This is a genomic window from Pseudomonas sp. KBN12P06040 (assembly GCF_037574965.1).
Classification (GTDB): domain Bacteria; phylum Pseudomonadota; class Gammaproteobacteria; order Pseudomonadales; family Pseudomonadaceae; genus Pseudomonas; species Pseudomonas aeruginosa.
Window position 1 is genome coordinate 1011218 of record NZ_JBBELS010000001.1, and the last position, 55468, is coordinate 1066685.

The 55468-nt window shown below is 67.5% G+C and carries 53 protein-coding genes (1 of these 53 only partly in view); 24 read left to right on the forward strand and 29 right to left on the reverse strand.

Annotation, left to right across the window (positions count from 1 at the left end; all coding sequences use genetic code 11):
• From VQ067_RS04740 to mucE, 8 genes are all read right to left on the reverse strand, one after another.
• Window positions 1-795: the 5' portion of a DUF4340 domain-containing protein gene (locus tag VQ067_RS04740; RefSeq protein WP_015502365.1), read on the reverse strand. Its footprint begins 213 nt before the window's first position; the window shows 795 of its 1008 coding nt (coding positions 1-795); it begins with the start codon at window positions 793-795; its stop codon lies off the left edge, out of view.
• Window position 796: 1 nt separating this feature from the next.
• Window positions 797-2599 (reverse strand): GldG family protein, encoded by a 1803-nt coding sequence (locus tag VQ067_RS04745; RefSeq protein WP_033990627.1) that lies wholly within the window; start codon window positions 2597-2599, stop codon window positions 797-799.
• A gap of 9 nt (window positions 2600-2608) precedes the next feature.
• Entirely contained in the window at window positions 2609-3343 is a 735-nt protein-coding gene (locus VQ067_RS04750; protein ID WP_003110515.1) for an ABC transporter permease, read from the reverse strand.
• Window positions 3340-4266, reverse strand: coding sequence for an ABC transporter ATP-binding protein (locus VQ067_RS04755; protein ID WP_003093264.1), 927 nt, complete (start codon window positions 4264-4266; stop codon window positions 3340-3342). The genes VQ067_RS04750 and VQ067_RS04755 overlap by 4 nt, the downstream gene beginning before the upstream one ends.
• Window positions 4267-4670: 404 nt before the next feature.
• Entirely contained in the window at window positions 4671-6977 is a 2307-nt protein-coding gene (locus VQ067_RS04760; RefSeq protein ID WP_033990625.1) for a CHASE2 domain-containing protein, read from the reverse strand.
• An 18-nt stretch (window positions 6978-6995) separates the two neighbouring features.
• On the reverse strand, window positions 6996-7997 hold the full coding sequence (locus tag VQ067_RS04765) for a FecR family protein (RefSeq protein ID WP_033990623.1): 1002 nt from the start codon (window positions 7995-7997) through the stop codon (window positions 6996-6998).
• Window positions 7998-8162: 165 nt separating this feature from the next.
• Window positions 8163-8852, reverse strand: coding sequence for an aquaporin Z (aqpZ, locus tag VQ067_RS04770; RefSeq protein ID WP_003110518.1), 690 nt, complete (start codon window positions 8850-8852; stop codon window positions 8163-8165).
• Window positions 8853-9198: 346 nt separating this feature from the next.
• Window positions 9199-9468: a mucoid induction factor MucE gene (mucE, locus tag VQ067_RS04775; protein ID WP_003093256.1), complete on the reverse strand. Its 270-nt coding sequence runs from the start codon at window positions 9466-9468 to the stop codon at window positions 9199-9201.
• A gap of 194 nt (window positions 9469-9662) precedes the next feature.
• Here mucE and VQ067_RS04780 point away from each other — a divergent pair, with 194 nt between their 5' ends.
• Window positions 9663-10379 carry a response regulator transcription factor gene (locus VQ067_RS04780; RefSeq protein ID WP_003093250.1) on the forward strand — a complete coding sequence of 239 codons (717 nt, stop codon included), beginning with the start codon at window positions 9663-9665 and terminating at the stop codon, window positions 10377-10379.
• Window positions 10380-10470: 91 nt separating this feature from the next.
• On the opposite strand, the gene ppa is transcribed toward VQ067_RS04780, so the two are convergent.
• From ppa to VQ067_RS04795, 3 genes are all read right to left on the reverse strand, one after another.
• On the reverse strand, window positions 10471-10998 hold the full coding sequence (ppa, locus tag VQ067_RS04785) for an inorganic diphosphatase (protein WP_003093248.1): 528 nt from the start codon (window positions 10996-10998) through the stop codon (window positions 10471-10473).
• A 79-nt stretch (window positions 10999-11077) separates the two neighbouring features.
• Window positions 11078-11908 (reverse strand): M90 family metallopeptidase, encoded by an 831-nt coding sequence (locus VQ067_RS04790; protein WP_033990622.1) that lies wholly within the window; start codon window positions 11906-11908, stop codon window positions 11078-11080.
• Window positions 11909-11910: 2 nt separating this feature from the next.
• Window positions 11911-12576, reverse strand: coding sequence for a DedA family protein (locus VQ067_RS04795; RefSeq protein ID WP_003093241.1), 666 nt, complete (start codon window positions 12574-12576; stop codon window positions 11911-11913).
• A gap of 193 nt (window positions 12577-12769) precedes the next feature.
• Between VQ067_RS04795 and VQ067_RS04800 the strand changes: the two genes are divergently transcribed.
• The gene (locus VQ067_RS04800; protein WP_340080807.1) at window positions 12770-14353 is read left to right on the forward strand and encodes a protein kinase; all 1584 of its coding nucleotides are present in this window, start codon (window positions 12770-12772) and stop codon (window positions 14351-14353) included.
• On the opposite strand, the gene VQ067_RS04805 is transcribed toward VQ067_RS04800, so the two are convergent.
• The 6 genes from VQ067_RS04805 to exaC all read right to left on the reverse strand — a co-directional run bounded on the left by VQ067_RS04805 (window position 14246) and on the right by exaC (window position 21276).
• Complete coding sequence (locus VQ067_RS04805; protein WP_033990619.1) at window positions 14246-15139, reverse strand: substrate-binding periplasmic protein; 894 nt, start codon at window positions 15137-15139, stop codon at window positions 14246-14248. The genes VQ067_RS04800 and VQ067_RS04805 overlap by 108 nt on opposite strands.
• Window positions 15140-15188: 49 nt before the next feature.
• Window positions 15189-15650, reverse strand: coding sequence for a GNAT family N-acetyltransferase (locus VQ067_RS04810; RefSeq protein ID WP_003093235.1), 462 nt, complete (start codon window positions 15648-15650; stop codon window positions 15189-15191).
• A 162-nt stretch (window positions 15651-15812) separates the two neighbouring features.
• Window positions 15813-16634 (reverse strand): ethanolamine ammonia-lyase subunit EutC, encoded by an 822-nt coding sequence (gene eutC / locus VQ067_RS04815; RefSeq protein ID WP_003110520.1) that lies wholly within the window; start codon window positions 16632-16634, stop codon window positions 15813-15815.
• A gap of 10 nt (window positions 16635-16644) precedes the next feature.
• Window positions 16645-18039, reverse strand: a complete 1395-nt coding sequence (locus VQ067_RS04820) for an ethanolamine ammonia-lyase subunit EutB (protein WP_003093232.1) — start codon at window positions 18037-18039, stop codon at window positions 16645-16647.
• A gap of 58 nt (window positions 18040-18097) precedes the next feature.
• The gene (gene eat, locus VQ067_RS04825; protein WP_003093230.1) at window positions 18098-19546 is read right to left on the reverse strand and encodes an ethanolamine permease; all 1449 of its coding nucleotides are present in this window, start codon (window positions 19544-19546) and stop codon (window positions 18098-18100) included.
• 209 nt (window positions 19547-19755) lie between these two features.
• Window positions 19756-21276, reverse strand: a complete 1521-nt coding sequence (gene exaC / locus VQ067_RS04830) for an acetaldehyde dehydrogenase ExaC (protein ID WP_009313359.1) — start codon at window positions 21274-21276, stop codon at window positions 19756-19758.
• 338 nt (window positions 21277-21614) lie between these two features.
• On the opposite strand from exaC, the gene eatR reads away from it, so the two are divergent.
• The 4 genes from eatR (at window position 21615) to VQ067_RS04850 (ending at window position 25974) form a co-directional block, all read left to right on the forward strand.
• Window positions 21615-23546 carry a sigma-54-dependent transcriptional regulator EatR gene (eatR, locus tag VQ067_RS04835; RefSeq protein ID WP_009877475.1) on the forward strand — a complete coding sequence of 644 codons (1932 nt, stop codon included), beginning with the start codon at window positions 21615-21617 and terminating at the stop codon, window positions 23544-23546.
• A 157-nt stretch (window positions 23547-23703) separates the two neighbouring features.
• Entirely contained in the window at window positions 23704-25059 is a 1356-nt protein-coding gene (gene mpl / locus VQ067_RS04840) for a UDP-N-acetylmuramate:L-alanyl-gamma-D-glutamyl-meso-diaminopimelate ligase (protein ID WP_003124067.1), read from the forward strand.
• A gap of 8 nt (window positions 25060-25067) precedes the next feature.
• A complete protein-coding gene (ubiX, locus tag VQ067_RS04845) occupies window positions 25068-25697 on the forward strand; it encodes a flavin prenyltransferase UbiX (RefSeq protein ID WP_003093227.1) in 630 nt (209 codons plus the stop codon).
• On the forward strand, window positions 25681-25974 hold the full coding sequence (locus tag VQ067_RS04850; RefSeq protein ID WP_023094415.1) for a YceK/YidQ family lipoprotein: 294 nt from the start codon (window positions 25681-25683) through the stop codon (window positions 25972-25974). Before ubiX ends, VQ067_RS04850 begins: the two co-directional genes overlap by 17 nt.
• 19 nt (window positions 25975-25993) lie before the next feature.
• Here the strand turns inward: VQ067_RS04850 and VQ067_RS04855 are convergent, their stop codons facing one another.
• The 3 genes from VQ067_RS04855 to VQ067_RS04865 all read right to left on the reverse strand — a co-directional run bounded on the left by VQ067_RS04855 (window position 25994) and on the right by VQ067_RS04865 (window position 29067).
• Window positions 25994-26635 carry an oxidoreductase gene (locus VQ067_RS04855; RefSeq protein WP_003093223.1) on the reverse strand — a complete coding sequence of 214 codons (642 nt, stop codon included), beginning with the start codon at window positions 26633-26635 and terminating at the stop codon, window positions 25994-25996.
• 46 nt (window positions 26636-26681) lie between these two features.
• Window positions 26682-28421 (reverse strand): C13 family peptidase, encoded by a 1740-nt coding sequence (locus VQ067_RS04860; protein WP_003118249.1) that lies wholly within the window; start codon window positions 28419-28421, stop codon window positions 26682-26684.
• A 190-nt stretch (window positions 28422-28611) separates the two neighbouring features.
• Window positions 28612-29067, reverse strand: coding sequence for a MaoC family dehydratase (locus tag VQ067_RS04865; protein ID WP_003093220.1), 456 nt, complete (start codon window positions 29065-29067; stop codon window positions 28612-28614).
• A 193-nt stretch (window positions 29068-29260) separates the two neighbouring features.
• Here VQ067_RS04865 and VQ067_RS04870 point away from each other — a divergent pair, with 193 nt between their 5' ends.
• Genes VQ067_RS04870 through VQ067_RS04880 form a run of 3 tightly spaced genes read left to right on the forward strand, consistent with a single transcriptional unit; the run spans window position 29261 to window position 30946 of the window.
• On the forward strand, window positions 29261-29623 hold the full coding sequence (locus VQ067_RS04870; RefSeq protein ID WP_003093216.1) for a CidA/LrgA family protein: 363 nt from the start codon (window positions 29261-29263) through the stop codon (window positions 29621-29623).
• Window positions 29623-30333: an LrgB family protein gene (locus tag VQ067_RS04875; RefSeq protein WP_024947157.1), complete on the forward strand. Its 711-nt coding sequence runs from the start codon at window positions 29623-29625 to the stop codon at window positions 30331-30333. Before VQ067_RS04870 ends, VQ067_RS04875 begins: the two co-directional genes overlap by 1 nt.
• Window positions 30334-30352: 19 nt before the next feature.
• Entirely contained in the window at window positions 30353-30946 is a 594-nt protein-coding gene (locus tag VQ067_RS04880; RefSeq protein ID WP_003093212.1) for an LON peptidase substrate-binding domain-containing protein, read from the forward strand.
• A gap of 10 nt (window positions 30947-30956) precedes the next feature.
• Here VQ067_RS04880 and VQ067_RS04885 read toward each other — a convergent pair whose 3' ends face one another.
• Entirely contained in the window at window positions 30957-32270 is a 1314-nt protein-coding gene (locus VQ067_RS04885) for a bifunctional DedA family/phosphatase PAP2 family protein (protein WP_019486571.1), read from the reverse strand.
• On the reverse strand, window positions 32267-32986 hold the full coding sequence (locus tag VQ067_RS04890; RefSeq protein ID WP_003110373.1) for a DNA-3-methyladenine glycosylase: 720 nt from the start codon (window positions 32984-32986) through the stop codon (window positions 32267-32269). The genes VQ067_RS04885 and VQ067_RS04890 overlap by 4 nt, the downstream gene beginning before the upstream one ends.
• 63 nt (window positions 32987-33049) lie before the next feature.
• Here VQ067_RS04890 and VQ067_RS04895 point away from each other — a divergent pair, with 63 nt between their 5' ends.
• The gene (locus tag VQ067_RS04895) at window positions 33050-33907 is read left to right on the forward strand and encodes a class I SAM-dependent methyltransferase (RefSeq protein WP_003093206.1); all 858 of its coding nucleotides are present in this window, start codon (window positions 33050-33052) and stop codon (window positions 33905-33907) included.
• A 7-nt stretch (window positions 33908-33914) separates the two neighbouring features.
• Here the strand turns inward: VQ067_RS04895 and VQ067_RS04900 are convergent, their stop codons facing one another.
• Window positions 33915-35138, reverse strand: coding sequence for an alpha/beta fold hydrolase (locus VQ067_RS04900; RefSeq protein WP_031685380.1), 1224 nt, complete (start codon window positions 35136-35138; stop codon window positions 33915-33917).
• A gap of 297 nt (window positions 35139-35435) precedes the next feature.
• Between VQ067_RS04900 and VQ067_RS04905 the strand changes: the two genes are divergently transcribed.
• From VQ067_RS04905 to lipA, 12 genes are all read left to right on the forward strand, one after another.
• Entirely contained in the window at window positions 35436-36701 is a 1266-nt protein-coding gene (locus VQ067_RS04905; protein ID WP_003114089.1) for a glutamate-5-semialdehyde dehydrogenase, read from the forward strand.
• Window positions 36701-37345, forward strand: a complete 645-nt coding sequence (gene nadD / locus VQ067_RS04910; protein WP_003110376.1) for a nicotinate-nucleotide adenylyltransferase — start codon at window positions 36701-36703, stop codon at window positions 37343-37345. Before VQ067_RS04905 ends, nadD begins: the two co-directional genes overlap by 1 nt.
• A gap of 22 nt (window positions 37346-37367) precedes the next feature.
• Complete coding sequence (gene rsfS / locus VQ067_RS04915) at window positions 37368-37724, forward strand: ribosome silencing factor (protein WP_003100305.1); 357 nt, start codon at window positions 37368-37370, stop codon at window positions 37722-37724.
• A 7-nt stretch (window positions 37725-37731) separates the two neighbouring features.
• The gene (rlmH, locus tag VQ067_RS04920; RefSeq protein WP_003093193.1) at window positions 37732-38199 is read left to right on the forward strand and encodes a 23S rRNA (pseudouridine(1915)-N(3))-methyltransferase RlmH; all 468 of its coding nucleotides are present in this window, start codon (window positions 37732-37734) and stop codon (window positions 38197-38199) included.
• A gap of 12 nt (window positions 38200-38211) precedes the next feature.
• Window positions 38212-40152, forward strand: a complete 1941-nt coding sequence (gene mrdA / locus VQ067_RS04925) for a penicillin-binding protein 2 (protein WP_003093191.1) — start codon at window positions 38212-38214, stop codon at window positions 40150-40152.
• A gap of 31 nt (window positions 40153-40183) precedes the next feature.
• Window positions 40184-41287, forward strand: coding sequence for a rod shape-determining protein RodA (rodA, locus tag VQ067_RS04930; protein WP_003114090.1), 1104 nt, complete (start codon window positions 40184-40186; stop codon window positions 41285-41287).
• Between the two features lie 8 nt (window positions 41288-41295).
• Window positions 41296-42318 (forward strand): lytic murein transglycosylase B, encoded by a 1023-nt coding sequence (mltB, locus tag VQ067_RS04935; protein ID WP_003132500.1) that lies wholly within the window; start codon window positions 41296-41298, stop codon window positions 42316-42318.
• Window positions 42315-43340 (forward strand): septal ring lytic transglycosylase RlpA, encoded by a 1026-nt coding sequence (gene rlpA / locus VQ067_RS04940; RefSeq protein ID WP_021265263.1) that lies wholly within the window; start codon window positions 42315-42317, stop codon window positions 43338-43340. The genes mltB and rlpA overlap by 4 nt, the downstream gene beginning before the upstream one ends.
• Window positions 43341-43405: 65 nt before the next feature.
• Window positions 43406-44566 carry a D-alanyl-D-alanine carboxypeptidase family protein gene (locus VQ067_RS04945; protein ID WP_003093182.1) on the forward strand — a complete coding sequence of 387 codons (1161 nt, stop codon included), beginning with the start codon at window positions 43406-43408 and terminating at the stop codon, window positions 44564-44566.
• Between the two features lie 70 nt (window positions 44567-44636).
• Window positions 44637-44918: a DUF493 domain-containing protein gene (locus tag VQ067_RS04950; RefSeq protein WP_003100311.1), complete on the forward strand. Its 282-nt coding sequence runs from the start codon at window positions 44637-44639 to the stop codon at window positions 44916-44918.
• Entirely contained in the window at window positions 44918-45571 is a 654-nt protein-coding gene (lipB, locus tag VQ067_RS04955) for a lipoyl(octanoyl) transferase LipB (protein WP_003093177.1), read from the forward strand. Before VQ067_RS04950 ends, lipB begins: the two co-directional genes overlap by 1 nt.
• Window positions 45568-46551, forward strand: coding sequence for a lipoyl synthase (lipA, locus tag VQ067_RS04960; protein WP_003119196.1), 984 nt, complete (start codon window positions 45568-45570; stop codon window positions 46549-46551). The genes lipB and lipA overlap by 4 nt, the downstream gene beginning before the upstream one ends.
• A 144-nt stretch (window positions 46552-46695) precedes the next feature.
• Here lipA and VQ067_RS04965 read toward each other — a convergent pair whose 3' ends face one another.
• Window positions 46696-47589 carry a LysR family transcriptional regulator gene (locus VQ067_RS04965; RefSeq protein WP_003137695.1) on the reverse strand — a complete coding sequence of 298 codons (894 nt, stop codon included), beginning with the start codon at window positions 47587-47589 and terminating at the stop codon, window positions 46696-46698.
• Window positions 47590-47696: 107 nt separating this feature from the next.
• On the opposite strand from VQ067_RS04965, the gene VQ067_RS04970 reads away from it, so the two are divergent.
• Entirely contained in the window at window positions 47697-48587 is an 891-nt protein-coding gene (locus tag VQ067_RS04970; RefSeq protein ID WP_033985654.1) for an alpha/beta fold hydrolase, read from the forward strand.
• Between the two features lie 202 nt (window positions 48588-48789).
• On the opposite strand, the gene VQ067_RS04975 is transcribed toward VQ067_RS04970, so the two are convergent.
• Complete coding sequence (locus tag VQ067_RS04975; protein ID WP_003093171.1) at window positions 48790-50136, reverse strand: lytic murein transglycosylase; 1347 nt, start codon at window positions 50134-50136, stop codon at window positions 48790-48792.
• A gap of 228 nt (window positions 50137-50364) precedes the next feature.
• Between VQ067_RS04975 and VQ067_RS04980 the strand changes: the two genes are divergently transcribed.
• Entirely contained in the window at window positions 50365-50583 is a 219-nt protein-coding gene (locus VQ067_RS04980; protein WP_003093170.1) for a hypothetical protein, read from the forward strand.
• A 116-nt stretch (window positions 50584-50699) separates the two neighbouring features.
• Here VQ067_RS04980 and arfA read toward each other — a convergent pair whose 3' ends face one another.
• The 4 genes from arfA to leuS all read right to left on the reverse strand — a co-directional run bounded on the left by arfA (window position 50700) and on the right by leuS (window position 55330).
• On the reverse strand, window positions 50700-50852 hold the full coding sequence (gene arfA / locus VQ067_RS04985; protein ID WP_003093169.1) for an alternative ribosome-rescue factor A: 153 nt from the start codon (window positions 50850-50852) through the stop codon (window positions 50700-50702).
• Between the two features lie 91 nt (window positions 50853-50943).
• A complete protein-coding gene (gene holA / locus VQ067_RS04990; protein ID WP_033985652.1) occupies window positions 50944-51981 on the reverse strand; it encodes a DNA polymerase III subunit delta in 1038 nt (345 codons plus the stop codon).
• 37 nt (window positions 51982-52018) lie between these two features.
• Window positions 52019-52642 carry an LPS-assembly lipoprotein LptE gene (locus tag VQ067_RS04995; protein ID WP_023874946.1) on the reverse strand — a complete coding sequence of 208 codons (624 nt, stop codon included), beginning with the start codon at window positions 52640-52642 and terminating at the stop codon, window positions 52019-52021.
• A gap of 66 nt (window positions 52643-52708) precedes the next feature.
• The gene (gene leuS, locus VQ067_RS05000; protein WP_003110381.1) at window positions 52709-55330 is read right to left on the reverse strand and encodes a leucine--tRNA ligase; all 2622 of its coding nucleotides are present in this window, start codon (window positions 55328-55330) and stop codon (window positions 52709-52711) included.
• Between the last annotated feature and the right edge of the window lie 138 nt (window positions 55331-55468).

Below are 55468 nucleotides of genomic sequence, written 5' to 3' on the forward strand. Positions count from 1 at the left end.
GCCGCCGGCGAAACTCTTGAGCGTGAAGGTCAGCAGCGGTTTTTGCCGCGAAGCCTTGGCCGGCGCGACCTCCAGCAGCCTGAGCGCAGCGAACAGGCGTGCGGCCTGCTCGGCTTCCGCCTCGCCCATCAACTGTGGCCTGGATGGGAACTGTCGCAGGCGGATGCCATCGTCCTTTTCACTGGCTCGGGAAATGTTCAGCCGTACGCCGTTGCCATAGGACAGGGTCAGTTCGCGCAACTGTTCGAATGGCAGGTCGGTCAACCGAGGGTCGAGCAGGGCCAGGTCGTTGACCGGCAGGCCGACCGTTCGGTCGATCAGCCAGGCCCCCTCATCGTCGGCCTGCCTGACCAACTGCCCGCCCTGCGAGGTGCGCTTGCCCAGCAACAGAACCAGCGGCGGCGCGTCGCCGCGCTCCAGGGTGATCCGGCTGGCCTGGCCCTTGCCCTGGTCGGAGAGTCCCATGCGCTCGCGGTTTTCCGGCGAGGCGCTCTTTTCCTCCAGCAGGCGCGCGTCGGCCAGGCTGCGCAACAGCTGCCGGATGGTTTCCCCCGAGGCGGGATAGCCGTCCTTGCTGGCGAGCGTCCAGTCCTTGCCATCGCGCCTGGCGCGGATCGTCGGTTGGCCGGGGGTGGCGATGCACAGCGCGGTCACCTGGTGCGGTTTCAGCCCTGGCAGCCAGGCGCGGCTCGCAGGCGGTTGCGCGGGCGGTTGCTGCCGTTCGTGGAGCCAGCCCAAGGTTCCGGCGAACAGCGCCAGGGCGAGAGCGAGTCCCGCTATGCTACCCAGGCGCATGTCAGCCCCTCCTCCGGCGCATGCTGCGCCAGCTCCAATGCAGCAGGAGGAGCAGGGTGAGGAGCGCCGGCAGCAGGACCGTATTGGCCAGTTTCACCTGTTCCGCCAGGCGCTCGACATCGGCATTCAGTTGGAACTGCAATTGACGGAGTTGCTGGCGGATGCGCAATTTGTCATCAATGAAGCGGCGCAGCGTCGCTTCCATTTCCGGAGTCACCTCCTGGTCGCCGTCGTCCATCGATTGCTGCAGGGCCCGCAGGTTCTTGTCGGTATCGTTGAGGCTCTGCTGCAGCGCGTTGAGCTGTTCCTGGGCGCGCATCCCGGCTTCGCGTCGGAGCGCTTCCACGCGGGTGAACGGGCGCTTCGTATGGCCTCGCGAGCGTAGGTCGATCAGCGCGTCCGAACCGGAGAGATAGTCGAGGGCATTGCCGACGAACAGGTCGTTGTCCGCCCATACCTGCGGCTCGTTGTGGCCGGGCTGTTCCTGGAGCCAGAGCGGATTGCTCAGCAGGTCCGTATCGGCGACCAACAGCACATGGATGTTCGCGCTGTCGGTCAGGCCTTCGCCTTGCTTCCCGCGGTCCGCGGGGAAGGCACTCGTCGCCGGCCCCTCGACCTTGGCGGCCAGCACGTAGCGTTCTCCGGTCGGGACCAGGGTGGCGTTGAGCTGCTCCGTCGAGGATTGGCGGAAGCGCTCCAGCGACAGCGGCATGCTGTGCGCCGAGCTGTGCAGCAACGGAATGAAGCGCGTCGAGGCTCCGCCGAGAGGTTCGAGCAGGCCGACGCTGGCGAGGTTGAGGCTTTCCAGGCCGGTGGTCAGCACGTTGTCGTGGGGGAACGTGTCGCCGGGGAGGTGCAGCCAGGTCGGATTGCGCTCCGGGCGACGTTCGGCGTTGGGTTTGATCATGGCGAACGAGGCATCCGCCAGCAGGGTATCCGGCCGCAACTGGACGCCCCAGGAACGCAGCAACGGGGCCAGGTCGGAGCCTTTCCCGCCGTCCGCATCGGCGAGACTCAGAGGATCGACGAAGGCCAGCAGCTTGCCGCCGCGCAGGACGAACTGGTCGATGGCGTATTGGGTCTGTTCGGACAATTGCCTGGGGTGCACCAGCATCAACACCGAGATGTCGGCGGGGATTTCCGTCGAGGCGAGCCCCAGGGTGCGGATGTCGAACTGTTGGTAGAGCTTGTCCATCATCGCCCACGGCCTGCTGCCCGACTGCCCGTCGGTGGGCGCCTGCCCGGTCATCGGCAGCGAACTCATCAGGCCGACTACCGTGCGCTCCCGTTGCGCGAGCGCCTGGACCAGGCGGCTGAGATCGTATTCCAGAAGCGGCTCTTCTTCCGGCGAGAAGAACGGGATCACCTGGAGGCCGTCGGTCGGGTTGGTGGCCGCCAGGCCAAAGTAGATGGCTTCGCCATTCGGGCCGATGGGCGGCGCCTGCAGGCCGAAGCGCGCGGCACGGTCCTCGTCGTCGGAGAATGGCAGGGGATCGATCACGAACAATCGGACATTGCCATGGCTCCGCCGTGCATAGAGGTCCAGCACTTCCTCGACGCGGCGGGCGTAGTTGCGCAGGGCGGGTAGGTCACTGGCGCGGCTTTTCGAAAAGAACAGGTAGAGGTTGAGCGGTTCGTCGAGGCTGTCGAGGACTTCCTGGGTGCCGGCGCTGAAGGTGTAGAGCTTCTGCTGGGTGAGGTCGAACTGCTGGTCGCGCAGCAGCAGGCTGGACAGCAGGTTGAAAGCGAGGAACAGCAGGCCGACCAGCAGCAGGCCGACGCCCGAGTACAGGGTTCGTTTCATGGGTGTTTCCTACGCCGCCTTTTTCAGGTCGATGATGATGGTGGTGGCGACCAGCCAGGCGACGATCAGGCTGAAGAAGTAGGCCAGGTCGCGGACGTCGAGCACGCCCCGGCCGAGCGCCTCGAAACGGACCAGCACGCTCAGCGAGGCAATGCCGTCCAGCAACCATTGCGGAAGCCAGCCGGAGAGCGCCTGTTGCACGTGGGGAGTGCCGGCGCCGACGAACAGCAGGCAGACGAGAACGGTCAGGGCAAAGGCGATGATCTGATTCTTCGCCAGCGCCGACATGCAGGATCCGATGGCCAGGTAGCCGCCGGACAGCAGCCAGCCGGCCAGGTAGCCGGCGATGATCGCGCCGTTGTCGGGCGAGCCGAGGTAGTTCACCGTCAGCGGCATCGGGAAGGTCAGCAGCAACGCCAGCCCGGCGCAGAACCAGGCCGCCAGGAACTTGCCGGTGACCAGGGTGGCGCGGGAGACGGGCAGGGTCATCAGCATCTCGATGGAGCCGGACTTGCGCTCCTCGGCCCACAGGCGCATGGCCAGCGCGGGGATCAGCAGGAGGTAGAGCCAGGGCAGGCTGGAAAAGAACGGCGCCAGGTCGGCCTGGCCGCGCTCGAAGAAGTCGCCCAGGTAGAAGGTGGCCACGCCGGAGAGGACGAGGAAGATCAGGGTGAACACATAGGCGAGCGGCGTGGCGAAGTAGCTGCCCAGCTCGCGTCTGAAAATGGTGCCGATGGCGGTCATGCGGGGGTTTCTCGGGTCAGTTGGCGGAACACTTCTTCCAGTTGGCCGTGTTCGGTACGCAACCCGGATACCCGCCAGCCGTTGCCGTGGATCAGGCGGTTGAGCGCGGGAAGGATCTGCGCGCCGGGGCGGGCCAGGATGGTCAGGGTGCCGGCTCGGTCGGGGCGTCCTTCGATACCGGCGACGCCGGGGAGCATGGCGATGGCCAGCGGGTCTACCGGTGCTTCGATGCTGAGGCTGACGGCATGGTGGTAGCGGCTGCGGGTCCTGAGTTCGCCCGGGGTGTTGTCGGCCAGCAGGCGGCCGCCGTTGATCACCAGGGCGCGGCTGCACATGAACGAGACTTCTTCGAGGATGTGCGTGGAAATCACCACGATCTTGCTTTCCGAGAGGTTCTTCACCAGTTGCCGGACCTGGTGCTTCTGATTCGGGTCGAGGCCGTCGGTGGGCTCGTCGAGCAGGAGCAGCTCGGGATCGTGGAGGATCGCCTGGGCCAGCGCGACGCGACGCTTGAAGCCCTTGGACAGGGTTTCGATGATGCTCCTGCGCTCATCCCGCAGCTCCATGCAGTCCATGGCGCTGTCGATGCGCCGACGTTTTTCCCGTCCGCTGTAGTCGCGGATGGACGCGACGAAGGCGAGAAAGCCCTCGACCGTCATTTCTCCGTAGCTGGGAGCGTTCTCCGGCAGGTAGCCGATCAGCTTCTGCGCCTGGCGCGCCTTGTCCTGCATGTCGAAGCCGAAGATGCGTATGCTGCCGGCGCTCGGCGCGAGGAAGCCGGAAAGCATCTTCAGGGTGGTCGACTTGCCCGCTCCGTTTGGGCCGAGGAGACCGACGATCTCTCCCCGGTCGATGCGGAAGCTCAAGTCGTTTACCACCGTCCGGCCGGAAAAGCGTTTGCTCAGTCTGTCTATGTCGATCATGGTTTCACTGGAAGTTGAGCCGTTTGCTGTTATGCGTAGGGGATCGCATGAGCGCGGTAGATTACCGGGAGTTATTGGCTGGTTTTTCCAGTGGGCTCTTTTTGAGATTAGTTACTTATATTGTTGGGAAACTTCCTACGAATTATCGTTAAAAGATGGAAGTTATCGAGACTTCCAGGGCAGCCCTGGAGCTGGCGCAGCGCCTTGGTTCCGCTGCGGGAACGCGGCCATGTCGCGCTCGCTGGTGCCTATGTTGGGGACGCGTCGATTCCCCCTGCGGAGTTTCACGAGGGAAGGCAGTTGCCGTTTCGATAGACGGGAAGCGGAATAGTCCGGCCGCCTGGATATTCCGAACTTCGAGACCAATGCAAGTTGGAGGAAGACCCGACTTCCGCCAGTAGCGGTTATTCCTCGCCTTTCAGCAGCGGAAGGCGAATCTCGAAAGTGGTGCCCTGGCCAACCTGGCTCTGGCAACCGATCCTGCCGCCGTGCCGGTCGATCACCGTCTTGACCATGGCCAGCCCCAGGCCCAGGCCGGTGCTGCCCTCGGCGGAAGCGAAGCGCTGGTACTGGCTGAACAGGCGCGGTAGTTCGGCGGCCGCGATACCTTTGCCCTGGTCGACGATCCGGCAGCTCAGCCAGTCGCCTTCGAGGCGGATGCTCAGGCTGACGACGGTCCCCGCCGGGCTGTACTTGACCGCATTCTCCAGCAGGTTGAACAGCGCGCGCGTGAGCAGGCCGGGGTCGGCCCAGACCATCGGTTCCTGCTCGTCGTCCCAGTCGCGCCGCAGGTCGATGTCCTTCTGTTGCGCGAGGGGCCAGAGCTGGTCGGCGGCGTCCATCGCCAACATGGTGAACATGCACGCTTCGAAGCGGTAGGCGTCGGATTCGGCCTTGGCCAGTTGCACGAAGGCGTCGGTCAGGCCCAGGGCGCGACGGACCTGCTGCTCTATCTGTCGGTAGACCTGCTGGCCGGCTTCGTCCTCGGCGGGGCGAACGTCGAGCAGGGCGAGGATCGCCGAGTGCGGCGCGCGCAGGTCGTGGGAGAGGAAGCGCAGGAGGGTGGCGCGCTGGCGCTCGGCATCGCGTTCGGCGCTCAGGTCGATCAGGCTCACCAGCCAGCCGATGGCGGTTTCGCTTTCGACCGGCAGCAGGCGCGCCAGGTCGAGGCGCAGGTCGCGTTCCCGATGGTCGCGGAACTCGATGGCTTCCAGGGTTTCCAGCGTTGGGCGGGCGCCGCCGGCGAGGCTCGGATGGCCGAGTTCGGCCAGGCACTGGCGCAGTTCGGCGCCGCGCAGCTCGCCGCCGAACAGGTCGCGTGCCTTGCGGTTGGCCAGCAGGATCTGCCCCTGCGGGTCGCAGATCAGGGTCGCCACCGGCAGGCCTTCCAGGCCGTCGGCCATGAACCGCCGGCTGTCGCGGGTGCGGCTGACCGCCTGCTCCAGGGCGGCGATGCGGTTCTGCAATGGATCGTTGCCGGCGCGCGGGGGGCTGGCCCGCTCGGGCAGCACCTTGGGCTCGCGGTCGAGACGCGCCAGTTCCCAGCCAAAGTAGGCGAGCACCGCGTTCAGCCGGCGCCAGCTCCAGATCAGGTAGGCCAGCAGCAGGCCGACCAGGCTGGCCAGCGGCGACCACCACCAGCCGTTGAGCAGCAGCGCCCAGGAAAGACCCAGGGCCAGGGCCGCGCAGGCCAGGGTGAGGAGCAAGGCGTGGCGCGAGCGGAACAGCATCAGGCCGAGCAGCAGCGCTACGCTGGCGGCGGAGAGCAGGGCGGCGAGCCAGGGTTGCAGGTCGACGGCGGTGCGCTGCTGCAACAGGCCGTTGAGAATGTTGGCCTGGATCTCCACCCCCGGCGTGGTGCCGAGGCTGGCCGACAGCGGGGTGACATAGCGGTCGCCGAGGCCCGGCGCGGTGGCGCCGACCAGGACCAGGCGGTCGCGCAGCAGGCTGTCTGGCACCTCGCCGCGCAACACGCTGACGTAGGGCACGCTGGGGAAGCCCGCGTCGGCACCGATGAAGGGAATGCGGATGGCGTGGTCACGCTGCCAGCCGGGCAGGTTGCGCATGTCGTCGAGGCCGGGCATGGGCATGGGCATGGCGCCGGCATCGGCGAATGCTTGCCAGGCGAGCAGCGGGCGCGGCTGGCCGAGCGGTCCTTCGCGCAGGTAGACGCTGCGCACCGTGCCGTCGCTGTCCGCTTCGACGTTGATATGCCCGATGCCGGCGGCGCAGCCGGCCAGCGGCGCGGTCGGCGGTATCTCCCGTGGCGGTTCGCCGTAGCGCGGCACGCTTTCGCGCAGCAGTGGCAGGAGGACGTTGCCGGCCCGGCACAGCGATCTTGCCAACTGGCGGTCGCTGTCCGGATTGGAGGAGGGTTCGCTGAAGATCACGTCGAGCAGTACGCTGCGTGCGCCGGCGGCGGCCAGGCGATCCAGCAGCTCGGCGTGGACGCTGCGCGGCCAGGGCCAGCGACCGAGGCTTTCCAGGCTACGGTCGTCGATGGCGACGACGAGGATGCGCGGATCGACGGCCAGTGGGGCGAGGTTGCGCAGGCGGTCGTAGAGCAGGTTGTTCAGCGGCAGGCCGCTGCTCAGCGAAAGCACGGCGGTGAGCGGAAGGAGCAGCAGGCTGACCAGCAGCCATTCGCGCACCAGGCCGCGGAACAGCCGCTGCGCCTGGCTGGGCTCGTCCTGGCGGTCGAGCGCTTTCATCGGCGAGGCCCCGGCGCCCTATCGGGCACTGCCGCCTCGCGGGTAGTAGAGAATGTCGTAGACGCTGGTCTCGCCCTCCAGGCCGTCGTTGTCGAAGGCCGAGAGACGGACGTGGTAGAAGGCCGCCTTGAGTCCGCTGAAACTGACTTCCGGGGTGCTCGAGAAACGCTCCTGCTGGATGCGCAGGAAGTCTGGATCGCTGGCTACCTGGGCACGGTAGCGCTTGGCGCCGTGCAGCGGGGCAAGATAGAGCTTCCAAACCGGCGACTCGCCGTGCTCGCCGCCCTGGCCGCGCAATTGCGGGGCGGGTAGCAGGTCCACCGGCGTCAGCTCGCCCTGCGGCTTGACCTTCAGGCCGCGGCGGGCGTCGACCAGCACGTCCTCGTCCGGCTCGGCCTGCGCCGCCTTGCGGGCCGGGCGCCTGCCGTTGAGCGGCAGGTCGTCGCTGGTCAGCTCGCGGTTCACCGCGACGCGCCCGTCGAGCACTTCGGTCAGCGCCTGGCCGTCTTCGGTGCGGGCGCGGAAGTGGGTACCGCGCACGCCCAGTACGCCGACCGGGGTCAGCACCTGGAAGCGGTCGTGATCGCTCTTTCTCTTCAGGACATAGGACTCGACCTGCCCCGCGCGCAGGGCGATCTGCGGAATGCCGGTGTCCTCGTCGAGGTGCAGGGTGACTTCCGAGCTGGAGGGCAGGACGATGCGGCTGCCGTCGCCGAGCAGCAGGCTGACGAAGGCGGTCGGAGAGGTCTTGACGCCTTCCAGTTCGTCGATGTCCATGCCTTCTTCCAGGGGTGTCTGGTTGCCCTTGGCGTCGAGCTTCCAGGCGTCGCCGGCGAGATAGAGCACGCTGGCGGGGAGCGGCTGGGGCAGGCACGTTTCGCCCTGCTCGATGAACGGCGGCCGTTTCGTCTTGGCCGGCGCGGCCGCGACGGAGCCGGCGAGCAGCGTCAACAGTCCGCCCAGCGCCAGGGCGGCGCAAGCCGGGAAGAGGGATCGGGAAGTAAGGGCGAGGGCTGTCATAGGCTTCACTGGGCGGCGGGTCAGGTATCGCTGGCGGTCCGGTCAGGCTGCAATCTGCCTGATCGGGCGCCGGTTTCGCAATCCTTGCAACGACATCGGGAGCCCGCAGGCTCCCTTGTCGTTTCCTCGGCCGCAGCGCCTGGCGGTTGGGTCAGGCGCTTCGGTTCAGTCGTTCTTGTCGCCGATCAGGCGATAGGCCAGGGCGCCGAGTACCGCACCGAGAATCGGCGCGACCCAGAACAGCCACAGCTGGGAAACCGCCCAGTCGCCGACGTACAGGGCGACCGCGGTGCTGCGCGCCGGGTTCACAGAGGTGTTGGTGACCGGGATGCTGATCAGGTGGATCAGGGTCAGGGTCAGGCCGATGGCGATCGGCGCGAAGCCCTGCGGCGCGCGCTTGGAGGTGGCGCCGAGGATGATCAGCAGGAACATGCCGGTGAGTACCACTTCGCTGACCAGCGCGGCCTGCAACGAGTAGCCGCCCGGCGAGTGTTCGCCGTAGCCGTTGGAGGCGAAGCCGGCGGCCAGGTCGAAGCCGGCCTTGCCGCTGGCGATCAGGTACAGCACGCCGCCGGCGGCGAGGCCACCGAGGACCTGGGCGACGATATAGGGCAGCAGTTGGCTGGCCGGGAAGCGCCCGCCGACCCACAGGCCTACCGATACCGCGGGGTTCAGGTGGGCGCCGGAGATCGGGCCGATGGCATAGGCCATGGTCAGCACGCTGAGGCCGAACGCCAGGGCCACGCCGAGGTAGCCGATTCCCAGTTCCGGTACGCCGGCGGCGAGTACTGCGCTGCCGCAGCCGCCCAATACCAGCCAGAAGGTGCCGAAGAACTCTGCTCCGTATTGCTTCATGATGAGGTCCTTTTCAGATCCAGGGTGGGACGCGGATCGAGGCGTCCGGATAGCGGGAGGGGATGATTCGAACAAGGAAGGGGAGATGACACATCCGTGTGTCGAAGCCAGCCCTGGGGGGATTGGCTCGGTTGCCTGGGGCGATCGTCCGTTGCCGACCCCTGACTGTGGTTCGAGTGGTCTCGTCCCACGGCCCGCCGGAGCGGGTTTACACATCCCTGTGTCGGAGCAATCCATTTGCTCCTTGGCCTACTCAGCGGTTGGAAATCTACCAAGCGCGATTTGTCTGCTGTGAGATTTGCCATATTTCTTCAGATTCTTCCGCGCTATTTCAGATTCGTCGCGTTCAAAACACCCAGCGCAACTCGTCACGCACGCTGACGGCGCCGGACAGGCCGACGTTCCACATCTCGGCCCTGGCGCGGGCCGGGCCGTCGAGGCCGAGCGGAGTGGCGAAGGACGGGCTGGCGGTGCCCTGGCTGAACGATGGGGCCTGGACCGGACCGGCCGGATGGCTCACCGATTCCAGGCCGAGGACCAGGGCAAGGCAGGAAAACTTGCCGAGGGCCTGCAGGTTGATGTCACGCAAACGTTGGCTAACTGGCCGGAAACCCATGGCTACGACTCCTTGATAGGTCAGGCTGGCGCTGGCTCACGGGCTCTTCGTCCCGCTTAATGGCTATTTGGAATCAGGCTATCAAGGGCTGGTCGCGACCAGAGAGATTCGTCACAATTCTTCAGATTTGTACGTAATTCGCCGTTCCTGGAGCGAAAAAGGGGCGTTAGCCCGATTGAACAGGACCAGCTTTTATGCGTGTCGCGATACTGGACGACGAGTCGGCCGAACTGGACCGGGTCGAGCAGACCCTGCAGCAGATACCCGCGCAGGGCGAACAGGCCTGGACGGTGCACCGTTTCGCCCGTGGCGAGGACCTGCTCAAGCAGCTCAAGCGGGAAACCTTCGACCTGCTGATCCTCGACTGGCAGTTGCCGGACCTCAGCGGCCTGCAATTGCTGCGCTGGAGCCGCGAGCATCTGGATGCGCCTCCGCCGGCGATCATGCTGACCAGCCGTGACGCCGAACAGGACATCGTGCAGGCGTTGAACAGCGGCGCCGACGACTATGTCAGCAAGCCGTTCCGGCCCAACGAACTGAAGGCGCGGGTAGCCGCCGTGCTGCGTCGCCACGGGGGAACGCGTCCCGCGCAGCATGAGGTGCAGACTTTCAACGACCTCAGCTTCGACGATGCCGAGCTGACCGTGACCCGGGCCGGCGCGCCGATCAGCCTGACCGAGCGCGAATACCGCCTGGCCCGCTGCCTGTTCGCCAACCTGGGACGGCCGTTATCGCGGGAATATCTCTACGAGCGCTTCTGGCCCCACGAGGAAGTGTTGTCCTCGCGGCCGCTGGATACCCACATCTATCGCCTGCGCAACAAGCTTGGCCTGACCGCCGAGCGCGGTTGGCAGTTGCTGACCATCTACGGCTACGGATATCGGTTGGAGAGCGTGGCGACGGTCGACTGAGCGGAGCGGGGTGGCGAGACCGACCTTGGCGGTCGGCGAGGGAGAATGAAAAAGCCCCGCGGCTGCGGGGCTTCTTTTCGGCGAGGCGCGCTTACTTCTGGAACGCGGCCACGGCCTTGGTGATCTCGGCGCGGGCGGCGTCGGCGTTGCCCCAACCTTCGACCTTGACCCACTTGCCTTTCTCGAGATCCTTGTAGTTCTCGAAGAAGTGCTTGATCTGCTCCAGCAGCAGGGCCGGCAGGTCGGTGTATTCCTTCACGTCCTTGTACAGGACGCTCAGCTTGTCGTGCGGCACGGCGATCAGCTTGGCGTCGCCGCCTGCCTCGTCGGTCATGTGCAGGACGCCAACCGGACGCGCGCGGATCACCGAACCGGGAGCGACCGGATAGGGGGTCACCACCAGCACGTCCAGCGGGTCACCGTCGTCGGCCAGGGTGTTCGGGATGAAGCCGTAGTTGGCCGGGTAGAACATCGGGGTGGCCATGAAACGGTCGACGAACAGGCAGTCGGTGTCCTTGTCGATCTCGTACTTGATCGGCGCATGGTTGGCCGGAATCTCGATAGCGACGTAGATGTCGTTCGGCAGGTCCTTGCCGGCCGGGATCTTGCTGTAGCTCATGGGGGACTCCAGAGGTTTCTGGCCAAAAAAGAGGCCGCGATTATAGGCATATTCGGTTGTCGATGCCATGTACCGGCATTCAGCCGTTAGTCGTGTCGCCCGCCGCCTCGCGGTAGTCCGGATGCTCGGCCTGCAGGCGGCGCAGGCGTTGCAGCGGGTCCTGGCGGTAGAAGAGCTGGAGCTGCCGGTACACCGCAGGGTAGGCCTCGTGGAGGAGATCCGGGGCGGTGAAGAAATACTCGCTGGTAACGGCGAAGAACTCCGCCGGATCTTCCGCCGCATAGGGATCGATGGCGGTCTGCGCGTCGGGATCGCGGTCGAGCAGGGTGTTCATCTCGTCGTAGGCGGCCTGCATGGCGCTCGCCCAGTCGCCGATGCGCATGCCGGCGTGCAGCGGCGGCAGGCCGTTGGCGTCGCCGTTGAGCATGTCCAGCTTGTGCGCCAGTTCGTGGATCACCAGGTTGTAGGCATCCCAGCCACCCCCGCCGACGACGCCGGGCCAGGCCAGGACCACCGGCCCTTGCAGGGAGGTCTCGCCGCTGCGTTCGTCGTCGAACTCATGGACTACGCCGCTGGCGTCGCGGTGTTTCTGCGGGCTGACGAAATCGTCGGGATACAGCACCAGCTCGTGGAAGCCCTGGTACCAGTTCAGCTCCGGCAGGTGCAACAGCGGCAGTTGCGCTTGCGCCGCCAGCAGCAGGCGGCCGAAGTCGTCGAGATCGACGCCGGCGAGTGCGGTCAGGTGCTTGTCGGCGAGAAACAGCACGGCCCGCTCGCGCAGGCGGCGGTCCTCGTCGGCGTCCAGGCCGTCGAGGATCGGCAGGTGCCGGCGTACCCGCTGCCAGAGTTCTTCGGCCACCGGGTGGCGCGCCAGCAGGCGCCGGCGCCGCCAGGCGCGGAACGACCACATGCTCAGTCGCTCTGGGCCTTGGCCTGTTTGGCGGCGCTCGCCTGCAGGCGATGGCGAATGAAGCCGAGGATCATCGGCAGCAGCGACAGCAGGATGATGCCGATCACCAGCAGCGACAGGTTCTTCTTGATGAACGGCACGTTGCCGAAGAAGTAGCCCAGGGTCACCAGGCCGCCGACCCAGGCCACGGTGCCGACCACGCTGAACATGACGAAGCGCGGATAGTGCATCTTCGCCATGCCGGCGACGAAGGGCGCGAAGGTCCGCACGATGGGCAGGAAGCGCGCCAGGGTCACGGTCTTGCCGCCGTGGCGTTCGTAGAACTCATGGGTGCGGTCGAGGTAGTCGCGGCGGAATACCTTCGAGTCCGGGTTGCTGAACAGCCGCTTGCCGAGGGTCCGGCCGATCACGTAGTTGGTGCTGTCGCCGGTGATCGCCGCGACCATCAGCAGCCCGCCGAGCAGCCATGGGTCCATGCCGCCGGTGGCGCAGATGGCGCCGGCGATGAACAGCAGCGAGTCGCCGGGGAGGAACGGAGTCACCACCAGGCCGGTTTCACAGAAGATCACCAGGAACAGGATGGCGTAGATCCAGACGCCATAGTTGCTGACCAGCATGGCCAGGTAGGTATCCAGGTGGAGAATCAGATCGATTGGGTTGAAGTCCATTGAGCAACCTGCGGAGACAACGCGTTGAGCGGCAGAGGGCCGCCATTATAGGGGGGCGTCCGGATGGGTGGGGGGCTGTTTGTCGCGATCCCGGCAAAACCACTGATTGCAGGATGTTTCGGTAATTTTTCCGAAATTGGTCGGCATAAAGTCTGCAAGAACAGGAGAAATTTCTAGCAGGGAAGGGCGTGCGATGACACTCCAGCCTTTTGCCCAGCCACCGCTCAGTCTCGCCCTGGGCGCCGGGCGCGACTTGCCGGGGCAGGCCGCGCGGGTTCGCGCCGAATGGCTCGCGCCTCGCCCCGGACGGGCTCCGGCGTTTCTCCTGGCGCTGCTCTGGGGACGCGGTTGCGCCAACGTGGTGCAGGCCATCGAAGGCCATCTCGACGCACTGTTCGCCGACTACGCCTGTACCCCCGAGGGTTGGCCGGAAGCGCAGGCGGCGCGGCAGGTCCTGGCTTCGCTGAACATGCAGCTGTATCGCCGGCGCCGCGAAGGCGAGCCGGGCGTGCTCGAGCTGGCGGCGGGGTTGCTGCTGGTCCATGCCGGGGGCGTGCACTTTCTCCAGTGCGGCGCCGTCGGCCTGCTGCGTTATCGCCAGGGCAGCCTGCAGCGCCTGGGAGGGAGCGGCCAGCCGCTGGGTAGCAGCGCGGAGCTGGCGCTGGTCCAGCACAACCTGACCCAGGTGGCCGGCGAGCCCTTGGTGCTGGCGCCCCAGCCGTTGCTCGAAGTGGCCGACCTGCGCGCCCTCGGAGAACGTTGTGCCGGGCTGACCACGGGGCGCCTGGAGGGCGTGCAGCAGCCGTTGCTGCATGCGCCGGGGGCGGTGGCGCTGGTCTTGCCGGGGGCGCTCGAGCGCGCCCCAGCGGCGCCACGGCATACCGGCTGGCCAGCGCTGGGCGCGGCGTGCCCCGGCGACTGCGTGGATGGCTGGACCTTGCAGGCGGCTTGCGCGTTCGGCCCACCCGGGCGGCTGTTCCGCGCCTGCGACGAGCAAGGACGCGAGGCGTTGCTGCTGCTCGCGGCGGCCGATGCCGACGAAGCGTTCTGGCAGCGCGAATGGGCACTGCGGCGCTGCCGTGCGGAGAGCCTGCCGCGAGTATTGTCGTCGCCCCGGTTGCGTCGTCATGCCTTCCAGTTGTTCGCTCCGCCGCGCTGGCCGATGCGCAGCCTGCTGGATTGGGCGCCAGCGCACCTGCCGCTGGAACCGCAATGCGCGCTGGTCCTCCTGGAACAACTTATCGATGCGGTTCGCGCCTTGCAGCGGCGCGGTGTACAGGGCTTGTGGCTGGCGCCGCGGCAGATCCTGCTGGACGAGGGCGGGCGCCTGCTGTTCCTCCCCGAGGCAGCGGCGATCCTGCCGGGCGTGGCGCGCCAGGCGCTGCCTGCGGACAGCGTGCCGCTGGCGCCGGAGTTGCGTCGCGGCGAGGCGCTCGATGGCCGGGCCGACCAGTTTGCCCTGGCGGCGCTGTTCTATTGGCTGCTCTGCGGTCGCTGGCCGTCGATCGCCTGCCCGGAGAGCGACGGCGGATGCCGCTACGAGCCGCTGGGCGAGCGTCAGGCGGACCTGCCGGTCGGCTGGGACGGGGTATTGGCGCGGGCCCTGGCGCCGCGTCCGGAGGCGCGCTTCGAAGCGTTGTCGGAATTCTGGCTGGCCTTGCAGAAGCCGCTAGCGCATCCCCAGCGGGTCTTTGCGCCACGCCGGTTGCAACGGGGCGTGCTGGCCCTGGCCCTGCTCCTGGCCGGGGCTGCGCTGCTGGTCGGCCTGGCCGGTTAACGGATCGACGGCCAGCGTGCGGGTCTGTCCGCTGCGTTCGAGGTGCGCTTCGGCGATCAGTTGTTCCAGCCGGCCGCTGCGACGCATCAGGCGCAGGTTGCGGTCGAGGCTGGCGGCAAGGGCGGCGCCGCGGGCGTGTCTTTTCGGCACCAGTACATAGAGCGGCTTGACCTCCAGCGGCGGTTCGATGAACACCAGGCGATCCTTCAGCGCCGGCACGTTGCGCGCCAGCAGGTGGTAGCCGGTGTAGCGATCGACCACGGCCAGGTCGATACGCCCGCGCAGGAGCTTCTCGAGGTTCTGCCAGTCGTTGGTTACCGCGTCCTTGGTCAGGCTGCGGTCGGCGTCGAAATCCTCCCGGTTGACGTAGCCGCGGACCACACCGATGCGGTACGGACGCAGGCTTTCCAGATGCGCGGGATTGACCGGCAGCAGGCGCTCGCGCTGGCGGAAGAAGCCCAGTTGCGAGTCGAGCAGGGGGATGGTGGCGTGGAACAGTTCGCGCCGCTCGGGCGACAGGTAGGCCGGCATGAGGGCGTCGAAGCGCCCTTCGGCGGCTTCTTTCAGGGCACGTTGCCAGGGCAGGAACACCAGTTCGGCGCGGTGCCCGTCGAGGGCCAGGGCTTCGTCGAGGATGCGGCTGGCGAGGCCCTTGCCCGGCAGGTCGGGGCCGACGTAGGGCGCCCAGTCGAGGGTCGCCACGCGCAGGGTGTCGGCCTGCGCGCCGGCCGTGGCGAGGAGCAGGCCGAGCAGGACGCCGGGCCAGTGCCAGGTGCGCGAACCCATGGATGCCTCTGCTCTGAGCGATCGGTTGGGAAGTGCCGTGCCTTTGTCTTCAGCTTAGTTCGTCGCTGATCGGCAGGGTGTAGTTCTTGAACTCCTGGTCTTCGCGGAAGCCGATCGACTCGTAGACTTTCTGCGCTACCTCGTTGTCGACGCTGGTGGAGACACGCATGCGCACCGCATGGGTTTCCCGGGCCATCTGCTTGGCGTGTTGCAGCAGGTGGTCGGCGACCAGTTGCCGGCGCGCCTCCTCGGCGACGTAGATGTCGTTGAGGATCCAGACGCGCTTGAGCGACAGCGAGGAGAAGCTCGGATAGAGCTGGCAGAAACCGAGCAGCCGGTCTTCTTCGTCGGCCAGCGCCAGGTAGATCACCGACTCCTTGCGGCGCAGGCGTTTCTCGAGGAATTTCCGCGAGGACTCGGGGTAGGAGAGCATGCCGTAGAATTCGCGGTACTTGACGAACAGCGGCGCCAGCAGGTCGAGGTGTTCGAGGGTGGCTTGCACGATTCGCATGACGGGCCTCGCATTGCGGGAAGGGGCTGCCGGGACGATGCAGGCTGCATGCCAGCAACGCTTCGATGCTGCCCAATCTCCCTGGAAAGCGCAATCCAAGCGAACGTTTGAATCGGCCGAAGGAGGGGCGTCGCGCGCCGGCCCATCCTTCGGCCGGGAGGCTCAGTCCCTCGCCAGGAGGAAGTTGCCGGTGCGCGGAGCCTCGCCTTCCAGCGCCTGGACTTCCGCCTCGTCCTTCAGGTTGACCCCGGAAAGCTGCCGCCGGCAGGCCTCGCGCATCAGGTAGAGCAGGCGGTGCGCGGCCATGCCGTAGCTGAGGCCTTCCAGGCGGACGTTGGAGATGCAGTTGCGATAGGCGTCGGTGAGGCCGACCCGCGGGGCCCAGGTGAAGTACAGGCCGAGGCTGTCCGGCGAGCTGAGGCCGGGACGCTCGCCGATCAGGATCACACTCATCTTCGCCCGCAGCAATTCACCGATCTCGTCGGCCACCGCCACCCGTCCCTGTTCCACCAGGACCACCGGCGACAGCGACCAGCCTTCGGCCAGCGCCTGTTCCTCCAGGCGTTCGAGGAAGGGCAGGGTGTGACGCTGCACGGCCAGCGCGGAGAGGCCGTCGGCGACCACGATGGCCAGGTCGATCTGCCCGTCGTAGCCGGCGGCGTGTTCGCGCAGGCGTTGCACTGAGGCCTCGTCGAGGCGCCGGCCGAGGTCCGGGCGTTGCAGGTAGACGTGGCGGTCGGCGGCGGCGCTGTGCAGCAGCAGGCTGTCGCGGCCGCGCTGGCGCAGGCCGTCGCTGATGGCCGCATGGTCGAAGGGCAGGTGCACGGCGTCGCGCGCCTGGGCGTGGGCGTACTGGAAGTCCAGTTGCGGGCGGGTCGGCAGGCTGGTGCCGGTGCGGCCCAGGGCGATCCGCGCGGGGGTCAGCTGGCGCAGCGGCAGCCAGGGGTTCTCGGCGCTGGCGTCGGGCAGGTGCTTGTCGTTCATCGGCATCTCCTCAGGCCAGTTGCGCCAGGGCCTGGCGGAACGCCGGCGGTAGCTCGTCGCCGAAGCGGATGCGCCCGTCGGCCTGGGTGAAGATTCCCATCCGCTGCAACCAGTCCTCGAATTCCGGCGCCGGCTTCAGGCCCAGCGTCTGGCGCGCATAGAGGGCGTCGTGGAAGGAGGTGGTCTGGTAGTTGAGCATCACGTCGTCGGAGCCGGGAATGCCCATGATGAAGTTGATCCCGGCGACGCCCAGCAGGGTCAGGAGCATGTCCATGTCGTCCTGGTCGGCCTCGGCATGGTTGGTGTAGCAGATGTCGCAACCCATCGGCACGCCGAGCAGCTTGCCGCAGAAGTGGTCTTCCAGGCCGGCGCGGATGATCTGCTTGCCGTTGTATAGGTACTCGGGACCGATGAAGCCGACCACGGTGTTCACCAGGAACGGCTTGAAGTGACGAGCCACCGCATAGGCGCGGGTCTCGCAGGTCTGCTGGTCGACGCCGTGATGGGCGTTGGCCGAGAGCGCGCTGCCCTGGCCGGTCTCGAAGTACATCAGGTTGTTGCCGAGGGTGCCGCGCTTCTGGCTGAGCCCGGCCTCGTAGCCTTCCTGGAGGATCTTCAGGCTGATGCCGAAGCTGGCATTGGCCGCCTCGGTGCCGGCGATCGACTGGAACACCAGGTCCAGCGGCACGCCGCGGTTGATCGCCTCGATGGAGCTGGTGACGTGGGTCAGCACGCAGGCCTGGGTGGGAATCTCGTAGCGCTGGATGATCGCGTCGAGCATCTCCAGCAGGGCGCAGATCGAGGCCATGCTGTCGGTGGCAGGATTGATCCCGAGCATCGCGTCGCCATTGCCGAACAGCAGGCCGTCGAGGATGCTCGCGGCGATTCCGGCCGGGTCGTCGGTCGGGTGGTTCGGTTGCAGGCGGGTGGAGAGTCGGCCGCGAAGGCCGAGGGTGTTGCGGAAGCGGGTGACCACGCGGATCTTCTGCGCCACCAGGACCAGGTCCTGGACACGCATGATCTTCGATACCGCCGCTGCCATTTCCGGCGTCAGGCCCGGAGCCAGGGCGCGCAGGCTGGCCTCGTCGGCGGCGTCGCCGAGCAGCCAGTCGCGGAAGCCGCCGACGGTGAGATGGGACACCGGGGCGAAGGCGTCGCGCTGGTGGGTGTCGATGATCAGGCGGGTGACCTCGTCGTCCTCGTAGGGAATCAGCGCCTCGTCGAGGAAGTGTTTGAGCGGGATGTCGGCCAGGGCCATCTGCGCGGCGACCCGCTCGCCGTCGTTGCTCGCCGCGACGCCGGCGAGGAAATCGCCGGAGCGCGCGGGGCTGGCCTTGGCCATCACGTCCTTGAGGCTGTCGAAGCGGTAGGTCTCGCCGCCGACGCTATGGGTGAAACGTGCCATGTGTGTCTCCAGTGCCCGGCCTCGCCATGCGGCGGGCCGGGCTTTGTCGTTGTCGCTCTCAGCGCAGGTCCTGTTCCGCCGCCTGGATCGCGGCGAACTCCTCTTCCGGGGTGCCGGACACCAGGTGATGCCGACTGTACAGGGCGAAGTAGCCGATCAGTACAGCGTAGATCGCCACCGCGCCGACCACGACCCGCGGGTCGACCAGGAAGCCGGCGACCACCGCGACGCAGGCCAGCGCCAGGGCTACGCCGGAGGTGAGGATGCCGCCAGGGGTGCGGTAGGGGCGCTGCATGTCCGGGCGGCGGATGCGCAGGGTGATGTGCGCGGCCATCATCAGCACGTAGGAGATGGTCGCGCCGAACACCGCGACCAGGATCAGCAGGTCGCCCTGGCCGGTCAGCGACAGGCCGAAGCCGATCACCCCCGGCACCACCAGGGCCAGTACCGGCGCCTTCTTGCGGTTGGTCAGCGAGAGGCTGCGCGGCAGGTAGCCGGCGCGGGAGAGGGCGAAGATCTGCCGCGAGTAGGCATAGATGATCGAGAAGAAGCTGGCGATCAGCCCGGCCAGGCCGACCAGGTTGACGAACTGGCTCATCCAGGTCGAACCCTTGTAGGCCGACTCCAGCGCTTCCACCAGGGGATTGCCCGAGCCCATCAGCTCCTTGGCTCCGGCAGCCCCGGGACCGACGACCAGAATCAGTGCGGCGAAGGCGAGAAGCACCAACATGGCGCCGATCAGTCCGCGCGGCAGGTCGCGCTTGGGGTTCTTGGTTTCCTCGGCGGCCAGCGGCACGCCTTCGACGGCGAGGAAGAACCAGATCGCGTAGGGGATCGCCGCCCAGACCCCGACATAGCCGAACGGCAGGAAGCTGCTGGCGCCGGTCGCCGCGGTCTGCGGGATGTTGAACAGGTTGGCCGAGTCGAAGTGCGGAACCATCGCGACAATGAACACGCCAAGGGCGATGGCCGCCACCGCGGTGATGACGAACATCAGCTTCAGCGCCTCGCCGGCGCCGAGGATGTGGATGCCGATGAACACGATGTAGAACACCAGGTAGATCAGCCAGCCGCCGACGCCGAACAGCGACTCGCAGTAGGCGCCGATGAAGCAGGCGATGGCCGCCGGGGCGATGGCGTATTCGATGAGGATCGCGGTGCCGGTGAGGAAGCCGCCCCAGGGCCCGAAGGCGCTGCGGGCGAAGCCGTAGCCGCCGCCGGCGGTAGGGATCATCGAAGACAGCTCGGCGAGCGAGAAGCACATGCACAGGTACATGGTGGCCATCAGCAGGGTGGCGAGGAACATCCCGCCCCAGCCGCCCTGGGCCAGGCCGAAGTTCCAGCCGGCGTAGTCGCCGGAGATCACGTAGGCGACGCCGAGCCCGACCAGCAGGACCCAGCCGGCGGCGCCTTTCTTCAGTTGACGGTGTTGGAAGTAGTCAGCGTCGACGCTTTCGAAGTCGACCCCGGAAGTTGCGGGCGCATGGCCGGTTTGTTCGAGGGACATGGGTTTTTCACCTCAATCTTGTTGTTATCGACCCCGGTTTTCCCGGTGGTGTGCTGTACGTGGTGAACGCAGGCAATAGCTATGCCAGCCGCTCTGCAATCGGCCTGGCGAGGAGGTGGAAGGGACGCCGCCGTCAGCCTCGGCGGCGTGTTTCACGAGCCGGCGCGACCGCTCCGGGAAAGAGCGGTCGCGGCCGGTCCGGGGTCCTACTAGAAGAAGCCCAGCGGGTTGATGTCGTAACTCACCAGCAGGTTCTTGGTCTGCTGGTAGTGGTCGAGCATCATCTTGTGCGTCTCGCGACCGACGCCGGACTTCTTGTAGCCGCCGAACGCGGCGTGGGCCGGGTACAGGTGGTAGCAGTTGGTCCACACGCGACCGGCCTTGATCCCGCGGCCCATGCGGTAGGCGCGGTTGATGTCGCGGGTCCAGAGGCCGGCGCCGAGGCCGTACTCGGTGTCGTTGGCGATGGCCAGGGCCTCGGCTTCGTCCTTGAAGGTGGTGACGCCGACCACCGGGCCGAAGATTTCCTCCTGGAACACGCGCATCTTGTTGTGTCCCTTGAGCAGGGTCGGCTGGATGTAGTAGCCGCTGGCCAGGTTGCCTTCGAGCTTCTCGACGCTGCCGCCGGTGAGCACTTCGGCGCCTTCCTGCTGGGCGATGTCGAGGTAGGAGAGGATCTTCTCGTACTGCTGCTGGGAAGCCTGGGCGCCGACCATGGTCTCGGTGTCCAGCGGGTCGCCGCGCTTGATCGCCCTGACCTTCTTCAGCACCTCTTCCATGAACGCCGGGTAGATCGACTCCTGGACCAGCGCGCGGGACGGGCAGGTGCACACCTCGCCCTGGTTGAAGAAAGCCAGCACCAGGCCCTCGGCGGCCTTCTCGATGAACGCCGGCTCGGCCTGCATGATGTCTTCGAAATAGATGTTCGGGCTCTTGCCGCCCAGCTCGACGGTGGAGGGAATGATGTTCTCCGCCGCGCACTTGAGGATGTGCGAGCCGACCGGGGTGGAACCGGTGAAGGCGATCTTGGCGATGCGCTTGCTGGTGGCCAGGGCCTCGCCGGCCTCCCTGCCGAAGCCCTGGACGACGTTGAGCACGCCCGGCGGCAGTAGGTCGCCGATGAGTTCCAGCAGCACGCAGATGCCCAGCGGGGTCTGCTCGGCCGGCTTGAGCACCACGCAGTTGCCGGCGGCCAGCGCCGGGGCCAGCTTCCAGGCAGCCATCAGCAGCGGGAAGTTCCACGGGATGATCTGCCCGACCACGCCCAGCGGCTCATGGATGTGGTAGGCCACGGTGCTGTCGTTGATCTCGGCGGCGGAGCCTTCCTGGGCGCGGATGCAGCCGGCGAAGTAGCGGAAGTGGTCGGCGGCCAGGGGGATGTCGGCGTTGAGGGTCTCGCGCACGGCCTTGCCGTTGTCCCAGGTCTCGGTGACGGCGAGCAGTTCCAGGTTCTGCTCGATGCGGTCGGCGATCTTCAGCAGGATGTTCGAACGCTCCTGCACCGAGGTACGGCCCCAGGCGTCGGCGGCGGCGTGGGCGGCATCGAGGGCCTTGTCGATGTCCTCGGCGGTGGAACGGGGGAACTCGGCGATCGGCTGGCCGTTCACCGGCGAGGTGTTGGTGAAGTACTGGCCCTTGACCGGAGGCACGAACTCGCCGCCGATGTAGTTGCCGTAGCGGGCCTTGAAGGAAACGATGGCGCCTTCGCTACCGGGATGGGCGTAACGCATGATGGTATCTCCTGGCTCTTGTGCTTATTAGGGGAGGACGCGCTGTCGCGCTTGTCGTAAGCCTGGAGCAAGGGCCGGGCCAGAGTGGCGAAAGGCCCGGAGTAGAGCGTCCTGAAGGTTTCGCAGGGGAGCTTGCGAACGCTCCCTGTCACGCGGGCGGGACGCTCGTGAGTGACACTCTGTACCGTTTTTGGCGCAGCGCATGACTCATCGGTCAGTCCGTCGTTGCATTGCGCCCCGGCCTGTTGGATGCTGCACCGATAGCCGTCCGGAGACTCGCGGACCGATCCACCGCGCCCAGGCAAGAGACGGCCCGTCCCTCGCGGAGAACCATAACAATGCCTGCCAGTTCCATGAGCCGCCACGCGCGGCAAGTGCTGACCGTCGCCCAGGGCAAGATCCCGCCGGGCGGCCCTGCGACCGATCCGTCCATCGCCCGCTCCTGGCTGCGCTGCCTGGAACAGCACCATCTCGATCCCGGCCAGCCGATGGCGCCGATGGTGCTGGAGCACGCGCGCATGCTCGAACGCCGCGAGCGCCTGCAACAGGTGCTGGAGATCGCCGATGGCGAGATGCACAGCCTCTACCAGCAGCTTTCCGGCAACGACCACGCGGTACTGCTCACCGATGCCCGCGGGGTGATCCTCAATTGCGTCAACGCCGACGCCCAGCGCCAGACCTTCGAACACGCCGGCCTCTGGCTCGGCGCCGACTGGAGCGAGCCCTGCGAAGGCACCAACGGCATCGGCACCTGCGTGGTCGAGCGGCAGGCCCTGACCATCCAGCAGGAAGAGCACTTCCGTAGCCGCCACACCGGCCTGACCTGCTCGGCGAGCCCGGTGTTCGATCCGCAGGGCGAGCTGATGGCGGTGCTCGACGTGTCTTCGGCGCGCCAGGAAGTCTCGCGGCAGAGCCAGTTCCACACCATGGCGCTGGTCAACCTGTCGGCGAAGATCATCGAGGGCTGCTATTTCCTCCGTCGCTTCGAGGGCTCCTGGCTGCTGCGCTTCCATGTCCAGGGCGACTATGTCGGCCTGTTCAGCGAAGGGCTGCTGGCCTTCGAGGAAGACGGGCGGATCCGCGCGGTGAACCAGAGCGCGCTGAACCTGCTCGGTTGTCCGCGCCAGCGCCTGCTCGGCCAGCCGGTGGAGACCTTCTTCGATTGCCGTCTCGACGACCTGCTCGGTCGCGCCTCGCCGCAACCCAGCGCCAGCTGGCCGCTGCGCACCCGCGAGGGACGGACCCTGTATGCCATGCTGCGCGGCGCGCCGCGGGCGATACCCCAGGGCCTGGCGGTGCCCACGGCAGCGAAGCCGGCGCCTGCCGCGCCCGGCCTGTGCCTGGGCGACGCCGAGCTGGCCGCCGATTTCCGCCGGGCGCTGAAGGTCTACGCGCGCGACGTGCCGCTGCTGCTCAACGGCGAGACCGGTTCCGGCAAGGAGGCCTTCGCCAAGGCCGTGCACCTGGCCGGCCCGCGCGCGGAACAGGCGTTCGTCGCGCTGAACTGCGCGGCGATCCCGGAAACCCTGATCGAGAGCGAACTGTTCGGTTATCGCGGCGGCAGCTTCACCGGCGCGCGCAAGGAGGGCATGCGCGGCAAGTTGCAGCAGGCCGACGGCGGCACCCTGTTCCTCGACGAGATCGGCGACATGCCGCTGGCCTTGCAGACCCGCCTGCTGCGGGTGCTGGAAGAGCGCCGGGTAGTACCGCTGGGCGGCGAGCCAGAGGATGTCGACGTGCGCCTGATCAGCGCTACCCACCGCGACCTGGCCGAGCTGGTCGCCGATGGACGCTTTCGCGAGGATCTCTACTACCGCCTCAATGGCATGGTCGTGAGCCTGCCGCCGCTGCGCGAGCGCAGCGACCGCGAGGAGCTGCTGGACTACCTGCTGGCCGAGGAAGCCAGGGGCCAGCGCATCCAGCTCGACGGCGAGGTTCGCCAGGGCCTGCTGGCCTACCGCTGGCCGGGCAACGTCCGGCAGATGCGCACGGTGCTACGGACCCTGGTGGCACTCTGCGAGGACGGCCGGGTCGGCCTGCGCGACCTGCCCGCGGATATCCGCCAGGCCCTGGCGGCGCTGCCGCCCGCCGCAGCGGCGCCCGCCCCGGCCGCGGGCAACAGCCTGGACGACGCCGAGCGAGCCGCGTTGCTGGCGGCGCTGGACGGCCAGCGCTGGCACGTGAGCCGGGTGGCCGAGCAACTGGGGATCAGCCGCAACACCCTGTATCGCAAGCTGCGCCGGCACGGCCTGGTGCGCGGCCAGGCCTGACGGGCGGGACGTCTCCAGGCGGGCCGCCGCGAGGCCGGCGGGAACCCCGCCGACGCCGCGTCGTCTGATGCCGCGACGCCGGGCGGCCGGCGCCTCCGCTGTGCTAATCTGCCGCCCATTCACAGCGCCTTCGACGGCTTGATCTGCAGGAGTCTGCATGCACATCCACGTACTCGGCATCTGCGGGACCTTCATGGGCTCGCTGGCCGTGCTGGCCAAGGAACTGGGCCACCGGGTGACCGGTTCCGACGCCAACGTCTACCCCCCCATGAGCACCCAGCTGCAAGCCCAGGGCATCGAGCTGATGCAGGGCTACGATCCGGCCCACCTGGAGCCGGCGCCGGACCTGGTAGTGATCGGCAACGCCCTGTCGCGCGGCAATCCGGCGGTGGAGCATGTCCTGAACAAGGGCCTGCCCTACGTTTCCGGCCCGCAGTGGCTGGCCGACCACGTGCTGCAAGGACGCTGGGTGCTGGCGGTGGCCGGTACCCACGGCAAGACCACCACCACCAGCATGCTCGCCTGGGTTCTGGAGCACGCCGGCATGAGCCCGGGCTTCCTGATCGGCGGGGTGCCGCAGAACTTCGGGGTTTCGGCGCGCCTGGGCGGTACGCCGTTCTTCGTGGTCGAGGCCGACGAGTACGACAGCGCCTTCTTCGACAAGCGCTCGAAGTTCGTTCATTACCGCCCGCGCACGGCGATCCTGAACAACCTGGAATTCGACCACGCGGATATCTTCCCCGACCTCGCGGCCATCGAGCGGCAGTTCCACCATCTGGTGCGCACCGTGCCGGGCGAGGGCCTGATCATTCGCCCGAGCGCCGAGAAAGCCCTGGAGCGCGTACTCGGGATGGGCTGCTGGACCCCGGTGCAGACCACCGGCGAAGGCGGCCAGTGGCAGGCGCGCCTGCTCGCCGAGGACGGCTCGCGCTTCGAGGTGCTGTTCGACGGCATCGTCCAGGGCGAGGTGGACTGGCCGCTGACCGGCCTGCACAACGTCGCCAACGCCCTCGCCAGCCTGGCGGCGGCGCGCCATGTCGGCGTGGTGCCCAGCCAGGGCGCGGCGGCACTCAGCGAGTTCCGCAACGTCAAGCGGCGCATGGAGAAGGTCGCGGAGGTCCGGGGCGTGACCCTCTACGACGACTTCGCCCACCATCCGACCGCCATCGCCACCACCCTCGACGGCCTGCGCAAGCAGGTTGGCGCCGATACCCAGGTGATCGCCATCGTCGAGCCGCGTTCCAACTCGATGAAGCTCGGCGCTCATCGCGACGGCCTGCCGGACAGCGTGCGCCAGGCCGACCAGGTGCTCTGGTACGCGCCGCCGAACCTGGGCTGGGACCTGGCCGCCACCGCCGCGCAATGCGCGATACCGTCGCAGGTCTGCGATACCCTGGAGGCGATCATCGAGCAGGTGCGCCAGCAGGCCAGGCCCGGCGCGCAAGTGGTGATCATGAGCAACGGCGGCTTCGGCGGCTTGCACGGCAAGCTGGCCGCGGCGCTGGCCGAGTGAGGGGCGCAATGAGCGGTCCGGAACGCATTACCCTGGCGATGACCGGCGCCTCCGGCGCCCAGTACGGCCTGCGCTTGCTCGATTGCCTGGTGCAGGAAGAGCGCGAGGTGCACTTCCTGATCTCCAAGGCCGCGCAACTGGTGATGGCCACCGAGACCGACGTGGCCCTGCCGGCCAAGCCGCAGGCGATGCAGGCCTTCCTCACCGAATATTGCGGTGCCGCCGCCGGACAGATCCGCGTGTTCGGCCAGAACGACTGGATGGCGCCGCCGGCCTCCGGCTCCAGCGCGCCCAATGCCATGGTGATCTGCCCGTGTTCCACCGGCACCCTGTCGGCGGTCGCCACGGGGGCCTGCAACAACCTCATCGAGCGCGCCGCCGATGTCGCCCTGAAGGAGCGCCGGCCGCTGGTGCTGGTGCCGCGCGAGGCGCCGTTCTCCAGTATCCACCTGGAAAACATGCTCAAGCTGTCCAACCTCGGCGCGGTGATCCTGCCGGCGGCGCCGGGCTTCTACCACCAGCCGCAATCGGTGGAGGACCTGGTGGACTTCGTCGTCGCGCGAATCCTCAACACCCTGGGGATTCCCCAGGACATGCTGCCGCGCTGGGGGGAACAGCACCTTGTCAGCGACGAGTAGGGTGCTGCTACTGGTCCTGGCGGTGCAGTTGGGCGGTTGCGCCACCGTGCGCACCCTGGATGCGGCCAAGCCAGGGGCGCCGGTGGTCTACGCCGGCACCCGGCTGGACTGGTACAGCCTGCACGGCGGCTGCTGCCCGATGGAACGCTTCGGCGCGGAGGCGCCGGCCCATCCGGGGCTCGACCTGCCGGGCAGCGCGCTGCTGGACACCCTGTTGCTGCCGTTCTCGCTGGCCACCGCCATCGGCCTCAACCTCGGCGTCAGCGGCGGCATGTAGGGCGGGACCCGCCCGCGGCTCATTTCCCCAGCTTGCGCAGTTCGTCGGACTCGACGATGCGCACGCCCTTGCCTTCCTCCAGCGCCAGGCGCCAGAGCGCGCGGGCCAGGTCGCAGGCCTCGATGCCGTGGTACTTGCCGGGAAGGATGCGGGCGATCGGCGCGGCGAGGATCTCGGCCAGGCGGAATTCCTCGCGCGGGCCGAACAGCAGCGATGGCCGGGCGATGGTCAGCTGTGGCCAGCCCTGTTCCTGCAGGGCCTGCTCCAGTTCGCCCTTGACCCGGTTGTAGAAGATCGACGACTTGGCGTCGGCGCCCAGGGCGCTGACCACCAGGTAATGCCGGGCGCCCATCTCCAGCGCGCGCTTGCCCACCGCCAGCGGCAGGTCGAAATCGACCGCGCGGAAGGCCTCCTCCGAGCCGGCTTCCTTGATCGTGGTGCCGAGGCAGCAGAAGGCGGTATCGATGCTGCCGTTGAGTTGCGGCAGCAGCTCGGCCAGCGGGCCGACCGGGTTGTCCAGCCGCGGATGCTCGGCCAGCGCCTTGCGGGCAGGGGCGATGACCTTGGCCAGGGTCGGCTCGCTCAATATCCGATCCAACAGGTGCTCGCCGGTAAGACCGGTCGCGCCGGCGAGCAGAACGCGCTTGGGCGTCGAGTGCATGTGTGTTTCTCCCCTTCCACACCAATGAGCGTAGTGCGCGGCGTATCTATTTGCCCGCCGCGCCCTCGCCGGTTTTTCCTTCCCGGGACGCGAGCGCGCGCTCGGCTTGCTGCCCCCGCAGCGTCCGCCAGTGCGCGAGCACGCGTTCCGGTAACCAGGCTTGCGGTTCCGAAGCTTCGAAACCTTCCTCCTTCTCCCTTTGACGCACTTCCTCTTTCGCCAGTTCGAACGCTTTGGACAGATCGTCGGTGCGGTTCAGCGCATTGGCCAGCAAGGCGCGGCCGAAATAGGTGAAGTCGGCGTCGTCGGAACAGCCGAACGAGACCCGGTCGGCACGCGCGGCGGTCAGGATCAGGGTACGTTCGTCTTTCAGCGGCGGGATGAAGCCCCCGCTGTAGCAGGCCGATACCACCAGCACCTTGTCGCGCTGGCGCAGCGGCGCGAGCAGTTCGGCCAGTTCCGCGGCCGGCAGGTCGCCGAGGTTCAGGCCGGGCATGTCCAGGGCCAACTGGTGGTCGCTGGAGCCGTGGCTGGTCAGGTAGATGAAGACCAGGTCTTCCGGCCCGCTGCGTTCGGCCAGGGTGCGCACGGCGCGGGACAGGCTTTCCCGGGTAGCCAGCGGGCGGTCGCCGAAGTGGTCGCGGTGGTTGACCAGGCGAATCACGCCACGAGCGGCGAAACGCTGGCCGAGCAGGTCGCCGGCGTAATCGGCCTCGCGCAGGAACACGCCCTGGCGGCCATCGCCGCCCAGGCTCAGGGCATAGAGTTCGCTGGCCGGCGTCGAGGCCGGGATCTTGCGCAGTTCTTCGTCGAGCAGGCGACCCTGGGCCAACAGGCCGATTTCCAGGGTGTCGGGCAGGGCCTTGCCGGCGGCGTCGCGGATGCGCTTGCCGTCGGCCCAGAGTCCCTGCTCACGGCTGCCGTCGGCGCGGTCCAGGGTGCCTTGGCCGGCATAGGCGCCGGCGGCGAAGCCGCCTTCGTAGCGGGTGCCGTCCAGTTGTTCGAGCAGGCCCTGGCCATGGAAGCGCCAGAACTGGAAACCGCCGCGGTAGCGGCTGCCGTCGGCGCCGAGAAGCTCGCCGGGGCCGTTCAGCGCGCCTTCGCTGAAGCGGCCGATCCAGACATCGCCGCTGGCGCTTTCGTAGCGCCCCTGGCCATGGAACTGGTTGTCCTTGAACTGGCCGACGTAGCGGTCGCCATCGGGCCCGCTCCAGCGCCCCTTGCCGTTCAGTTGCCCGTCGCGGAAGGTACCGGCGTACTGGTTGCCCTGGCTGTCGCTGAAGCTGCCTTCACCTTCCAGGCGACCCTGGCGGAAGCTGCCCTGGTAGCGGCTGCCATCGCTGCCGTCCAGCGTGCCCTGGCCGCTGTACAGGCCCTTGCGGAAACCGCCGCGGTAGCGAGTGCCCTGTTGTTCCAGGCTGCCTTCGCCATCGAACAGGCCCTGGCGGAAGCCGCCCTGGTAGACGCTGCCATCGGCCATCGCCAGGCGTCCCTGACCGTCGAACAGGCCGGCCGCGAAGCCACCGCTGTAGCGGCTGCCGTCGGCGCCCTGCCAGGTGCCATGGCCGTGCAGCAGGCCATGCTCGAAGCGGCCGGCGTACCAGGCGCCGTTGTCGTAGTCCAGCCGGCCCTGGCCTTCCAGGCGCCCGTCCACCAGCTCGCCGCGATAGCGCGCGCCGTCCGGCAGGCGCGCATCGGCCGGGAGCAGCGGTTCGCCCTCGCCACAGGCGGCGAGCAGGATGACCAGGGCGGAGCAGAGCGAGAGAGACCTGGCGGGGCGAAGCATGCGGCGTTCCCGATGAGTGGTTCGGTCCGAGGGTGGAGGGGAGACAGTGTGGCGGAAAAATCGTTGCCTGGCAGTAGGGTATTTCCCTGCCGGCCCAGAGCGCCCCCGCGAGCGGGGGCTTTTGGAAGGGGGGAGAGGGGCGCGAAGGCGCCTGGCCGTCAAGCGAACGGCAGCGCTCGCTGGGGCGGGCTCAGACGAAGCAGAGGCTGAGGGTCTCGGCGATGTAGGCGGGTTTCTCCTGGCCTTCGATCTCCAGGGTGGCGCGCGCCTTGATCAGCCACTGGCCGGGATTCTTCTCGTTGACGTCGAGCAGGGTCAGGCCCAGGCGGACCCGCGAGCCGACCCGCACCGGCTGGATGAAGCGCACCGTATCGAGGCCGTAGTTGACCGCCATCTTCAGTCCTTCGGGAAGCACCAGCAGGCCTTCCATCAGCTTCGGGATCAGCGACAGGGACAGGAAACCGTGGGCGATGGTGCCGCCGAAGGGCGTCTTCGCCGCCTTCTCCGGATCGACGTGGATGAACTGGTGGTCGCCGGTGCATTCGGCGAACTGGTCGACCCGCTCCTGGTCGATGGTGAGCCATTCGGAATGGCCGAGATCCTTGCCGACATAGTCCTTGAGCGCTGCTACGGGTACGAATGGCATAAGTCCTCCGGGAGGATGGCTGTTGTTCTCATGGTGCAGGAAGATCAGCACGCGTTGGCGACCGGGTCAAGAAACCATCGGCCTGGCGAATATCGCGTCATGCGGTGCCGCGACTGCGACTGATGGATAGGCGAGGAGCGTGCCAATGTCCCGGCGGGCTGGGCATAATGGTCGGCCCTTGCTGGAGGTGCCCATGTTGCTTCGTGGTCTGACCTGGCTGGTGCTGTTCCAGTTGCTCGGCACAGGTCTGAACGTTCTGTTGTTGCCCATGCTGCCCGGTCCGATCATCGGCCTGGTGCTGCTGTTCGGTTATTTCCTGGCGCGTGGCGAGGTCGGCAAGCCGGTCAACGAGGCGGCCGGCTCGTTGCTGCGCTACCTGCCGCTGCTGCTGGTGCCGGCGGCGGTCGGGGTGATGGCCTATGCGCGGGAGATCGCCGCCGATTTCTGGGCCATCGTCGGCGCGCTGGTACTGTCGCTGCTGCTGTCGTTCCTGTTCGCCGGCTGGATGATGCAGAAGCTCATCGATCGCCAGCAACGTCGCCGGGAGGAGTCCTGATGGCCTGGCACGCCGCCCTCGAGGCGGTGATCCACCATCCGCTGTTCGGCGTCGGCGTGACCCTGGGCGCCTACCAGTTGGCCCTGGCCGCCTATGAACGGACCCGCTGGGTGTTCCTGCAGCCGGTGCTGGTATCGATGCTGGTGGTGATCGGCGTGCTGCTGCTTTGCGGCATCGACTACGACGAATACAGTGCCAGCGCCAAGGTCCTGACCATTCTCCTCGGCCCCGCCACGGTGGCCCTGGCGGTGCCGCTGTTCCTCAACCTGCGGCGTATCCGCCAATTGTTCTGGCCGACCCTGCTGACCCTGGTGGTCGCCGGTACGCTGGCGACGGTGCTGGGCATCGCATTCGGCTGGTTGTTCGGTGCCGAGCCGCGGATGCTGATGAGCATGGCGCCGAAGTCGGTGACCTCGCCGATCGCCATGCTGGTGGCCAGCCAGATCGGCGGCGTGGCGGCGCTGGCCGCCGTGTTCGTACTGATCACCGGGGTGCTCGGGGCGATCCTCGGGCCGGAGCTGCTGCGCGCCATCGGCGTCCGGCACCCCGCCGCGCAGGGCATGGCGCTGGGCATGACGGCCCACGCGGTGGGCACTTCGCGGGCCTTGCAGGAAGGCGAGGAGTGTGGTGCCTTCGCCGCCCTGGCGATGAGCCTGATGGGCGTTGCCACCGCAGTGCTGCTACCGTTGGCGGTAGCGCTGGTTGCCTGACGATGCCCGAGGAGTCGCGATGAAGTTGCCGTTGTTTCCCCTCAACGCCGTGCTGTTCCCCGGTTGCCGCCTGGACCTGCAGATCTTCGAGGCGCGCTACCTGGACATGATCAGCCGCTGCATGAAGCAGGGCACCGGTTTCGGCGTGGTGACCATCGGCGAAGGGCGGGAGGTCGGCGAAGCGCCGAGCCGCCTGGCGATGGTCGGCTGCGAGGCCTCGGTCCGCGACTGGCAGCAGCGCCCGAACGGCCTGCTGGGCATCCGCGTGGAGGGCGGTCGGCGTTTCCAGGTGCTGTCGGTGGAGGTCCAGGCCGACCAGCTCAGCGTCGGCGAGATCGAGTGGTTCGAAGACCTGCCGGAGCAACCCCTGACGTACGAACACAACGATCTCGCCGCGTTGCTCAGCGTGCTGGCCGAGCATCCGATGGTGGCCGCGCTGGAGATGGGCGGCGAGCCCGGCGGCCAGCAGGACCTGGCCAACCAGTTGGCCTACCTGCTGCCGTTCGATACCGAACGCAAGCTCGAACTGCTCGCCCTGCCCGACGCGCAGATGCAACTGGCGCGGATCCAGGTGCTGCTGGAGCACCTGCAGGGCGAGTTGGGTATCGACTGAGCGCCAACCCTCACAGCGGCCGGTAGCGCGCAATGGCTTCCGGCAGGGCCCAGCCGGCGGCGATCGCCAGGGTCGCCACGCAGACCGGCAACAGCAGCCACCAGACCCGTTGCGGCAGCGCCGGCAGCGACTCGCGGCGCTGGCTCAGCCACAGGCTGGCGGCGCAGACCGTAGTGGCGAGCAGGGCGCCGGCGACGATGTCCGACGGCCAGTGCACGCCAAGGTAGACCCGCGACAGGGCGATGCTCAGCGACGGGATCACCGCCAGCAGTACCCAGGTCAGGCGCCAGCGCGGCGGTTGCTGGCGGCTGGCGAGGACGCCCAGGGTGAGGAAGAAGGCGAAGGACGCCGAGCTGTGTCCGCTGGGGAAGCTGAAGCTGCTCAGCGGTTCGGCCAGCACTTCCGGGCGGGCGCGGGCGAACAGGGTCTTCAGGGTCTGGTTGGCCAGCGCGGTGCCCACCAGGGTGCCGATGGCGAAGATGGCCGGACGCCATTGCCGGGTCAGCAGGAGGATACCGCCGAGCAGCGCGCCGGCGATGAACTGGGTGCGGAAATCGCCGAGCCGGGTGACCACCACCATCACCGGGTTCAGGTCGGCGTTGCGGTGCTCCTGGACCAGCGTCATCAGGCCTTGGTCGAGGTCCTGGAGGTACGGCCAGGCGACGGTCATCGCCAGCAGCAGGACCAGGCTCAGCGCGGCCGCCACAGCGGTTGCCCAGCGTTTGCGTCGCAGGCTGGCCTGGACTACCACACCGACCAGCACCGCCAGGCAGGCCGCGACGATCCCGGCTTCGCTCCAGAAGCCTTCCGGCAACGGCAGGCGCAGGGCTGCGCCGGTGGCCCAGCCGGGCAACAGGTAGGCGACCGCCCAGCCGGCGGCGGCGATCAGCGAAACGCCGAGAAAACGGCCGAACGGCATGTCGAGCATGCCGGCGACCATCGGCAGCATCGGCCGCAGGGCGCCGATGAAGCGGCCGACTAGCAGGCTGGCGATACCGTAGCGCTCGAAGTACACCTCGGCGGCGGTGATCCACTGCGGATGGCTGCGCAGGCCGGGCAGGCGGCGGATGTTCTGGTGGAAGCGGCGGCCGATCCAGTACGAGCTGAGGTCGCCCAGCACCCCGCCGGCGTAGGCCAGCATCAGGGTTTCGCCGAGGCTGAGGGCGCCGCTGCCGGCGATCACCGCGACGCCGAACAGCAGCACCACGCCGGGCAGGACGATGCCGACGATGGCCGCGCATTCGAGGAAGGCGATGAGGAAGATGGCCAGCCCCAGCCACTCGGGGTTGGCGGCCATCCAGGCGTTGAAGCTGTCGAGACTCATTGCAGGTGCGGGTCCTGGTGTCCGAGTAGATGATAGTCGCGCCCGGCGACCTGGCCGCGGCGCAGTGGGTTGCGGGTACAGAAGGCGGCGAAGGCGGCATCGACGAAACGGTACGGCAGGTGTTCGTCGCGCCCCTTCGGAATGCCCAGCCGAGCGGCCTGGATCACCTGGCTGGGGCGCTCGCCGACATCGTCGACGAACAGTCGCTGCGGATCGAAGCGCTGTGCGTCCCACTCCGGCACCTTCAGCCCCATGGCCTTGCACAGCAGGGTCTGGCCGGCGCACAGGCGGCCGATCTCGCGGGGCCGGCCCTGGCTGTCCGGGTTCAGGCTCTGCATCCGCTCCAGCGCCGCGTGGTCGCTGATGCGATCCAGCCAGGGATGGCCGGACTTGATCAGCACCGCATTGCCCGGCCCGCCGGCGCTGAAGTTCAGCGAGTCGCCGCCGCGCGCGTAATACATATAGATGTGCCCGCCGTCGAGGAACAGTGCCTTGCGCTTCTCGGTGTAGCCGAGCGAGGCGTGGCTGCCTTTCTCCTCCAGGTAGTAGGCCTCGGTCTCGATGATTCGCGCCGCCAGCCAGAGATTGCCCTGGCGATGGCGGATCACCTTGCCCAGCAGCTCGCGGGCGACCAGCAACGCATCGCGGTCGAAGAAGGTGTCGGGGAGTGGCCGGGCGTCGGGCCAGGGCAAACTAAGGATGGGATCGCGGGACATGGGATTGTCGCTGGGACCATGGCAGTCATAGGCTGGCGAATGATAACAACAAGAGCCTGAATCATGGTTGAACGAGAGCGTGTCGACAGTGCCCACATCACGCCCAGCGCCCATTACACTGGCTACGTCTGGTTCCGCCATCGACTCGCCGAACCGGCCTTCGCCACCGTCTTCGGCCGCTGGGTACACGGCTTCGTCGCGCCGATCAACTGGGGCGCGCAGCTCGGTTTCGGGCTGAACATCGAGGATTTCCTGTTACAAAGACACCTCATGATCGACGCGCGCCTGACCCAGGCCGTCGAACGCGAGGGAGTGGTCCAGGTGGTGGAAATGGCCTGCGGGCTCTCGCCGCGCGGGCGACGCTTCCGGCAACGCTATCCACAGTTGCGCTACCTGGAGGCCGACCTGCCGCCGATGGCCGCGCGCAAGGCGGCGCTGCTCCGCGAGCAGGGTTGGCTGGGCCCGGAGCACGCGGTGGCGGCTGTGGATATCCTCGCCGAGGACGGCGAGCGCAGCCTCGCCGCGCTGTTCGCCGGGCTCGACCGCGAGCGCCCGCTGGTGGTGATCACCGAGGGGCTGGTGAACTATTTCCAGCGTCCGGTGATCGAGGCCTTCTGGAGTCGCCTGGCGACCGAACTTAAACGCTTCCCCCAGGGCACCTACCTGACCGACCTCTATCCCGATCTCCGCGAGCACCCGCGCTACCGGCAGATCCGCTGGGGAGTGGGGATCATCGGGCGGCTGACGCGGGGAAGCTATCCGTTGCACTACCGCAATGCCGCGGAAATCGAGGCGGCCTTCGCCCGCTGCGGCTTTGCCTCCACCCTGGTGCTCGACCCGCAGCGCGAAGGCGCCGCCCTGGGCTTGCCGCAGGGACGCCTGCCGAGCCTGGTGCGGGTGATCGAAAGCCGCACGGCATAGCCGCCTTTCAGGCGACCTCCGCTCGCTGCCAGGCGGCGAGGAGGTCGGCCAGTCCGGCGCTGGCCGCCGGATCGGAGTGCGGGAAGATGAAGGCGAAGCCGCCGGCGGTCGAGCGCAGGGGCAGGATGTCCAAGTCCGCCAGGCCGTCGTAGCACAACCGCCAGCCGCGTTGCGGGCGGGATTCGGGTAGCTCGGCGTGCAGCCGCCCGCCGAAATAGCCGAGTTCCACCAGTTCCGCCGCATAGACGCCGAGCTGCGGATGTTCCAGCCGAGCGTGCGCCTGGGCTGGCCGATGGCGGACCTCGAAGCGTCGCTCCAGGCCGAGCAGGCGCGTGCGCGGGATCCGCGTGCTGCCCTCGGCGCGCTCCGGCAGCGCCTCGCCGCGCAGGAACGGGCCGTAGAGCCGGGCGCAGGCCTCGCGTCGTTCGAACTGGGCAAGATGGTCGGCGTCGTGGATCAGGGCGAACTCGGCGTTCCCGCAGGCATGGGCGAACACCGCATGTTCCCAGGGCTGGGTGAAATGGTCGTACTCGCCGGCGAGCACCAGGGTCGGGCAGGTCGGGTGCCGCTCGAAGCCGCCGAAGGCCAGCAGGCGCCGGCTATTCTGCCGGTAGCGTTCGATCTCCGCCGCGGTCAGGCGTTGCAACTGGCGCAGCATGGCCTTGCGAAATACCGGGGAGACGCCGGTACGTTCCAGCTGTAGCGGGTTGATCAGGCCGGTCAGTACGCCGTGGGCGAAGGCGCTCTGGTCGCCCTCGTCGAGCCGGGCCAGGGCTTCTTCCAGCAGCAGCCGCGCACCGGGGCGGCCGAATGCGGTGATGCCGGCCAGTAGCAGGCGCGCGCAGCGGCGCGGATGGCGGGCGGCGAACAGCGCGGCCAGGGCCGAGCCGTAGGACAGGCCGATGGGCATCAACGGCGGCAGGCCGAGCCGTTCGGCGAAGGCCGCGATCAGGTCGGCGAGGTCTTCCAGGCTCAGTTCCGCCGCCAGTTGCAGGTTGCCGCCCTGGCTCGGCAGGTCGAGCAGGATCACCGGGTGCTCGGCGAGCAGTTCGCTGACCTCGCCGGCGAACGAGCGGAAGCTCTGGAAGGCGCCGCCCAGCAGGAGCACCGGCGGGCACGGGTCGTCGGCACGGGCGGCGAAGGCCTGGTAGCGCAGTTGCCAGCCGTCGAGGAGGAGGATATCCGGTTCGCTGCTCAGCGACTGCGCGCTGTAGTCGGTACGGTAGCGCATGGTGAGGCCCCGCAGTGTGTGCGTCGTTATTGTTGTTCTGCCGAGCGGGTGCCGGTGGGTGGCAGCGGCCAGGCTCGCTTCGAAGGTAAACAGAGGTAGCAATTTTGTTTACCTATCCTTCGGCCGGCGCCTGCGCCCGGGTGTCACCGTCTCGCGCACAGGCCCAGGCGCAGCGGGGCCGCCGCGTTACCGCCGGGGGCCGCGGAACGCACTGTCTACCGACCGGCTGTTGCGGCTGGGCGCGCCGGGGCTGGCTCGCTATAATCGCGCATTTCCCTGACGCCAGATGCCGAGACCATGACCGAGTCCGTCCTCGACTATATGAGCCGCCTGGGCCGCGATGCCCGCGCCGCCTCGCGGTTGCTCGCGCGCGCCGCCACCGCGCAGAAGAACCGCGCCCTGCTGGCCGCGGCCGATGCGCTGGACGCCGCCCGCGCGGAGTTGTCCCACGCCAACGAGCAGGACCTCGCCGCCGGCCGCGCCAATGGCCTGGAGCCGGCGATGCTGGACCGCCTGGCGCTGACCCCGGCGCGCATCGACGACATGATCGAGGGCCTGCGCCAGGTCGCCACGCTGCCCGACCCGATCGGCGAGATCCGCGACATGCGCTATGTGCCCTCGGGCATCCAGATCGGCAAGATGCGCGTGCCGCTGGGCGTGGTCGGGATCATCTACGAGTCGCGGCCGAACGTGACCATCGACGCCGCCAGCCTGTGCCTGAAGTCCGGCAACGCGACCATCCTGCGCGGCGGCTCCGAGGCGATCCACTCCAACCAGGCGATCGCCCGCTGCATCCAGCAGGGCCTGGCCGAGGCCGGCCTGCCGGCCGCCGCCGTGCAGGTGGTGGAAACCACCGACCGCGCCGCGGTCGGCGCGCTGATCAGCATGCCCGAATACGTCGACGTGATCGTCCCGCGCGGCGGCAAGGGCCTGATCGAGCGCATCAGCCGCGAGGCCAAGGTGCCGGTGATCAAGCACCTGGACGGCATCTGCCACGTCTACATCGATGTCGCCGCCGACCTGGACAAGGCGATTCGCGTCGCCGACAACGCCAAGACCCAGCGCTACGCGCCGTGCAACACCATGGAGACGCTGCTGGTGCATGCCGGTATCGCCGAGCGGGTGCTGCCGCCGCTGGCCACGATCTACCGCGAGAAGGGCGTGGAACTGCGCGGCGACGCCGCGACCCGTGCGCTGCTCGGCGCAGACGTGCTGGAGGCTACCGAGGAGGACTGGCGTACCGAGTACAACGCGCCGATCCTGTCGATCCGCATCGTCGACGGGCTGGACGCGGCGATCGAGCACATCAACACCTACGGCTCGCAGCACACCGACGCGATCATTACCGAGAACTTCAGCGATGCGCGGCGTTTCCTCGCCGAAGTGGATTCCGCTTCGGTGATGGTCAACGCCTCGACCCGCTTCGCCGACGGCTTCGAGTACGGCCTCGGCGCCGAGATCGGGATTTCCACCGATAAGCTGCACGCCCGCGGTCCGGTCGGCCTGGAAGGCCTGACCAGCGAGAAGTACGTCGTCTTCGGCGACGGTCACGTGCGCACCTGATGGGCAAACGTATCGGCCTGTTCGGCGGCACTTTCGACCCCGTGCATATCGGACATATGCGCAGCGCCGTGGAAATGGCCGAGCAGTTCGCCCTCGACGAACTGCGCCTGCTGCCCAATGCGCGGCCGCCGCACCGGGAAACCCCGCAGGTGTCGGCCGCGCAGCGGTTGGCGATGGTCGAGCGGGCGGTGGCGGGAGTCGAGCGATTGACGGTCGATCCCCGCGAACTGAAGCGCGACAAGCCGTCCTACACCATCGACACCCTGGAGTCGGTGCGGGCGGAACTGGCGGCTGACGACCAGTTGTTCATGCTGATCGGCTGGGATGCCTTCTGCGGCTTGCCGACGTGGCACCGCTGGGAGGCGTTGCTGGATCACTGCCACATCGTCGTGTTGCAGCGTCCGGATGCCGACAGCGAGCCGCCGGAGTCGCTGCGCGACCTGCTGGCGGCGCGGAGCGTGGCCGACCCGCAGGCCCTGAAAGGGCCGGGCGGGCAGATCACCTTCGTCTGGCAGACGCCGCTGGCGGTGTCCGCCACCCAGATCCGTGCGCTGCTGGGTGCCGGGCGCTCCGTGCGTTTCCTGGTGCCGGACGCAGTATTGAACTACATCGAGGCGCACCACCTGTATCGTGCGCCACACTGATAAAGAAACAGAGACCGACTCAATGCAAACCGAACAACTCGTCCAAGTGGCCATCGATGCCCTGGAAGATCTCAAGGCCCAGGACATCGTGACCCTCGATGTGCGGGACAAGACCAGCGTCACCGACTACATGGTGATCGCCTGCGGCAGTTCCAGCCGCCAGGTCAAGTCGCTGGCCGACAACGTCCTGACCAAGGCCAAGGAAAACGGCGTCAAGCCCCTGGGCAGCGAAGGCCTGGAGTCCGGCGAATGGGCGCTGCTCGACCTGGGCGACGTGGTGGTCCACGTGATGCTCCCGGCGACCCGCCAGTTCTACGACCTGGAGCGCCTGTGGCAGGGCGCCGAGCAGAGCCGCGCCCAGCACCAGCCGGAAGAGTGACGCCGGCATGCGGTTGCGCCTGATCGCGGTTGGCTCGCGCATGCCTCGCTGGGTCGAGGAAGGCTGGCAGGAATACGTCAAGCGCCTGCCGGCCGAGCTGTCCCTCGAACTGGTGGAGATCCCGCTCAACACCCGCGGCAAGAACGCCGACGTGGCGCGCCTGATCCGTCAGGAAGGCGAGGCCATGCTGGCGCGCGTGCAGCCGGGGGAACGGGTGGTGACCCTGGAGGTCGAAGGTCGGCCCTGGAGCACCGAGCAACTGGCTCGCGAACTGGATCGCTGGCGTCTCGACGCACGCACCGTGAATCTCATGGTCGGCGGCCCGGAAGGGCTGGCGCCGGAGGTCTGCGCGCGCAGCGAGCAGCGCTGGTCGCTGTCGCCGTTGACGCTGCCGCACCCGTTGGTGCGGATCCTGGTCGGCGAGCAGATCTACCGGGCCTGGACCGTATTGTCCGGGCACCCCTACCACAAATAGTCCCCAGTCCCGATGCCGCAGCCGATCCACCTGAAAGACCACGAGAAAGACGCCCGCCTGGTGCGTCGGCGCGTCATCGTCGGGGCGGTGGCGGTGGTCTTGCTGACCCTGGTGCTGGTGGCGCGCATGTACCACCTGCAGGTGACCCAGTACGAGTACCATTCGACGCTGTCGGAGAACAACCGGGTTCATGTGCAGCCGATCCCGCCGACCCGCGGGATCATCTTCGACCGCAACGGCGTGATCATCGCCGACAACCGGCCGAGCTTCAGCCTGACCATCACCCGCGAACGCACCGAGGACCTGCAGAAGACCCTCGACACGCTGGTGGAGATCCTCGGCCTGACCGAGGACGACCGGGCCATCTTCGAGAAGCGCATGAAGCAGGGGCGGCGTCCGTTCGAGCCGGTTCCCATCATGTTCGAACTCAACGAGGAACAGATCGCCCGCATCGCGGTGAACCAGTTCCGCCTGCCGGGCGTCGACGTGGCGACCCAGTTCGTCCGCCACTACCCGCTGAAGGAGCACTTCGCCCATTCGGTCGGGTACGTCGGGCGGATCAACGAGCAGGAACTGAAGAACCTCGACCCGATCAACTACAGCGGCACCCACCATATCGGCAAGACCGGCATCGAGCGCTTCTACGAGAGCGAGCTGCACGGCACCGTTGGCTACGAGGAAGTCGAGACCAACGCCCGCGGGCGGGTGCTGCGGGTGCTCAAGCGCACCGACCCGATTCCCGGCAAGGACATCGTCCTGAGCATCGACAGCCGCCTGCAGGAGGCCGCCGAGAACGCCCTGGCCGGGCGGCGGGGCGCCATCGTGGCGATCCAGCCGTCCACCGGCGACGTGCTGGCGATGGTCAGCCAGCCGAGCTACGACCCCAACCTGTTCGTCACCGGCATCAGCTTCAAGGCCTATGCCGAGCTGCGCGACTCCATCGACCGGCCGCTGTACAACCGCGTCCTGCGCGGGCTCTATCCGCCGGGCTCGACGGTGAAGCCGGCGGTGGCACTGGCCGGCCTCGACGCCGGGGTGGTCACGCCGACCTCGCGGGTCTTCGACCCCGGCTACTACCAGTTGCCCAACTACGACCACAAGTACCGTAACTGGAACCGCTACGGCGATGGCTGGGTGAGCCTGGAGTCGGCGATCTACCGGTCCAACGACACCTATTTCTACGACCTCGCGCACAAGCTGGGGATCGACCGCCTGCACGCCTTCATGAGTCGCTTCGGTTTCGGCCAGAAAGTCGCCCTGGACATGTTCGGCGAAGCCGACGGGCTGATGCCCTCGCGCGAATGGAAGCGCAAGACCCGCCGCCAGGTCTGGTACCCGGGGGAGACCCTGATCCTCGGCATCGGCCAGGGCTACATGCAGGCGACGCCGATCCAGTTGGCGCAGATGACCGCGCTGCTGGCCAACAAGGGCCACTGGATCCGCCCGCACCTGGCCAAGACCATCGACGGCCAGCCGCCGGTCGACCCCGACCCGATGCCCGACATCGTGCTGCGCGACCCGGCCAACTGGGACCGCGTCGACTACGGCATGCAGCAGGTGGTGCATGGCGCCCGCGGCACGGCGCGCAAGGTCGGCGCCACCTCGGCCTACCTGATCGCCGGCAAGAGCGGTACCGCCCAGGTGGTGGCGATCAAGCAGAACGAGCGCTACGACCGCTCCAAGCTGCTCGAGCGGCACCGCGACCACGCCCTGTTCGTCGGCTTCGCGCCGGCCAACAACCCGCAGATCGCGGTGGCGGTGATGGTGGAGAACGGCGAGTCCGGCTCCGGCGTCGCCGCCCCGGTGGTCAAGCAGGTGATGGACGCCTGGCTGCTCGACGAGCACGGCAAGCTCAAGGCCGAATACGCGGAACCCGTCGCGCCGCTCGCGGCGGCGGTGGCCAAGCCCGAACCCACGGCAGCCGAGCCGGAGGCGCCCGCCCTTGAACAGTAACTTCGACCGCACCCTGTCCAACGAAGACGTGATGCGCCGGCGCGCCAGCCTGCTGCAGCGCCTGCACATCGACGGGATTCTCCTGCTGCTGTTGCTGATCCTCGGCGCCACCGGCCTGTTCGTCCTCTATTCGGCGAGCGGCAAGAGCTGGGACATGCTGATGAAGCAGGCCACCTCGTTCGGCCTGGGACTGGGCATGATGGTGGTCATCGCCCAGATCGAGCCGCGCTTCATGGCCCGCTGGGTGCCGCTGGGCTACCTGGTGGGGGTCGCGCTGCTGGTGGTGGTCGACGTGATCGGCCACGACGCCAAGGGGGCGACGCGCTGGATCAACATCCCCGGGGTGATCCGCTTCCAGCCCTCGGAGTTCATGAAGCTGCTGATGCCGATGACGGTGGCCTGGTACCTGTCCAAGCGCAACCTGCCGCCGGGGCTCAAGCACATGGTGATCAGCTTGGCGATCATCATCACCCCGTTCGTGCTGATCCTGAAACAGCCCGACCTCGGCACCGCCATGCTGATCCTCGCTTCCGGCGGCTTCGTGCTGTTCGTCGGCGGCCTGCGCTGGCGCTGGATCGTCGGCGCGGTGTCGGCGGCGGTGCCGATCGCAGTGGCGATGTGGTTCTTCATCATGCACGACTACCAGAAACAGCGGGTGCTGACCTTCCTCGACCCGGAAAGCGATCCGCTGGGCACCGGCTGGAACATCATCCAGTCTAAGGCGGCCATCGGTTCCGGCGGGGTATTCGGCAAGGGCTGGCTGCTGGGCACCCAGTCGCACCTGGATTTTTTGCCGGAAAGCCACACCGACTTTATCATTGCGGTCCTCGGCGAGGAGTTCGGCCTGGTCGGCGTCTGCCTGCTGCTGGTGCTCTACCTGCTGCTGATCAGTCGTGGCCTGGTGATCACCGCCCAGGCGCAGACGCTCTACGGCAAACTGCTGGCCGGTGGCATCACCATGACGTTTTTCGTTTATGTCTTCGTGAATATCGGTATGGTGAGCGGGTTGTTGCCGGTGGTGGGGGTACCGCTGCCTTTCATTAGTTATGGCGGAACTTCGCTGGTTACCCTGTTGTCAGGGTTCGGGGTTCTGATGTCGATCCATACCCATCGGAAGTGGATCGCCCAGGTTTGAGACCAAGAGTGAAGAACGCAATGCAAGTACTGCGTACATGGGCGGCCAGGGGCGTCCAATGGGTCGGCGTAGCCGGCGTCATTGGCCTGTCCGGGGCGGCCCAGGCGGGGGACTACGACGGCTCGCCGCAAGTGGCCGAGTTCGTCAGCGAAATGACCCGCGACTACGGCTTCGCCGGAGAGCAGCTGATGGGGCTGTTCCGCGACGTGAACCGCAAGCAGTCGATCCTCGATGCGATCTCGCGCCCGGCCGAGCGGGTCAAGCAGTGGAAGGAATACCGGCCGATCTTCATCAGCGACGCGCGCATCAGTCGTGGTGTCGACTTCTGGAACAAGCATGCCGAAGACCTGGCGCGGGCAGAGAAGGAATACGGCGTGCCGGCCGAGATCATCGTCTCGATCATCGGCGTGGAAACCTTCTTCGGCCGCAACACCGGCAGCTACCGGGTGATGGACGCGCTGTCCACCCTCGGCTTCGACTACCCGCCGCGGGCCGACTTCTTCCGCAAGGAGTTGCGCGAGTTCCTCCTGCTCGCCCGCGAACAGCAGGTCGACCCGCTCAGCCTGACCGGCTCCTACGCTGGCGCCATGGGCCTGCCGCAATTCATGCCGAGCAGCTTCCGCGCCTACGCGGTGGACTTCGACGGCGATGGCCACATCAATATCTGGAGCGACCCGACCGACGCCATCGGTAGCGTCGCCAGCTACTTCAAGCAGCACGGCTGGGTCACCGGCGAGCCGGTGGTCTCGGTGGCCGAGATCAACGACGAGAGCGCCGAGAGCGCGGTGACCAGGGGCGTCGACCCGACCATGAGCCTGGGCGAGCTGCGTGCCCGCGGCTGGCGCACCCATGATGCGCTGCGCGACGACCAGAAGGTCACGGCGATGCGTTTCGTCGGCGACAAGGGCATCGAGTATTGGGTCGGTTTGCCGAACTTCTACGTGATCACCCGCTATAATCGCAGCGCCATGTATGCCATGGCGGTTTATCAGCTGGCGGGCGAGATTGCCCGCGCGCGAGGTGCCCATTGAGCAAGCGTGTCCGCTCCTCCCTGATCCTGCCCGCCGTCTGCGGCCTCGGGCTGGCGGCCGTGCTGTTGAGCAGTTGCTCCAGCAAGGCGCCCCAGCAGCCGGCCAGGCAGGCGGGTATTTCCGGGCCGGGCGACTATTCCCGTCCGCATCGCGACGGCGCCCCCTGGTGGGACGTCGACGTGTCGCGGATCCCCGATGCGGTGCCGATGCCGCACAACGGTTCGGTGAAGGCCAACCCCTACACCGTGCTGGGCAAGACCTACTACCCGATGAACGATGCGCGGGCCTACCGGATGGTCGGCACCGCGTCCTGGTACGGCACCAAGTTCCACGGCCAGGCCACCGCCAACGGCGAGACCTACGACCTCTACGGCATGACCGCCGCGCACAAGACCCTGCCGTTGCCGAGCTACGTGCGGGTGACCAACCTGGACAACGGCAAGAGCGTGATCGTCCGCGTCAACGACCGCGGCCCGTTCTATTCCGACCGGGTCATCGACCTGTCCTTCGCCGCGGCGAAGAAGCTCGGCTATGCCGAGACCGGCACCGCGCGGGTCAAGGTCGAAGGCATCGACCCGGTGCAGTGGTGGGCCCAGCGTGGCCGGCCGGCGCCGATGGTCCTGGCGCAGCCCAAGCAGGCGGTGGCCCAGGCCCCCGCTGCGACGCAAACTCAGGCGGTGGCGATGACCCAGCCGATCGAGACCTACACCCCGCCGCCGGCGCAGCACGCGGCCGCCGTGCTGCCGGTGCAGATCGACTCAAAAAAAAACGCTTCATTACCAGCCGATGGCCTGTATCTCCAGGTGGGCGCCTTCGCCAACCCGGATGCAGCGGAGCTGCTGAAGGCCAAGCTGAGCGGCGTGACGGCTGCGCCGGTGTTTATCAGCTCGGTCGTACGCAACCAGCAGATTCTGCACCGGGTGCGGCTGGGACCGATCGGTTCGGCGGACGAGGTTAGCCGCACCCAGGACAGCATCCGCGTGGCCAACCTTGGCCAGCCGACGCTGGTACGCCCCGACTGAGCGCCTACTCACGCAGGGAATTCCCGCAAGGGATTGTTTGACCATTGGTAGAACCAGAGAGACGGATGAACATCACCACTATCGCGAAACGCTTGTCACTGCTTGTCCTGTTCATCGCCCCTACGGCTGGCTGGGCTGCTGAATCCATGGTTCCGGCGCCGCCGCAACTGGCCGCCAAGTCGTACGTCCTGATGGACGGCGAGAGCGGCCAGGTTCTGGTCGAGAACAACGGCGACCAGCGCCTGCCGCCGGCCAGCCTGACCAAACTGATGACCGCCTACATCGCCACCAAGGAGATCGAGGCCGGCCGCATCGGCGAGAACGACCTGGTCACCGTCAGCGAACATGCCTGGCGCACCGGCGGTTCGCGGATGTTCATCAAGGTCGGCAGCCAGGTATCGGTGAGCGACCTGCTGCATGGCATCATCATCCAGTCCGGCAACGACGCCAGCGTCGCCCTGGCCGAGCATATCGCCGGCAGCGAAGACGCCTTCGCCGACATGATGAACACCACCGCGCAGAAGCTGGGCCTGACCAACTCCCACTTCATGGACGCCACCGGCCTGCCCAACCCGGACCACTATTCCTCCGCCCGCGACATGGCGGTGCTGGCCCGCGCGATCATCTACGGCGAGCCGAGCCACTACGCGATCTACGCGCAGAAGGAATTCCTCTGGAACAACATCAAGCAGCCGAACCGCAACCTGCTGCTGTGGCGCGACAAGACCGTCGACGGCCTGAAGACCGGCCACACCGACGAAGCCGGCTACTGCCTGGTGGCTTCCGCGGTACGCGACGGCCAGCGCATGATCGCCGTGGTGTTCGGCACCAACAGCGAGCAGGCCCGCGCCGCCGAGACCCAGAAGCTGCTGACCTATGGCTTCCGCTTCTTCGAAAGCCGCAACTTCTACAAGAAGGGCACCGAGCTGACCAAGGGCCTGGTCTGGAAGGGTTCCGAGCATGAAGTGAAAGCCGGCCTCGCCGAAGACCTGACCATGACCCTGCCGCGCGGCCAGATGCAGAAGCTGCAGGCCAGCATGGTCCTGGAGCCGCAGCTGATGGCGCCGATCCAGCAGGGCCAGGTGATCGGCAAGGTGGAAGTGAAGCTGGACGACAAGGTCATCCGCAGCGCCGACCTTGTCGCCCTCAACGCCGTCGAGGAGGGTGGTTTCTTCCGCCGCCTGTGGGATAGCATCCGCCTGTTCTTCTACGGTTTGTTCAACTGACCGACCGGCGCCCGCCCGCTCACGAGGCCAGCGGGCGCCCGTCCCCGCGGACCACGGGTCCGCCGCCGCCATGACCGATACCCCTGACGTTCAACCCCCGAAAATCGAATTCCCCTGCGAGCGCTATCCGATCAAGGTGATCGGCGACGCCGGCGAAGGTTTCTCCGACCTGGTCGTGGAAATCATCCAGCGCCACGCGCCGGATCTCGACGTCGAGACCCTGGTGGTCCGTGACAGCAGCAAGGGGCGCTTCCTCTCGGTGCAGGTGCTGATCACCGCCACCGATGTCGACCAACTGCAAGCCATCCATAACGACCTGCGCGCGACCGGACGCGTGCACATGGTGCTCTGATGGGACTCGAGCTGGGCTTCCGTGAGCTCGGCGAGGTTCCCTACGAACCGACCTGGCATGCCATGCAGCGCTTCGTTGCCGAACGCGACAAATCGGTAATGGACGAAGCCTGGCTGTTGCAGCACCCTGCGGTCTTCACCCAGGGGCAGGCCGGCAAGGCGGAGCATGTGCTGTTCCCCGGCGACATCCCGGTGATCCAGGTGGATCGCGGCGGCCAGGTGACCTACCACGGCCCCGGCCAGTTGGTCACCTACCTGCTGCTCGATGTCCGCCGCCTGGGACTGGGCGTGCGCGAGCTGGTCAGCCGGATCGAGCAGAGCCTGATCGGCCTGCTGGCGTCCTATGACGTGCAGGCCGTGGCCAAGCCGGACGCGCCGGGTGTCTACGTCGACGGGGCGAAGATCGCCTCCCTCGGCCTGCGCATCCGCAACGGCTGTTCCTTCCATGGCCTGGCGCTGAACCTGGACATGGACCTGCGACCGTTCCAACGAATCAATCCCTGCGGCTACGCCGGGATGCCCATGACCCAACTGCGCGACCTGGTTGGGCCGGTGGATTTTGCCGAGGTGTGTACCCGATTGCGCGCTGAGCTCGTCTCACGCCTTGGCTACGCTGAACAGAAGACCCTTACGGGCGGGATCGAACTGACATGAGCACTGTTGTGGAGAAGTCCGGAGAAGCCAAGCCGGGCAAGGTGGAAGTCGGCGTGAAGCTGCGCGGCGCGGAAAAGGTCGCGCGGATTCCGGTGAAGATCATTCCCACCGAGGAACTGCCGAAGAAACCCGACTGGATCCGCGTGCGCATCCCGGTTTCCCCCGAGGTCGACCGCATCAAGCAACTGCTGCGCAAGCACAAGCTGCACAGCGTCTGCGAAGAGGCGTCCTGCCCGAACCTGGGCGAGTGCTTCTCCGGCGGCACCGCGACCTTCATGATCATGGGTGACATCTGCACCCGGCGCTGCCCGTTCTGCGACGTCGGCCATGGCCGGCCGAAGCCGCTGGACGTCGACGAGCCGACCAACCTGGCCATCGCCATCGCCGACCTGCGGCTGAAGTACGTGGTGATCACCTCGGTGGACCGCGACGACCTGCGCGACGGCGGTGCCCAGCACTTCGCCGACTGCCTGCGCGAGATCCGCAAGCTGTCGCCGGGGATCCAGCTGGAAACCCTGGTGCCCGACTATCGCGGTCGCATGGACATCGCCCTGGAGATCACCGCCAACGAGCCGCCGGACGTGTTCAACCATAACCTGGAGACGGTACCGCGCCTGTACCGCTCCTCGCGGCCGGGCTCGGACTTCGAGTGGTCGCTGGACCTGCTGCAGAAGTTCAAGCAGATGGTTCCGCACGTACCGACCAAGTCCGGGCTGATGCTCGGCCTGGGCGAGACCGACGATGAGGTCATCGAGGTCATGCAGCGGATGCGCGAGCACGACATCGACATGCTGACCCTCGGCCAGTACCTGCAGCCGTCGCGCAACCACCTGCCGGTGCAGCGCTTCGTGCATCCGGACACCTTCGCCTGGTTCGCCGAGGAAGGCGAGAAGATGGGCTTCAAGAACGTCGCGTCCGGCCCGCTGGTGCGTTCGTCCTACCATGCCGACCAGCAGGCGCACGGCAACAAGATCGGCTGATCGACGCCGCGCCAATGCCTCCGACGCCGCGTCCCTGCACAGGGACGCGGCGTTTTTCTTTGGGCAGCCACCAAGCCTCTTCGGACGTAGGACGAACAACCGCTTGCGGTTATCCGCCGGCGCGTAGGTGAGTACCGTTTGCGCTCATCCCTGTGCGGTAACGAAGCGACTGCGCTGGCCGAGCTGCCGCACCGCCTCGATCAGTGCATCGGCCGCCAGGCTGGGTTGGCGCGAGAAGGCGTAGAAACGCGCCTCCGGCAGCGTCGGAAAACCCTGTTCCGGGCCCAGTTCGCGCAGCCCCTCGCGCATCTGGCTGCGCGCCACCACCGTCACGGCGAAACCGGCCAGCGCGGCGGACAGGCAGCCGGCCATGCTGGCGCTCTCGAACACCAGGCGCCAGGGACGCGCAGCGGCGCCGAGGGCTGTAATCGCCGCTTCGCGGTAGACGCAGGGTTCGGGGAACAGCGCCAGCGGCAGCGGTTCGCCCACGGGCAGCTCGATCGCGGTCGCCGCGGCCCAGACCAGCGGTTCCTCCCAGAGCAGTTCGCCGTCGTCTCCGACCCGCCGGCACTGCTTGCCGAACACCACGTCGGTGCGCCCCTGGGCCTGCTGGCGGAGCAGGTCGGTGGTGATACCGACCTTGAGTTCGATGGATGCTTCGGGGTGCCAGCGGCGAAAGCGTTGCAGGACGCGTGGCAGCCAGGCGCTGGCGAAGTCCTCCGAAGCGCCGATGCGCAGGCGGTCGCGGATCGGCGTGCCGTGCAGCCTGGCGCGGGCCTCGCGCTCCAGCTCGACGATGTTGCGGGCATAGGCGTAGAGCGTCTCGCCCGCCTGGGTCAGCTCCAGGCGGCGGGTGGTGCGGCTGAGCAGGCTGACGCCGGCTGTCTGTTCCAGGCGCTTGATATGCCCGCTGACCGCGGAGGGAGTGAGCGCGAGATTGTCCGCGGCGAGGGCGAAGCCGCCACTGTCGACCACTTCGAGAAAGGTACGCAACAACACGATATCCAGGGATTGGGAGGTGGGGACGGCAAGCTCCATGAGGTCTTCCATTCATCTCGTTTCATGAATAGTAGACGCTAACTATTCATGAATCACGCTTGGCAAGCGTCCTAGGATGTCCCTTCGCTTTCTCTTGGAGAGGTCCGATGAGCCGCTATGCCTTCGTTTCCACCGATGTCCTGGATATCGCCTACCTGGAGTGGAATCCGCAGGGGGCGCGCAGCGCCGTCTTGTTGCACGGTTGGCCGGACAGCCCGCATACCTGGAAAGACCTGGCGGAGTCCCTGGCGGACGCCGGCTATCGGGTGCTGGCACCAGCCCTCCGGGGATTCGCCCCGACCCGCTTCCGCGATGCGTCTACTCCGCGCAGCGGGCAACTGGCGGCTCTGGCTTGCGATCTGCTGGCATTCGTCGACAGCCTGGCATTGCAACGTCCCCTGCTGGTCGGCCATGACTGGGGGGCTCGCGCGGTGGCCAGTGCCTGCGGACTGCGCGAGGGCGGCGCCTCGCACCTGGTGATGCTCTCGGTGGGGTACGCCAGCAACGATCCGCAGCAAGTTCTTTCCCTGCCGCAGGCCCGTAGCTTCTGGTACCAGTGGTTCATGGCTACGCCACGCGGAGAGCGCGCGCTGCGCGAGGAGGGCGAGGCGTTCGCCCGGCAGATGTGGGACACCTGGTCGCCGCCGGGATGGTATGCCGAGCGCGATTTCCAGGAGGCCGCCCAGGCCTTCTCCGGGCCGGACTGGGTTGCCGTGGTGCTGCACTATTACCGGCATCGCTGGGGCTTCGTCGCGGGGGAGCCGCGCTACGGGGCGGCGGAACAGCGCTTGCTCCCGGCACCGCGCCTGGCGCTGCCGACCCTGGTGCTGCACGGCGGCGCGGATGCCTGCACCCACCCCGACGGCTCCCGCGGACGCGAGCACTACTTCAGCGGGCGTTACCAGCGGCTGGTGCTGGAGGGCGTCGGCCATTTTCCGCAGCGCGAGGCGGCCACCCAGGTGGCTGACGCTATCCTGCGGTTCTGCGCGGATGACTAGGTCCTGGACGCCGCAGCGGCGGATAACGCCCGTGGCGTTATCCGCCCTACGAATCGGTGCGAAAGGTCTTGCTCGGCGGGACGAATGATCGCGTCGCGGTTATCCGCCGATGGGGCGGGGGGACGGCGGATAACTCGCCCTACGAACCGGTGTGCCGCGAGCGGTCGCGGCGGACGTGGGGTCGTAAGCTCCGCCGGCGGCCCTATGGCGTCCGCAGGCGGTCGAGCAGCGCCGGGGTCGGATAGCCGTCCGCCGGCCAGCCGAACTCCTGCTGGCAGGCGCGGATCGCCTTGCGCGTATTGGCGCCGATGATGCCGTCCACCGCGCCCGGATCGTGTCCGCGGGCGGCCAGTTGCCGTTGCAGCTCGATGCGCTGCGAGCGGCTCAGCGGAACATCCTCCAGTGGCCAGGCGCCGACTATCCGGCCGCCGCCCTTGAAGCTGTCGGCGAGCAGGCCGACGGCCAGGGCATAGGCACTGGAGTTGTTGTACTTGAGGATGGCGCGGAAGTTGTGCAGCACCAGGAAGGCCGGGCCGCGGTGCCCGGCCGGCAGCAGCAGCGAGGCCTGTTCGCCGGAGAGCCCGGAGGGCAGGGGGCCGCCGTTGACGCCTTGTACGCCCATCCCTTGCCACTCGCCCAGGGGCTTGCGGATGGTGAGTTCCGCCAGGGAATAGTCGAAGCCTGCCGGCAGGCGGACTTCGAACCCCCAGGGTTGTCCGGCGATCCAGCCGGAGGCTTTCAGGTAGTTGGCGGTGGAGGCCAGGGCGTCGCCGGGCGAGCCCCAGATGTCACGCTTGCCGTCGCCGTCGAAGTCCACGGCATACTGGTTGTAGGTGGTTGGGATGAACTGGGTCTGGCCCATGGCGCCGGCCCAGGAGCCGATCATGAAGGAGGCCGGAACGTCGCCGTGCTGGAGGATCTTCAGGGCGGCGAGCAACTGGGCGTGGGCGAATTCCGGGCGGCGTCCTTCATAGGCGAGGGTCGCCAGGGAGCGGATCACGTTCTTGTTGCCCATGTGCGAACCGTAGTTGCTCTCCATGCCCCAGATCGCCACCACCGCATCCGCATCCACCGCATAGCGCGCGTCGACTTCGCCGAGGATGCGCGCGTGCTGCGCCAGGCGCGCCTGGCCCTGGCGAACGCGCAGCGGATCGAGGGCGCCTTCCAGGTATTTCCATACCGGCCGGGTGAATTCCGGCTGGCTGCGGTCGGCTTCGACCACGGCGGGATCGGGCTCGACCCCGGCGAAGGCGCGATCGAAGGTCTGCGCATCGATTCCACCGGCCAGCGCCTGTTGACGGAAGGCGTCGCGCCACTGTTCGAAGCTCTGCCCAGGCTGGGCCTCGCTCGGCGCGCCAGCGGACACCGAGGCGGCCGGGCCGGCGCCGGTGAAGGGCGCCTTGGTCTGCAGGGGAGCGGAAGGCTGGTTGTATTCGATTATCGGGTTCTTCTGCGCGCAGGCACTGGAGAGGCCAAGCCCCATGGCGACGACGGTGCTGCCCAGCAGCCCGCTCACCTTCAGCAGGGCGGATCGTTCGGGGTTACGCATTGCTCTCCTCAGCAGGGTCCTCGGGACGGGCCACCTTAGCACGCCGGCCAGAACGCGTCTGCCGTCGTTGGACGCGCCGGCAGGGCCCCGGGTTCGCCAATACGGTTCCATCGGCTTCGACATAGGTTCGGTCACTGTCGGGCGGCCAATGGTTTCGTCCGTACCGCTCCGCCGCCTGTCGAAGCCTCGCGGCGCACCCGAGTCGGGATCGGCGACGGGCCGCGCGGCATGCTCGAGGCCTTCGACTTCTTCTTCCTGGCCTTCGTTCTGCGCGACATGGCTACCCGCTTCGGCGTCGGCATCGAACGCCCGAGCCTGGTTCGTGCGCTGCAATGGCCAGAGGGTTGCCAGTCGGCCGCGCGGGATGTCGAGGCCGCGGATCATGATGGAGGAACCATTGGCTTTTCGCCCAACCCGATGGGGCCAGGGCTTGCGCGCCGACGATAGTGTGCCCATGGGCGGCAGGCTGGCGGTGGGGTTGGTCTTTGTCGACGGGCTTCGGGCGGGGTAGGCGGGGCGCGTGGGTGAGGAGGGCGTTGCGGGAGGATGGACCAGCGGCTGTTTCAGGCCGCCATAACGAAAGAAGCCTCCCAGTTACGGGAGGCTTCGCGGCGGTAGCTGCCTTTGCCTTTCTTCGCCTGTTCCTGGCGGCTGCGGAACAGTGGCTGGGCGACCAGGGATTTGGCCTTGTTCGGCCGCTTGCTTTTCTTTGCCATGGCATAGGTCCTCGAAGGTGATCGGGCTGGCGCTCGCCAGCGCGCGCATCATCTGCCTGTCGCCGCGGATTGTCCAGTGCCGGTTGCGCCTTCAGGCTGCCGGCAGGCCGAGACGCTGGCCGGCGAGGCTCAGGGCGAGAAGCGAGAGACCGCTCCAGGGGCTGCCGGGTGCCTGTCCCTTGATCTGCGCGTCGATCAACTGGGCATCCCGCAGCATCTGGTTCCAGCGGCTGCTGGAGTGGCGTTGCAGGGCACGGGTCAGCAGCGGACGGCGCTTGTCCCAGATCGGCGGACGCGCCTGGGCGAAGGCTTTCTCCAGCGGGATGCCCTGGCCGTATTGCTGGGACAGGCCAGCCAGCAGGCGGATCTCGCGGGCCAGGCCCCAGAGGATCACCGGCGGCTCGATGCCTTCGCCGCGCAGTCCTTCCAGGATGCGCAGGGCGTGGGCCGCTTCACCGCCAAGGGCAGCGTCGATCAGGCCGAAGACATCGAAGCGTGCGCTGTCGGCGACCGCGGCCTGTACGGTGGCGGCGTCGATCTGGTTGCCCTCGGCGAGCAGCTTGAGCTTTTCGATTTCCTGGGCGGCGGCGAGCAGGTTGCCTTCCACGCGCGCGGCGATCAGCTCCAGGGCTTCGGGGCTGGCGGACAGGCCGGCCTGGGACAGGCGCTGGCGAATCCACTGCGGCAACTGGTGGACGTCGACCGGCCAGACCTGGATGAACTGCGCGGCGTTGCCATCGATCAGGGCCTTGGCCCACTTGGTCTTCTGCGTGCTGCCATCGAGCTTGGGCAGGCTGAGCAGGAGCACGGTGTCTTCCGGCGGCCGTTGCAGGTATTCCTGGAGAATCGCCGCGCCTTTGTCGCCGGGCTTGCCGGAGGGCAGGCGCAGTTCGATCAGGCGCTTCTCGGCGAACAGCGACAGGCTGGCGCCGGCCTCCAGCAGCAGGCCCCAATCGAAGTTGGCTTCGGCATTGAATACCTGGCGCTCGCCGAAGTCGCGCTCGCGGCAGGCCTGGCGAATGGCATCGCAGGCTTCCTGGCAGAGCAGCGGTTCATCGCCGCTGACGACATAGACGGGCGCCAGGGGGCCCTGGAGGTGCTTGGCGAGTTGCGCGGGAGTCAGCTTCATAGGAGAAGACGGGGCCGGCGAAACCGGCCCCGGGGCATCACGGGGTGGGGAACTCGATCGGCGACTGCTGCGGCTCGGCGGCGCGGCGCTGGCGCTCCGCCTCGTCGGCGGCGCGCAGGGCTTCGGCTTCCGCCTTGGCCTTGGCTTCTGCCTGGCGCTGGGCTTCGTCGAGTTGCGCCGGGGTCAGCGTCTGGAGGCGCATGGACAACTGCTGGATCAGGTCGCGCCGCATCTCGCTGCGCAGCTGCGCGGCTTCCTGGTCGGAACCGATCAGGTTGTTTTCGTCGTGCACGTAGACCTTCTGCACCTGTACCTGGTTGCTCATCAGGACCAGGTCGTTGGAGCCGACGATCTCGTAGTTGATCGTGTTGGTCAGCTCGAACTCCGCGCCGCGCGCGGAACCGGTGTAGCTGACGGTGCGCTGCTGGTTGTCCTCGCGGACCAGCACCAGGTGGTAGGGCGCGTTGCTGGTGACCTTCACGCCGCTGTTTTCCAGGGTTTCCTTCAGTTCGCGCACGGTCGGGCCGTAGGCGTTGCGCGCGGACACGTCGATTTCCTTGAGCGCGAATTGCGCATCGCCCAGGCCGCGCAGTTGGAAGCCGCAGGCGGCCAGCAGGGTGGTCATACCGATCAGCGCGGCGCTGGTCAGGATACGTTTCATCAAGCTTCCCTCACTCCTGTTGATCAGCGCCCCCGGATGGCCGGGGGCGTCCAATGGAATCGCGTATCAGTTGGCGACGATGTTGACCAGTTTGCCCGGTACCACGATGACCTTGCGGATGCTCAGGCCTTCGGTGAAACGCAGCACGTTCTCGTTGGCGCGCGCGGCGGCCTCGACATCCTCGCGGCTGGCGCTGGCGGCCACGTCGATGTGCCCGCGCAGCTTGCCGTTGACCTGCACCACCAGTTGCAGGGTGTCCTGCACCAGTGCGCTCTCGTCGACGCTCGGCCAGCGCGCATCGATCACCGCTTCGGCATGGCCGAGCTGGCCCCAGAGCACGTGGCAGATGTGCGGAGTGATGGGCGCCAGCAGCAGGACCACGGTTTCCAGGCCTTCCTGGATCAGGGCGCGGTCCTGGGCGTCCTGGTTCGGCGCCTTCTCCAGCACGTTCATCAGGGTCATCACCGCGGCGATGGCGGTGTTGAACTTGTGGTGCTGGCCGACATCCTGGCTGGCCTGCCTGATCGCCAGGTGGATGGCGCGGCGGACCTGCTTCTGCGCGTCGTTCAGGGCGGCGACGTCCAGCGCGCCGGGGAGGCCGGCGCTGACATGGGCGTGAGCCAGGCGCCAGACGCGGCGGAGGAAGCGGTTGGCGCCCTCGACGCCGGCGTCCGACCACTCCAGGCTCATGTCCGGCGGCGAGGCGAACATCATGAACAGGCGGCAGGTATCGGCACCGTACTGGTCGATCATCGATTGCGGGTCGACGCCGTTGTTCTTCGACTTCGACATCTTCTCGGTGCCGCCGATCTCGACCGGCTGACCGTCGCTCTTCAGGCGCGCGCCGACGACCTTGGCCTTGGCGTCACGCTCGACCTCGACGTCGGCCGGGTTGAACCAGTCCTTGCCGCCGTTGGCGGTGGTCCGGTAGTAGGTATCGGCGACCACCATGCCCTGGGTCAGCAGGTTCTTGAACGGCTCGTCGCTGCCGACCAGGCCCTCGTCGCGCATCAGCTTGTGGAAGAAGCGCGCATAGAGCAGGTGCAGGATGGCGTGCTCGATGCCGCCGATGTACTGGTCGACCGGCAGCCAGTAGTCGGCCGCCTTCTTGTCCAGCATGCCGCCTTCGAACTGCGGGCAGGCGTAGCGGGCGAAATACCAGGACGACTCGACGAAGGTGTCCATGGTGTCGGTTTCGCGCTTGGCCGGCTGGCCGCATTTCGGGCAGCTGCATTCGTAGAATTCCGGCATCTTCGCCAGCGGCGAACCGGAGCCGTCCGGTACCACGTCTTCCGGCAGCACCACCGGCAACTGGTCGGCCGGCACCGGGACGTCGCCGCAAGCCTCGCAGTGGATGATCGGGATCGGGCAGCCCCAGTAGCGCTGGCGGCTGATGCCCCAGTCGCGCAGGCGGAACTGGGTGCGCGCCTGGCCCAGGCCCTTGGCCTCGAGGTCGGCGCCGATGGCGTCGAAGGCGGCCTGGTAGCCGAGGTTGTCGTACTTGCCGGAGTTGACGGTGAGCACGGACTCGTCCTTGGCGCCGTACCACTCCTTCCAGACGCTGGACTCGAAGTCGTCGTCGCCCTCGACCTTGGCGATCACCTGGCGGATCGGCAGGCCGTACTTGTTGGCGAACTCGAAGTCGCGCTCGTCATGGCCGGGCACCGCCATCACCGCGCCTTCGCCGTAGTTCATCAGCACGTAGTTGGCGACCCATACCGGCAGCTTGTCGCCGGTCAGCGGGTGTTCGACGAACAGGGAAGTGGCCATGCCTTTCTTCTCCTGGGTGGCGATGTCGGCCTCGGCGACGCCGCCGCGCTTGCATTCGTCGATGAACGCCTGCAACTGCGGGTCGTTCTGCGCGGCCTGGGTGGCCAGCGGGTGTTCGGCGGCGACGGCGACGTAGGTGGCGCCCATCAGGGTGTCCGGACGGGTGGTGAACACCTTCAGTTGGCCGGCGTGGCCGATGGAGGCCTGGTCGTAGGGGAAGCCGATCTCCATCCCGCGCGACTTGCCGATCCAGTTGCGCTGCATGGTCTTCACCTGCTCCGGCCAGCCGGGCAGGTTGTCGAGGCTCTCCAGCAGTTCCTCGGCGTAGGCGGTGATCTTGAAGTAGTACATCGGGATCTCGCGCTTCTCGATCAGCGCGCCGGAGCGCCAGCCGCGCCCGTCGATCACCTGCTCGTTGGCGAGTACGGTCTGGTCGACCGGATCCCAATTGACCGTGCCGTTCTTGCGGTAGATCACCCCTTTTTCGAACAGGCGGGTGAACAGCCACTGCTCCCAGCGGTAGTAGTCCGGCTTGCAGGTGGTGACCTCGCGGCTCCAGTCGATCGCCAGGCCGAGGCTGTCCAGCTGCGACTTCATGTAGGCGATGTTGTCGTAGGTCCAGGCCGCCGGGGCGACGTTGTTCTTCATCGCGGCGTTTTCCGCCGGCATGCCGAACGCGTCCCAGCCCATCGGCTGCAGCACGTTGCGGCCCTGCATGCGGTGGTAGCGGCTGATCACGTCGCCGATGGTGTAGTTGCGCACGTGGCCCATGTGCAGCTTGCCGCTCGGATACGGGAACATCGACAGGCAGTAGAACTTCTCCTTGTCGGGTAGCTCCCTGACGAGGAAGGACTGGTGTTCTTTCCAGTAGTTCTGGGCCTGGGTTTCGATCTCGAGTGGCTGATATTGCTCGTGCATGGCGCTACTTAGACGTGACTGTTCGAAAGCCTCGTAGCATACATGACCCCCACTCCTGTCGATAGCCCGCGCCGTTTGTCGCCGGGGGCGGTTCAGCCGAACGGGAACGCTAAGCTTGCCCTATGGACGGTCGATGGC

Coding starts and splice junctions, on each gene's coding strand:
- VQ067_RS04745 (WP_033990627.1), bottom strand. CDS start 2,599: ATGAAACGAACCCTGTACTCGGGCGTCGGCCTGCTGCTGGTCGGCCTG.
- VQ067_RS04750 (WP_003110515.1), bottom strand. CDS start 3,343: ATGACCGCCATCGGCACCATTTTCAGACGCGAGCTGGGCAGCTACTTC.
- VQ067_RS04755 (WP_003093264.1), bottom strand. CDS start 4,266: ATGATCGACATAGACAGACTGAGCAAACGCTTTTCCGGCCGGACGGTG.
- VQ067_RS04760 (WP_033990625.1), bottom strand. CDS start 6,977: ATGAAAGCGCTCGACCGCCAGGACGAGCCCAGCCAGGCGCAGCGGCTG.
- VQ067_RS04765 (WP_033990623.1), bottom strand. CDS start 7,997: ATGACAGCCCTCGCCCTTACTTCCCGATCCCTCTTCCCGGCTTGCGCC.
- aqpZ (WP_003110518.1), bottom strand. CDS start 8,852: ATGAAGCAATACGGAGCAGAGTTCTTCGGCACCTTCTGGCTGGTATTG.
- mucE (WP_003093256.1), bottom strand. CDS start 9,468: ATGGGTTTCCGGCCAGTTAGCCAACGTTTGCGTGACATCAACCTGCAG.
- VQ067_RS04780 (WP_003093250.1), top strand. CDS start 9,663: ATGCGTGTCGCGATACTGGACGACGAGTCGGCCGAACTGGACCGGGTC.
- ppa (WP_003093248.1), bottom strand. CDS start 10,998: ATGAGCTACAGCAAGATCCCGGCCGGCAAGGACCTGCCGAACGACATC.
- VQ067_RS04790 (WP_033990622.1), bottom strand. CDS start 11,908: ATGTGGTCGTTCCGCGCCTGGCGGCGCCGGCGCCTGCTGGCGCGCCAC.
- VQ067_RS04795 (WP_003093241.1), bottom strand. CDS start 12,576: ATGGACTTCAACCCAATCGATCTGATTCTCCACCTGGATACCTACCTG.
- VQ067_RS04800 (WP_340080807.1), top strand. CDS start 12,770: ATGACACTCCAGCCTTTTGCCCAGCCACCGCTCAGTCTCGCCCTGGGC.
- VQ067_RS04805 (WP_033990619.1), bottom strand. CDS start 15,139: ATGGGTTCGCGCACCTGGCACTGGCCCGGCGTCCTGCTCGGCCTGCTC.
- VQ067_RS04810 (WP_003093235.1), bottom strand. CDS start 15,650: ATGCGAATCGTGCAAGCCACCCTCGAACACCTCGACCTGCTGGCGCCG.
- eutC (WP_003110520.1), bottom strand. CDS start 16,634: ATGAACGACAAGCACCTGCCCGACGCCAGCGCCGAGAACCCCTGGCTG.
- VQ067_RS04820 (WP_003093232.1), bottom strand. CDS start 18,039: ATGGCACGTTTCACCCATAGCGTCGGCGGCGAGACCTACCGCTTCGAC.
- eat (WP_003093230.1), bottom strand. CDS start 19,546: ATGTCCCTCGAACAAACCGGCCATGCGCCCGCAACTTCCGGGGTCGAC.
- exaC (WP_009313359.1), bottom strand. CDS start 21,276: ATGCGTTACGCCCATCCCGGTAGCGAAGGCGCCATCGTTTCCTTCAAG.
- eatR (WP_009877475.1), top strand. CDS start 21,615: ATGCCTGCCAGTTCCATGAGCCGCCACGCGCGGCAAGTGCTGACCGTC.
- mpl (WP_003124067.1), top strand. CDS start 23,704: ATGCACATCCACGTACTCGGCATCTGCGGGACCTTCATGGGCTCGCTG.
- ubiX (WP_003093227.1), top strand. CDS start 25,068: ATGAGCGGTCCGGAACGCATTACCCTGGCGATGACCGGCGCCTCCGGC.
- VQ067_RS04855 (WP_003093223.1), bottom strand. CDS start 26,635: ATGCACTCGACGCCCAAGCGCGTTCTGCTCGCCGGCGCGACCGGTCTT.
- VQ067_RS04860 (WP_003118249.1), bottom strand. CDS start 28,421: ATGCTTCGCCCCGCCAGGTCTCTCTCGCTCTGCTCCGCCCTGGTCATC.
- VQ067_RS04865 (WP_003093220.1), bottom strand. CDS start 29,067: ATGCCATTCGTACCCGTAGCAGCGCTCAAGGACTATGTCGGCAAGGAT.
- VQ067_RS04870 (WP_003093216.1), top strand. CDS start 29,261: ATGTTGCTTCGTGGTCTGACCTGGCTGGTGCTGTTCCAGTTGCTCGGC.
- VQ067_RS04875 (WP_024947157.1), top strand. CDS start 29,623: ATGGCCTGGCACGCCGCCCTCGAGGCGGTGATCCACCATCCGCTGTTC.
- VQ067_RS04880 (WP_003093212.1), top strand. CDS start 30,353: ATGAAGTTGCCGTTGTTTCCCCTCAACGCCGTGCTGTTCCCCGGTTGC.
- VQ067_RS04885 (WP_019486571.1), bottom strand. CDS start 32,270: ATGAGTCTCGACAGCTTCAACGCCTGGATGGCCGCCAACCCCGAGTGG.
- VQ067_RS04890 (WP_003110373.1), bottom strand. CDS start 32,986: ATGTCCCGCGATCCCATCCTTAGTTTGCCCTGGCCCGACGCCCGGCCA.
- VQ067_RS04895 (WP_003093206.1), top strand. CDS start 33,050: ATGGTTGAACGAGAGCGTGTCGACAGTGCCCACATCACGCCCAGCGCC.
- VQ067_RS04900 (WP_031685380.1), bottom strand. CDS start 35,138: ATGCGCTACCGTACCGACTACAGCGCGCAGTCGCTGAGCAGCGAACCG.
- VQ067_RS04905 (WP_003114089.1), top strand. CDS start 35,436: ATGACCGAGTCCGTCCTCGACTATATGAGCCGCCTGGGCCGCGATGCC.
- nadD (WP_003110376.1), top strand. CDS start 36,701: ATGGGCAAACGTATCGGCCTGTTCGGCGGCACTTTCGACCCCGTGCAT.
- rsfS (WP_003100305.1), top strand. CDS start 37,368: ATGCAAACCGAACAACTCGTCCAAGTGGCCATCGATGCCCTGGAAGAT.
- rlmH (WP_003093193.1), top strand. CDS start 37,732: ATGCGGTTGCGCCTGATCGCGGTTGGCTCGCGCATGCCTCGCTGGGTC.
- mrdA (WP_003093191.1), top strand. CDS start 38,212: ATGCCGCAGCCGATCCACCTGAAAGACCACGAGAAAGACGCCCGCCTG.
- rodA (WP_003114090.1), top strand. CDS start 40,184: ATGCGCCGGCGCGCCAGCCTGCTGCAGCGCCTGCACATCGACGGGATT.
- VQ067_RS04945 (WP_003093182.1), top strand. CDS start 43,406: ATGAACATCACCACTATCGCGAAACGCTTGTCACTGCTTGTCCTGTTC.
- VQ067_RS04950 (WP_003100311.1), top strand. CDS start 44,637: ATGACCGATACCCCTGACGTTCAACCCCCGAAAATCGAATTCCCCTGC.
- lipB (WP_003093177.1), top strand. CDS start 44,918: ATGGGACTCGAGCTGGGCTTCCGTGAGCTCGGCGAGGTTCCCTACGAA.
- lipA (WP_003119196.1), top strand. CDS start 45,568: ATGAGCACTGTTGTGGAGAAGTCCGGAGAAGCCAAGCCGGGCAAGGTG.
- VQ067_RS04965 (WP_003137695.1), bottom strand. CDS start 47,589: ATGGAGCTTGCCGTCCCCACCTCCCAATCCCTGGATATCGTGTTGTTG.
- VQ067_RS04970 (WP_033985654.1), top strand. CDS start 47,697: ATGAGCCGCTATGCCTTCGTTTCCACCGATGTCCTGGATATCGCCTAC.
- VQ067_RS04975 (WP_003093171.1), bottom strand. CDS start 50,136: ATGCGTAACCCCGAACGATCCGCCCTGCTGAAGGTGAGCGGGCTGCTG.
- VQ067_RS04980 (WP_003093170.1), top strand. CDS start 50,365: ATGCTCGAGGCCTTCGACTTCTTCTTCCTGGCCTTCGTTCTGCGCGAC.
- arfA (WP_003093169.1), bottom strand. CDS start 50,852: ATGGCAAAGAAAAGCAAGCGGCCGAACAAGGCCAAATCCCTGGTCGCC.
- holA (WP_033985652.1), bottom strand. CDS start 51,981: ATGAAGCTGACTCCCGCGCAACTCGCCAAGCACCTCCAGGGCCCCCTG.
- VQ067_RS04995 (WP_023874946.1), bottom strand. CDS start 52,642: ATGAAACGTATCCTGACCAGCGCCGCGCTGATCGGTATGACCACCCTG.
- leuS (WP_003110381.1), bottom strand. CDS start 55,330: ATGCACGAGCAATATCAGCCACTCGAGATCGAAACCCAGGCCCAGAAC.